This is a genomic window from Enterococcus sp. LX10 (assembly GCF_023539285.1).
GTDB classification, from domain to species: domain Bacteria; phylum Bacillota; class Bacilli; order Lactobacillales; family Enterococcaceae; genus Enterococcus; species Enterococcus faecalis.
Genome location: NZ_CP092784.1, coordinates 495,858 through 553,528, shown reverse-complemented (window position 1 = coordinate 553,528; position 57,671 = coordinate 495,858). Strand labels below are relative to the sequence as shown.

At 37.3% G+C, this 57,671-nt stretch carries 48 protein-coding genes, 1 tRNA gene, 1 riboswitch and 3 other annotated features (2 of these 53 cut by a window edge); of the genes, 14 read left to right on the top strand and 35 right to left on the bottom strand.

The annotated features are described in order from the left end of the window. The 6 genes from MKZ30_RS02680 to MKZ30_RS02655 form a co-directional block, all read right to left on the bottom strand. A protein-coding gene (locus MKZ30_RS02680) for a glycoside hydrolase family 35 protein (protein WP_033600993.1) crosses the window boundary here: on the bottom strand, nucleotides 1–1,503 show its 5' portion. The gene continues 276 nt to the left of window position 1, outside the view; only the first 1,503 of its 1,779 coding nucleotides appear in the window; it begins with the start codon at nucleotides 1,501–1,503; its stop codon lies off the left edge, out of view. A gap of 12 nt (nucleotides 1,504–1,515) precedes the next feature. Continuing rightward, the gene (locus tag MKZ30_RS02675) at nucleotides 1,516–2,679 is read right to left on the bottom strand and encodes a glycoside hydrolase family 88 protein (protein WP_033600992.1); all 1,164 of its coding nucleotides are present in this window, start codon (nucleotides 2,677–2,679) and stop codon (nucleotides 1,516–1,518) included. 271 nt (nucleotides 2,680–2,950) lie between these two features. Continuing rightward, nucleotides 2,951–3,778: a hypothetical protein gene (locus MKZ30_RS02670; protein ID WP_002383061.1), complete on the bottom strand. Its 828-nt coding sequence runs from the start codon at nucleotides 3,776–3,778 to the stop codon at nucleotides 2,951–2,953. A 3-nt stretch (nucleotides 3,779–3,781) separates the two neighbouring features. Continuing rightward, nucleotides 3,782–5,521 (bottom strand): DUF2264 domain-containing protein, encoded by a 1,740-nt coding sequence (locus tag MKZ30_RS02665; protein WP_050444143.1) that lies wholly within the window; start codon nucleotides 5,519–5,521, stop codon nucleotides 3,782–3,784. 376 nt (nucleotides 5,522–5,897) lie between these two features. After that, complete coding sequence (locus tag MKZ30_RS02660; RefSeq protein WP_002355684.1) at nucleotides 5,898–6,146, bottom strand: GlsB/YeaQ/YmgE family stress response membrane protein; 249 nt, start codon at nucleotides 6,144–6,146, stop codon at nucleotides 5,898–5,900. Between the two features lie 106 nt (nucleotides 6,147–6,252). Continuing rightward, nucleotides 6,253–7,884: a peptide ABC transporter substrate-binding protein gene (locus tag MKZ30_RS02655; RefSeq protein ID WP_002394211.1), complete on the bottom strand. Its 1,632-nt coding sequence runs from the start codon at nucleotides 7,882–7,884 to the stop codon at nucleotides 6,253–6,255. 147 nt (nucleotides 7,885–8,031) lie between these two features. Beyond that, nucleotides 8,032–8,264: a binding site (T-box leader), on the top strand. A gap of 154 nt (nucleotides 8,265–8,418) precedes the next feature. Beyond that, nucleotides 8,419–8,661 (top strand) — a binding site (T-box leader). A 53-nt stretch (nucleotides 8,662–8,714) separates the two neighbouring features. Between MKZ30_RS02655 and MKZ30_RS02650 the strand changes: the two genes are divergently transcribed. The 5 genes from MKZ30_RS02650 (at nucleotide 8,715) to MKZ30_RS02630 (ending at nucleotide 11,792) form a co-directional block, all read left to right on the top strand. Then, complete coding sequence (locus tag MKZ30_RS02650; RefSeq protein ID WP_002383057.1) at nucleotides 8,715–9,359, top strand: amino acid ABC transporter permease; 645 nt, start codon at nucleotides 8,715–8,717, stop codon at nucleotides 9,357–9,359. 12 nt (nucleotides 9,360–9,371) lie between these two features. Next, nucleotides 9,372–10,007: an amino acid ABC transporter ATP-binding protein gene (locus MKZ30_RS02645; RefSeq protein ID WP_002355681.1), complete on the top strand. Its 636-nt coding sequence runs from the start codon at nucleotides 9,372–9,374 to the stop codon at nucleotides 10,005–10,007. A 10-nt stretch (nucleotides 10,008–10,017) separates the two neighbouring features. Continuing rightward, nucleotides 10,018–10,851 (top strand): amino acid ABC transporter substrate-binding protein, encoded by an 834-nt coding sequence (locus tag MKZ30_RS02640; RefSeq protein WP_002383056.1) that lies wholly within the window; start codon nucleotides 10,018–10,020, stop codon nucleotides 10,849–10,851. 176 nt (nucleotides 10,852–11,027) lie between these two features. Further along, nucleotides 11,028–11,471 (top strand): DUF2798 domain-containing protein, encoded by a 444-nt coding sequence (locus tag MKZ30_RS02635; protein ID WP_002355676.1) that lies wholly within the window; start codon nucleotides 11,028–11,030, stop codon nucleotides 11,469–11,471. Nucleotides 11,472–11,567: 96 nt separating this feature from the next. Continuing rightward, nucleotides 11,568–11,792: a DUF3955 domain-containing protein gene (locus MKZ30_RS02630; RefSeq protein WP_002383054.1), complete on the top strand. Its 225-nt coding sequence runs from the start codon at nucleotides 11,568–11,570 to the stop codon at nucleotides 11,790–11,792. 55 nt (nucleotides 11,793–11,847) lie between these two features. Here the strand turns inward: MKZ30_RS02630 and leuS are convergent, their stop codons facing one another. Continuing rightward, complete coding sequence (leuS, locus tag MKZ30_RS02625; RefSeq protein ID WP_033600732.1) at nucleotides 11,848–14,262, bottom strand: leucine--tRNA ligase; 2,415 nt, start codon at nucleotides 14,260–14,262, stop codon at nucleotides 11,848–11,850. Between the two features lie 120 nt (nucleotides 14,263–14,382). Then, nucleotides 14,383–14,615, bottom strand: a binding site (T-box leader). A 50-nt stretch (nucleotides 14,616–14,665) separates the two neighbouring features. Beyond that, complete coding sequence (locus MKZ30_RS02620; RefSeq protein ID WP_129276991.1) at nucleotides 14,666–16,879, bottom strand: autolysin; 2,214 nt, start codon at nucleotides 16,877–16,879, stop codon at nucleotides 14,666–14,668. 315 nt (nucleotides 16,880–17,194) lie between these two features. On the opposite strand from MKZ30_RS02620, the gene MKZ30_RS02615 reads away from it, so the two are divergent. The 5 genes from MKZ30_RS02615 to mnmM all read left to right on the top strand — a co-directional run bounded on the left by MKZ30_RS02615 (nucleotide 17,195) and on the right by mnmM (nucleotide 21,247). Continuing rightward, the gene (locus tag MKZ30_RS02615) at nucleotides 17,195–17,854 is read left to right on the top strand and encodes a DUF1700 domain-containing protein (protein WP_002381265.1); all 660 of its coding nucleotides are present in this window, start codon (nucleotides 17,195–17,197) and stop codon (nucleotides 17,852–17,854) included. Continuing rightward, a complete protein-coding gene (locus MKZ30_RS02610; protein ID WP_010827196.1) occupies nucleotides 17,854–18,879 on the top strand; it encodes a DUF4097 family beta strand repeat-containing protein in 1,026 nt (341 codons plus the stop codon). The genes MKZ30_RS02615 and MKZ30_RS02610 overlap by 1 nt, the downstream gene beginning before the upstream one ends. A gap of 170 nt (nucleotides 18,880–19,049) precedes the next feature. Beyond that, the gene (locus MKZ30_RS02605; RefSeq protein WP_002394236.1) at nucleotides 19,050–19,700 is read left to right on the top strand and encodes a phosphatase PAP2 family protein; all 651 of its coding nucleotides are present in this window, start codon (nucleotides 19,050–19,052) and stop codon (nucleotides 19,698–19,700) included. A gap of 15 nt (nucleotides 19,701–19,715) precedes the next feature. Continuing rightward, nucleotides 19,716–20,684 (top strand): tRNA modification radical SAM protein MnmL/YtqA, encoded by a 969-nt coding sequence (mnmL, locus tag MKZ30_RS02600; RefSeq protein WP_033600727.1) that lies wholly within the window; start codon nucleotides 19,716–19,718, stop codon nucleotides 20,682–20,684. Beyond that, the gene (mnmM, locus tag MKZ30_RS02595) at nucleotides 20,684–21,247 is read left to right on the top strand and encodes a tRNA 5-(aminomethyl)-2-thiouridylate-methyltransferase MnmM (RefSeq protein ID WP_002368069.1); all 564 of its coding nucleotides are present in this window, start codon (nucleotides 20,684–20,686) and stop codon (nucleotides 21,245–21,247) included. Before mnmL ends, mnmM begins: the two co-directional genes overlap by 1 nt. A 56-nt stretch (nucleotides 21,248–21,303) precedes the next feature. Here the strand turns inward: mnmM and MKZ30_RS02590 are convergent, their stop codons facing one another. From MKZ30_RS02590 to erfC, 5 genes are all read right to left on the bottom strand, one after another. Then, nucleotides 21,304–21,972, bottom strand: a complete 669-nt coding sequence (locus MKZ30_RS02590) for an ABC transporter ATP-binding protein (protein WP_002363221.1) — start codon at nucleotides 21,970–21,972, stop codon at nucleotides 21,304–21,306. Nucleotides 21,973–21,976: 4 nt separating this feature from the next. Further along, the gene (locus MKZ30_RS02585; RefSeq protein WP_033600728.1) at nucleotides 21,977–23,056 is read right to left on the bottom strand and encodes an ABC transporter permease; all 1,080 of its coding nucleotides are present in this window, start codon (nucleotides 23,054–23,056) and stop codon (nucleotides 21,977–21,979) included. Between the two features lie 138 nt (nucleotides 23,057–23,194). Then, nucleotides 23,195–23,800 carry a TetR/AcrR family transcriptional regulator gene (locus MKZ30_RS02580; protein ID WP_002355664.1) on the bottom strand — a complete coding sequence of 202 codons (606 nt, stop codon included), beginning with the start codon at nucleotides 23,798–23,800 and terminating at the stop codon, nucleotides 23,195–23,197. Nucleotides 23,801–24,345: 545 nt separating this feature from the next. Continuing rightward, nucleotides 24,346–26,115 carry a multidrug ABC transporter ATP-binding protein/permease ErfD gene (erfD, locus tag MKZ30_RS02575; protein ID WP_002358756.1) on the bottom strand — a complete coding sequence of 590 codons (1,770 nt, stop codon included), beginning with the start codon at nucleotides 26,113–26,115 and terminating at the stop codon, nucleotides 24,346–24,348. Beyond that, entirely contained in the window at nucleotides 26,115–27,830 is a 1,716-nt protein-coding gene (erfC, locus tag MKZ30_RS02570; RefSeq protein ID WP_002355662.1) for a multidrug ABC transporter ATP-binding protein/permease ErfC, read from the bottom strand. Before erfC ends, erfD begins: the two co-directional genes overlap by 1 nt. Nucleotides 27,831–28,083: 253 nt before the next feature. Here erfC and MKZ30_RS02565 point away from each other — a divergent pair, with 253 nt between their 5' ends. Continuing rightward, nucleotides 28,084–28,746, top strand: a complete 663-nt coding sequence (locus MKZ30_RS02565) for a TetR/AcrR family transcriptional regulator (RefSeq protein WP_002383043.1) — start codon at nucleotides 28,084–28,086, stop codon at nucleotides 28,744–28,746. An 80-nt stretch (nucleotides 28,747–28,826) separates the two neighbouring features. Here MKZ30_RS02565 and MKZ30_RS02560 read toward each other — a convergent pair whose 3' ends face one another. The 7 genes from MKZ30_RS02560 to rpoN form a co-directional block, all read right to left on the bottom strand. Beyond that, nucleotides 28,827–29,618: an alpha/beta hydrolase gene (locus MKZ30_RS02560; protein WP_002383042.1), complete on the bottom strand. Its 792-nt coding sequence runs from the start codon at nucleotides 29,616–29,618 to the stop codon at nucleotides 28,827–28,829. A gap of 38 nt (nucleotides 29,619–29,656) precedes the next feature. Further along, a complete protein-coding gene (locus tag MKZ30_RS02555; protein WP_002364774.1) occupies nucleotides 29,657–31,123 on the bottom strand; it encodes an MDR family MFS transporter in 1,467 nt (488 codons plus the stop codon). A 167-nt stretch (nucleotides 31,124–31,290) separates the two neighbouring features. Next, on the bottom strand, nucleotides 31,291–32,475 hold the full coding sequence (gene metK, locus MKZ30_RS02550; protein ID WP_002355656.1) for a methionine adenosyltransferase: 1,185 nt from the start codon (nucleotides 32,473–32,475) through the stop codon (nucleotides 31,291–31,293). Continuing rightward, nucleotides 32,473–32,568: riboswitch (SMK box riboswitch) on the bottom strand. (Overlaps the previous gene by 3 nt.) A gap of 75 nt (nucleotides 32,569–32,643) precedes the next feature. After that, nucleotides 32,644–33,336: a hypothetical protein gene (locus MKZ30_RS02545; protein WP_002420079.1), complete on the bottom strand. Its 693-nt coding sequence runs from the start codon at nucleotides 33,334–33,336 to the stop codon at nucleotides 32,644–32,646. Beyond that, nucleotides 33,329–34,024, bottom strand: a complete 696-nt coding sequence (locus MKZ30_RS02540; protein WP_033601141.1) for an ABC transporter ATP-binding protein — start codon at nucleotides 34,022–34,024, stop codon at nucleotides 33,329–33,331. Before MKZ30_RS02540 ends, MKZ30_RS02545 begins: the two co-directional genes overlap by 8 nt. Before the next feature lie 125 nt (nucleotides 34,025–34,149). Further along, nucleotides 34,150–36,027, bottom strand: a complete 1,878-nt coding sequence (locus MKZ30_RS02535) for an acyltransferase family protein (RefSeq protein WP_002373449.1) — start codon at nucleotides 36,025–36,027, stop codon at nucleotides 34,150–34,152. Nucleotides 36,028–36,227: 200 nt separating this feature from the next. Beyond that, nucleotides 36,228–37,559 carry an RNA polymerase factor sigma-54 gene (gene rpoN / locus MKZ30_RS02530; RefSeq protein WP_033601142.1) on the bottom strand — a complete coding sequence of 444 codons (1,332 nt, stop codon included), beginning with the start codon at nucleotides 37,557–37,559 and terminating at the stop codon, nucleotides 36,228–36,230. A 58-nt stretch (nucleotides 37,560–37,617) separates the two neighbouring features. On the opposite strand from rpoN, the gene MKZ30_RS02525 reads away from it, so the two are divergent. Beyond that, nucleotides 37,618–37,689, top strand: a tRNA-Arg gene (locus MKZ30_RS02525). A gap of 655 nt (nucleotides 37,690–38,344) precedes the next feature. Here MKZ30_RS02525 and MKZ30_RS02520 read toward each other — a convergent pair. The 6 genes from MKZ30_RS02520 to MKZ30_RS02495 all read right to left on the bottom strand — a co-directional run bounded on the left by MKZ30_RS02520 (nucleotide 38,345) and on the right by MKZ30_RS02495 (nucleotide 45,001). Then, entirely contained in the window at nucleotides 38,345–38,545 is a 201-nt protein-coding gene (locus tag MKZ30_RS02520) for a cold-shock protein (protein WP_002355647.1), read from the bottom strand. A gap of 233 nt (nucleotides 38,546–38,778) precedes the next feature. Beyond that, a complete protein-coding gene (locus tag MKZ30_RS02515) occupies nucleotides 38,779–39,186 on the bottom strand; it encodes an NUDIX hydrolase (RefSeq protein WP_002363212.1) in 408 nt (135 codons plus the stop codon). 25 nt (nucleotides 39,187–39,211) lie between these two features. Continuing rightward, nucleotides 39,212–40,999 carry a glycerophosphoryl diester phosphodiesterase membrane domain-containing protein gene (locus tag MKZ30_RS02510; protein ID WP_002420071.1) on the bottom strand — a complete coding sequence of 596 codons (1,788 nt, stop codon included), beginning with the start codon at nucleotides 40,997–40,999 and terminating at the stop codon, nucleotides 39,212–39,214. Nucleotides 41,000–41,028: 29 nt separating this feature from the next. Beyond that, complete coding sequence (locus MKZ30_RS02505; RefSeq protein ID WP_002383029.1) at nucleotides 41,029–41,538, bottom strand: SA1002 family membrane protein; 510 nt, start codon at nucleotides 41,536–41,538, stop codon at nucleotides 41,029–41,031. A 166-nt stretch (nucleotides 41,539–41,704) separates the two neighbouring features. Beyond that, entirely contained in the window at nucleotides 41,705–42,088 is a 384-nt protein-coding gene (locus tag MKZ30_RS02500; RefSeq protein ID WP_002358745.1) for a DUF6568 family protein, read from the bottom strand. 24 nt (nucleotides 42,089–42,112) lie between these two features. After that, nucleotides 42,113–45,001 (bottom strand): isopeptide-forming domain-containing fimbrial protein, encoded by a 2,889-nt coding sequence (locus tag MKZ30_RS02495; RefSeq protein WP_033601200.1) that lies wholly within the window; start codon nucleotides 44,999–45,001, stop codon nucleotides 42,113–42,115. A 464-nt stretch (nucleotides 45,002–45,465) separates the two neighbouring features. Between MKZ30_RS02495 and MKZ30_RS02490 the strand changes: the two genes are divergently transcribed. Continuing rightward, on the top strand, nucleotides 45,466–45,870 hold the full coding sequence (locus MKZ30_RS02490) for a DUF1622 domain-containing protein (RefSeq protein ID WP_002383026.1): 405 nt from the start codon (nucleotides 45,466–45,468) through the stop codon (nucleotides 45,868–45,870). Nucleotides 45,871–45,890: 20 nt separating this feature from the next. On the opposite strand, the gene MKZ30_RS02485 is transcribed toward MKZ30_RS02490, so the two are convergent. Continuing rightward, on the bottom strand, nucleotides 45,891–46,409 hold the full coding sequence (locus MKZ30_RS02485; protein WP_002420012.1) for a hypothetical protein: 519 nt from the start codon (nucleotides 46,407–46,409) through the stop codon (nucleotides 45,891–45,893). A gap of 196 nt (nucleotides 46,410–46,605) precedes the next feature. Here MKZ30_RS02485 and clpP point away from each other — a divergent pair, with 196 nt between their 5' ends. Then, complete coding sequence (gene clpP / locus MKZ30_RS02480; RefSeq protein WP_002355633.1) at nucleotides 46,606–47,199, top strand: ATP-dependent Clp endopeptidase proteolytic subunit ClpP; 594 nt, start codon at nucleotides 46,606–46,608, stop codon at nucleotides 47,197–47,199. Between the two features lie 44 nt (nucleotides 47,200–47,243). On the opposite strand, the gene MKZ30_RS02475 is transcribed toward clpP, so the two are convergent. The 8 genes from MKZ30_RS02475 to uvrB form a co-directional block, all read right to left on the bottom strand. Next, nucleotides 47,244–47,762: a DsbA family protein gene (locus MKZ30_RS02475; RefSeq protein ID WP_033601199.1), complete on the bottom strand. Its 519-nt coding sequence runs from the start codon at nucleotides 47,760–47,762 to the stop codon at nucleotides 47,244–47,246. Between the two features lie 112 nt (nucleotides 47,763–47,874). Continuing rightward, nucleotides 47,875–48,798 carry a DUF7916 family protein gene (locus MKZ30_RS02470; RefSeq protein ID WP_010715044.1) on the bottom strand — a complete coding sequence of 308 codons (924 nt, stop codon included), beginning with the start codon at nucleotides 48,796–48,798 and terminating at the stop codon, nucleotides 47,875–47,877. Between the two features lie 233 nt (nucleotides 48,799–49,031). After that, a complete protein-coding gene (gene whiA / locus MKZ30_RS02465) occupies nucleotides 49,032–49,967 on the bottom strand; it encodes a DNA-binding protein WhiA (RefSeq protein ID WP_002358736.1) in 936 nt (311 codons plus the stop codon). A gap of 33 nt (nucleotides 49,968–50,000) precedes the next feature. Further along, nucleotides 50,001–50,996: a gluconeogenesis factor YvcK family protein gene (locus tag MKZ30_RS02460; RefSeq protein WP_002355627.1), complete on the bottom strand. Its 996-nt coding sequence runs from the start codon at nucleotides 50,994–50,996 to the stop codon at nucleotides 50,001–50,003. After that, on the bottom strand, nucleotides 50,996–51,883 hold the full coding sequence (gene rapZ / locus MKZ30_RS02455; protein ID WP_002355625.1) for an RNase adapter RapZ: 888 nt from the start codon (nucleotides 51,881–51,883) through the stop codon (nucleotides 50,996–50,998). Before rapZ ends, MKZ30_RS02460 begins: the two co-directional genes overlap by 1 nt. 165 nt (nucleotides 51,884–52,048) lie before the next feature. After that, complete coding sequence (locus MKZ30_RS02450) at nucleotides 52,049–52,843, bottom strand: YusW family protein (protein ID WP_202566390.1); 795 nt, start codon at nucleotides 52,841–52,843, stop codon at nucleotides 52,049–52,051. Between the two features lie 171 nt (nucleotides 52,844–53,014). Next, on the bottom strand, nucleotides 53,015–55,834 hold the full coding sequence (gene uvrA, locus MKZ30_RS02445) for an excinuclease ABC subunit UvrA (RefSeq protein ID WP_002366198.1): 2,820 nt from the start codon (nucleotides 55,832–55,834) through the stop codon (nucleotides 53,015–53,017). A gap of 117 nt (nucleotides 55,835–55,951) precedes the next feature. Beyond that, nucleotides 55,952–57,671 carry the 3' portion of an excinuclease ABC subunit UvrB gene (gene uvrB / locus MKZ30_RS02440; RefSeq protein WP_033601197.1) on the bottom strand. It continues 278 nt past the right edge of the window, so 1,720 of the gene's 1,998 nt are visible here — the last part of the coding sequence; the start codon falls outside the window, past its right edge — the gene reads right to left on this strand; the stop codon is at nucleotides 55,952–55,954.

Here is a 57,671-nt window from a genome sequence, read left to right as displayed (position 1 = left end):
GTAATCAATCTTGGCTAATTGCTCTTGTGAAAAAGTTAAGGGATAGTGTTGATAGCCTTGATGAAAATGAATGTCTTGCATCACTCCACCTCGAATTCCTTTACTTTGTGTCGGATTATTTAATTTAAAGCCATAATTAACGCGACCTAAATTTTCCACTAAGATATCTAACGCAAGTTTGTCTTTTTCAGTTTGCCCTGAAATCAGTAGCTCTTCTCCCACTGTCTCTTGATATTGGGTAGCAGCTAAATCTCCATCTACATAAATGTGTAAACGATCACTGGCCTCAACCACTTTTAGTTTATTTTCATGATGATAATTTTTTAAATCAAACGAATAAAGCAAGTAGCCATAGCCTGAGCCAGCTTCTTCCATACTTAATGGATACGCGGTGGTCTTCGGTGTCATCATTTGATCTTTTACTGCGAATAAAGATACGCTAGCAGTTACTGAAAAGCTTCCTAAATTCCCCAGTTTTTTCGTGCGTGGTTGTGCTTGCCAAACTTCTGGACATACTTCTTTAATTGCTTTTTGAACGGCATAATATTTTTCTGTTGGTTCTCCTGCTTCTGTTAATAAAGCATCATAATCATAGCTAGTGACTTGAGGTAAATCTTTTGCACCTCGCGCCGAACACCCGTTATAAAAGCCGAAATTTGTTCCTCCATGAAACATATAGAGATTTAAAGAACCCACTGTCAGCATATCTTTTACTTCCTTCGCCAAGTCGGTACCTTCTCGCTGAATCACTGGTTCGCCCCAACGATTGAACCACCCATCCCAGTATTCCATGCACATCAACGGCCATTTTTTACCATGACGAGTCATAAATTTTTTCAAAACGGCAGCATTTTCTTTCGAATGACTACCAAAATTTCCTGTCACAAAAACATCCTCTTCAATTAACGTCCCCGCATCCAAAACCTCTTCCCAAGCGCCATCAGATGTAAAAAGAGGAACCTCAATCCCCAGTTCTTCCATTATCTGCTTGGTTTGTCGCAAGTACGCTTTCTCCATGCCATAGGACCCATATTCATTTTCAACCTGCATCATGATCACTGGTCCACCTTGTGTTATCTGCAGAGGGGCTAGTTTAGGCAATAATACTTGAAAATAGTTACGAACTTTAGTCATAAAAATAGGATCTGTCGAACGTAATCGCACGCCTTTTTCTTTCAAAAGCCATGCTGGTAAGCCACCAAACTCCCATTCTGCACAAATATAAGCCGAAGGACGCAGAATAACTAGTAAATTCAGTTTTTCTGCCAAGCGGACAAATGCTTCAATGTTTTTCATTCCTTCAAAATCGTATACGCCTTCTTCTGGTTCATGAATATTCCAAGGAATGTAGGTTTCTACTGTATTAGCTCCTAAAGCTTTCAGATTATAGAGGCTATCTTCCCATTGCCTAGGTGTCATTCGAAAGTAATGAATCGCCCCACTAATAATTTTTATTGGTTGTCCATTTAATAAAAAGTCTTCTTTAATTTCAAACGTTTGCATCATTTTTCCCCTTTACCAGTATCTTTGCCATGATGGTTTTGCTAAACGCATTAAGGCTTCCATGTAAAAATAATCGCCCCATAAATTGGGTTCATCAATCCCTTTTCCTTCTGCATGTGCGTAAACACCATGGAGTAGCAGTCCTTCATTTTCGGAATCATTTTGCGTACGATAATATTTTCCTAATTGATAAATCATTCCTTTGGCAAGCTCTTTCGCTTGAGGAAATGCCTGTAGTTTGTCTGCTTCCAATAAACCACATGCCGCAATTGCCAGTGCCGAGCTATCTTTGTCAGATGGCATTTGGTCATTAAAATCAAAATCCCAATAGGGAATTAAATCTGCTGGCAAATGAGCTAGAAAAACCTCCACTATTTGTGGATAAATTTCTGGAAATGGTTGGGAATGGAGAAATGTTTCGTTTAGGGGAATCCCTAAAATTGCCCAACTTTGGCCTCGTGCCCAAATGGAAGTATCACTATGTCCTTGATGCGTAGCTCCATGTTTTGGTCTGCCTGTTTCTGGATCAAAATAATAGGTATGATAAGTTGTCGCATCGGATTTAATCACCGTTTTCATTAACGTATGATAGTGACGTGAGGCAATTTCCTCATAAATCCTATTTCCAGATAATTTAGTTGCTTCAAATAAAAGCGGTAAATTCATTAATGAGTCGATAATTAATCGATATTCTTTGGGATCACCATAATGGCCCCACGCTTGGATGAAGGAGCCATTTTCTTGGAATCGTGCTGACAATACTTCAGCGGCAGCTAGCACTTCTTGTTTACAGCGCTCATCACCGGTAATTTTATACCCAGCACCCGCCGATAGACTATATAAAAAACCAATGTCATGGTGGTCCAAAACAAAATGCTCCTCTAATCGTTGTTGAAAGCTGTCAATATTTTCCATTGCCAGTAAACGAAATTTTTCTTGGTGAGACCACTCATATGCCAGCCAAAGCATGCCTGTCCAAAAGCCATTGGTCCAATCATCGTTAGCTTTGAGACGATATCGACCATTCGTAGCACAAGCTGAAGGAAACTGTGTTCCGAAACGCTGCATATTTTTAGCAATTTTTGAAACGCATTCATTTAATTGCGTTTGAATCCATTCATCTGTGACATTTTCTCCTAGAGAGATCAGTCTTTGTTTATTTTCTTGACTACACATCTCCACCACTCCTTAACTTGTTAACATATTAACTTATTGTATTATAACGTAAAAGAAAATAAAAAGCGACCTTTCTTAATTATTTCTCTTAAAAACAAGAGCGTGGGACAAAAATCACTTTGGATTTTTGCTCCACGCTCAAAAACTGATAAACGGCGGGAACAGAACCAACTCCTTCGGAAATAAGCCGAAATTCTCCAAAAACCAAAGATCAATTTTCGGAAATTTCTTCTTATTTCTCGGAGCTAAACGGTTCTGTCCCGACCTCTTGTTATTTATTCCGACCGAATACTTCAATTTGGGTCAACGCTGGAAATGGAGAAGAGTCCAGCGCTTTTCGTAAGCATTTTAATGTCAAAGTTTGTGTTGTTTTCATTGGGAACTTTATTTCTTGAAAACAGGCGGTATTCGTTGTGTCAACTACTCGTTCCTCACCATCTGAAAAAGCTAAAGTGACTTCCTCCCAATAGCTATCATGTGGGTAATCCGCCCGAAATAGCAAGCGGATCCAGTCCGTTTCTACAGGCCTGCCAAAGTCAATCGTTATCTGTGCCTCTTTTTGTTGGTTAATTCCCCAAGAAGCAAATGGATACGAGCCATGAGAAAGGTTACCAAACTTAGAATCAATAGCATTTTTCGCAAAGAAAACAGCATCGTTTCTCGTTTCAACGTTTGCATACGCATGAGGATAGGCTCCTGAATATTCTTTTTGGTCATGTGTATTCATAGAAAGATTTTGATAATTGTCTTTTTCAAACGTGTGCGCTTGTCGAACCATTATTTGGTGCCTTGCTGAATGAAAGGCCGTATCAACAAAAGCTTTTCGAGCAGATTCTTCTAATGGAATTTGATATTCCCAAACTTTTTCTTTCAGATAAATCAATGAAGGAGCCAAAGTTTCATCTAATTGAACCATCAAATAAGGGGTAGCCCCTGTATAAGTCACTACAATTTTATCGCCAACTTGATAAAGGTACTGTTTAATTGCTAATACCGCTAACGTGTCTCCCTCCGCCATGAATGGCGCTTCTGGCTTCTCGTGATCGATTCGGCCAGTAATAATCTGATTGTCTTTATTTTTCAATTCGATTTTTATCATTTTTTATTCCTCCCTTGTCACACCACCTACCAAACAAATCAGGCGATGCGTTCCTATTGGTAGCTCTTTTTGCAAATAAGGTAAACTTGTTCTTGGGAAAAACAACGATGTATTGGGTTCAGGTTGAAGAATACCTGCGTGGTCATATCCTTCAATTGCAACTATTTGCGAACACAATTCTCCTGAATCGACTCTAGCCCACTCTTTACCCAGTTCTTTTTCTGAAAATTTTCCAAGTAACGGTAGACTGAATCCTCCTTCGCGCACTTTTAATGGAACCGATGTCACTATTTCATGTACTCTAACATGCCATTCTCCAAAAGGATAAATGGTTGTTTCAATTTCTACTTCTTGAAATGGTAGCCATTTATAATAAACTTGCTCCTCTGTTAAATAAAAATCATGAACTTTCCCTTTAACACGAAAATATTCACCATCACGAGAAACAGCCAATACGTTATCAAAAGCCCCCTCCTCATAACGCGCACCAGCTTTGGGAACGCTAAAACCAAAGCGGCTAGAATAGACAAATTTACTATATTTAGCCGCAGCATGTGCTTGATTTTCAAGCCATAGTCCTGCAGGATAGCCGAGGACATGCGTTTTCATTTTAGGATGGATTAATAACATGTTTCCCTTTTCTATCAAACGCTTTTCTTCTCGTTTTATCGCCAGCGGTTCAGCACGCCAAAACGGATGGTCTTGATCCACAGCGAGCAACAAAAATGTTTTAAAGGCCCAATACGGAGAGCCTGGTGCGTTATAACCTTCTGCCATTACTAAATTTTCGTAATGATAGCCAATGGACAACCGACCATCATAAGTGAAAATAGCCTGTTGCATCCAACAGTGTAAATGTTTTGCTAACAACGTTTTTATTTGTCCCCAAGGTAACGCCTCTACTTCTGCAAATATCAAAGCTGCGAAAAACGCTCCTTGAGCAAATCGATACGTTTGACTACGTCCGTAAGGTAACGCTTCGCCCTCCTCATCAAAATAGTACAGATAGTCTTGCGCGAACATAACGGCTCGTTCTGTAAAACGTTTCGCACGAACAGGATCTCTTTCTCGCATAAATTTGACATAAATCAAACTATAATAATGAAAAGCAAACGAAATATAATAATCTCTTTGCGTAGTTTTACCATCCATATACCAACCATCACCTAAATACATGCGTTCAATCAACGCCAATTCTTCCTCTAGTTCCGCTTGGTTAATCACTTGTCCACATCCCTCGAGTGCCAAACGAATGAGCACTTTGAAAAACGTCCAATTATTTTTAGGAATTTTACAACCAAGTGCCTTATTTAACCAAACCATGATATTTTCTTGCTGTTTCTCAGAAAAACAGGACCAAAAATATGTCTTATGAAGCAATAAAGTTAAAGATAATGCTGCTGCTTCCACAATATATTGATCATAATCAACAATATCGCCCCAATAATCTGGGGATGACGGATCAGTTCCTGCGATTAATTTTTCCACATAAGCATCTCTTAAAACATCATCTTTACAAGCAACCCAATACGGTCCAATTCCCCATAATGGTCGAATGAGAGCTTCCATTTCAGCATGTTGCTGATCATAGACAGCACCACTGGACCCAAAATTCACGCCAGGTTTTTCTGATGTTAAAATAGCCGTTTTTAAAGGTGTCATGATTGTTTCAAAAGCTTCCAAATATGCTTCTCTGGTCAAAAAAAGATTACTTTTTAACGATTCCATGCTTTTCGCCCCCATTAGTTTAATTCAAAGAATAACAAGGGCACATATTTTTTTCAACTATCGTTTAATGAATAAAACGGCGTATTATGAGAGCAGAATTTCCCCTTTCCTAAACTTAACATATTAATTTTTTCTTTATTTTTGTTGAGCCTTGAGCTATTCACTTTATCCAACAAAACTTCCTTTATCAAAAATGAATAATAAATGAAAAATAAGCAGTCTAACGCAGGAAATTCTCATAATAAATATTTTAAAAAAAGAGTCTATGACAAAAATCCAAAGAAATTTTTGTCATAGACTTAAAATATGAGAGAAAAGACATCAAAAGTAATGGTTTGATCAACCTTCACAAGTTTTATGATGCTTTTCAAGATATCATTTTGATACAATTTTACGCCTTGCGGTTTACAATAAAAGAGTAAATAGCGATACAGATAATCGCTCCTAGCAACGCTGAGATAATTGGAAAACCGCCGATGACTGGTCCTAAAGAAGGCAACAAGAGTGATGCTACCCAACTTCCTAAAAAGCCCACGATAATATTTCCAATAATGCCACCTGGCACGTCTTTTCCTAAAATTGCGCCAGCAATTGCGCCAATAATTCCTCCGACAATTAATGCCCATAGAAAGCTAAACATTTGAAAAACCTACCTTTCATAGTTGATTTTTTTAGTTAATTTTCCTACTTTAAGGATAAAACAGAAAGCAGACTTTTTCAAAAGATAGGACTTTTCAGAAGTCAATTTATTCTTCTACATAAGCTAAACGATAGGATACTGTGCGACCAAAAGAAAATACTTGCAAACCTTGTAAGCGATCTGATTTCAAGTAACCAATGGCTCCTTGGAATAAGGGTAAAACACCGGCATCTTTTTCAATTAATGTTTTTTCTAAACTTAGTAATTCATTCCAGCGTTTTTCAGGTTCATTGGCGTAATCTTTTCTAACTTTTTGGAGACCCGCATCATACGCTGAATCGTTATAACCAGAAGTATTTAAGCCACTTTTTGAGTCATAAAATTCTAAAAAGTTAATGGGGTCAGCATAATCAGGCGTCCATGTTCCAAAGGCTAAATCGTAATTACCTGCTGTTTGTAAATCCAAACGATTTTGCAAAGGCAATGATTTTAATTTGATTGTTAAACCTGGTAAATTTTGTTGCAATTGCCCTTGAACAAATTCAATGGTTTTCTTGGCAATCGCTGAGTCCGCTGAGATTAGTTCCAATTCAATTTTATCTTTGCCCAACTCTTCTTTCGCTTTGGTCCAGTTAGCTTGGGCTTCTTTAATATTATATGGCAATAAATCACCATTTTCTTTGCGGAAATCTTCACCTGTATCTGGATTTTTTGCAAAATTAGCTGGTACAAATCCATTTAAAGCTGTCGAGCCATCTCCTAAAATTTCTTTTGCAAAAGTTTCTTTATCAATCGCTTGTAAAAAAGCTTTTCGAACATGTTCGTTGCCGGTAATTTCACGGCGATGATTTGGGCTTAAATAACCCACCATGGCTTTAGGTACAAAATGCGCTTGTTTTGACTCTTTATACTGAAGTGCATAAGTATCTGCTAAAACAGTGTAGTCTAAGTCGCCATTATCAAAAAGATTGGCTCCTGTGCCAATTTCTTTCACTACTTGAACATCAATTTCATTCAATTTTACGTGTTCTTTATCCCAATAATGATTATTCTTCTTCAATTTCCAAGTTTCGGAATTGCCATCCCAGCCTGAAATTACAAACGGTCCATTGCCAACAAAATTATCTGCAGAAGTCCCATAGGCAGTACCTTTTTCTTTGGCAAAGGCTTCATTTTTAGGCATAAAAGGTGTTCCAACTAAGACTTGGGCTAAATAAGGAATTGGATTTTCCAATGTTAGTTCTAGTGTCTGGTCATCGATTGCTTTGACACCAAATTCTTCCATCGTGGCTTGTCCTTCCCGCACCGCACGCCCATTTTTAAAAATATCCATTTGATTACTGCTACTTGAACCATACGCTGGATCGACCACGTTTCTAAACGCAACTACAAAATCCCCTGCTTTAACTGGATCCCCGTTTGTCCATTTTGCCTCTCGTAACTTGAATGTATAGACTAACCCGTCTTCACTAACTTGTGGCTCTGCTTTCGCCATAGCTAGCTCAGGATCTCCGTTTTTATCTTGTCGATACAAGCCTTCAACTACTTGACCAATCATATCGGAACTATAGACATCTGTATAATGAGCGCTGTCTAATGTCGAGAGTTCACCACCAGATGCGACGTTAATTTTCTGTGTAGCTGGTTCATTCGAGGTCGTTTTCGAACCGCCACTTCCACATGCTGCTAAAACCAAGCCCAGTGCAACAAGTCCGATTAACCACTTTTTCTGTTTCATACCAAAACTCCTCCTTCTGTTCAAACAACTTACTTACATTTTACATGATTTTCCATACATTTGTCCTTTTTCAGCACTTACTTTTTGAAAGAAAAATATTTTTTTAAGAATAAGAGTTGACAGATATTTTTTCTGGTGGTACAGTATTGAAAAACAGAGAACAGAAGAGTAACTGTTTCCTTTAGTGAAGAGAGTCTTTGGTTGGTGGAAAAAGACGTAAAGAAACAGCGAACCACATCTGGGAGTTGACTTTTTGAACCCTTAGTAGGAAAGTCCGGGACCACTCGTTAACAGGCGAAGTTATGAACTTCATAAGGTTCGTGTTGCGAAACACGAATAAACTAAGGTGGAACCACGATAATTGATTATTCGTCCTTTGGCTAGTCAGCCAAAGGACTTTTTTGTTTTTTAGATGCGCTTTTCAACCTGAGAGAGTGCCTCAACTGCTCAAGTCTGTTGTCCTCTTTTCCATATCCTTAATGGGATAAGCTAGAAAAGCAACAGGTTTTCTGTTCCGTTCGAACAATTTAATACTTACAATCAAGGCTTAGGACATAGTAATTTAGCTCTTCCTTTACAGAGACTTTTTCATTGGCTGAAAGAAAAAGATGGATTCTTCTTTACTCACACCTAAAAGATGTTTTTCTGAATCCTTTAGTAAGAAAAACCGGTGACTCTATCGTTAACAGAGAGTAGTTGTCAACGCAACTACATAAGGCTTATCTTGTGAAAGATAAGTAAATTGAGGTGGCACCACGAATGCGATTCGTCCTCTTGGCTCACAGCCAAGAGGCTTTTTTGTTTTTTAATAAAAATTGTTGGAGGAAAAAATGATGGATTATATTTTAGAAATTTTACCTGCTTTAGTTAGCGGAGCTGGCATGACACTGAAAGTCTTTTTCTTTACGCTCCTTGGCTCGATTCCACTGGGGATTATCATTGCCTTTATTTTACAAAGTTCGTTTAAACCTTTACGTTACTTAATTAACCTCTACATTTGGTTAATGCGCGGCACTCCGCTATTGTTACAATTAATTTTTGTTTTTTACGGCTTACCATTAATTGGTATTGTCTTTGAACGTTACGATGCGGCCTTATTCGCATTTATTTTAAATTATGCTGCGTACTTTGCTGAAATTTTCCGCGGGGGAATTCAAGCAATTCCCCAAGGTCAATATGAAGCTGCTAAGGTTTTACGTTTAACACGTTTTCAAACAGTCACCCGGATTATTTTGCCACAAGTTGTTAAAATCGTGCTGCCTTCCGTAGGAAATGAAATTATCAATTTGGTCAAGGATACTTCTCTTATTTATGTTCTTGGCTTAGGCGATCTTTTACGTGCTGGTAAAATTGCGATGAGCCGCGATGTTACATTAGTGCCATTAGCTTTAGTGGGAGTGATTTATTTACTCTTTACGGCAATTTTGACTGTTGCTTCTAAAAAAATTGAAAAATTCTATCAATATTATAAATAGGAGGACTCTACCATGTTAACTATTAAAAATTTAACCAAACATTTTGATAACCGGACCATCATTGATCACTTAAATTTAGAAATTCCAGAGGGTAAAATTTTAACGATTGTTGGTCCTTCAGGCGGCGGAAAAACCACTTTACTTCGTTGTTTAGCTGGTTTAGAAACCATTGATTCTGGTGAGCTTTTGTTGGATGGTGTTCCTTTCAATCCTGCTGAAATGGACAATGCCGATCAAGTGGTTGGGGTCGTTTTCCAGGATTTCCAACTTTTCCCTCACTTATCAGTTTTAGAAAACATTACCTTAGCACCTACATTAGTACTAAAAGAAGAAAAAGCAAAAAGTCAGCAAGAAGCTTTAGAATTACTGGAAAAATTGGGCTTGGCTGGTAAAGAAAAACTCTATCCGTACCAACTTTCCGGTGGACAAAAACAACGAGTTGCACTTGCTCGTGCCTTAGCAATGAAGCCAAAAGTTCTTGGGTACGATGAACCAACGAGCGCGCTAGATCCAGCTTTACGCCAACAAGTGGAAGAAGTTATTTTAGATTTACGGAAACAAGGCATGACACAGATTGTCGTGACCCACGATATGGCTTTCGCTGAAAAAATTGCAGACAATCTTTTGACGGTTGCCCCCGTCCAATAGAAAGGAGTTTATGATGAAAAAGAAATATTCTTTAGCCTTGCTGGTTATCTGTTGTAGTTTACTCCTATTTGCAGGTTGTGGTAAAAGAAAAAGCAACGAAGATCAATGGACACGGATTAACGAAGAAAAACGGATTATTATTGGCTTAGATGACTCCTTTGTGCCCATGGGTTTTCAAGATAAATCAGGCAACATTGTCGGCTTTGATGTCGACTTAGCCAAAGCGGTTTTTAAACTTTATGGCATTTCCGTTGACTTCCAACCGATTGATTGGTCTATGAAAGAAACAGAATTACAAAATCAAACCATTGATCTTATTTGGAACGGCTACACTAAAACGAGCGAGCGGGCTGAAAAAGTTCAATTCACACAACCCTACATGACGAACGACCAAGTACTTGTTTCTTTAAAAGAAAAAAACATTGCAACAGCGAGCGACATGCAAGGCAAAATTTTAGGGGTTCAAAATGGCTCTTCTGGCTATGATGGCTTCGAAAGTCAGCCTGACGTTTTGAAAAAATTTGTTAAAGACCAAACGCCTATTTTATATGACGGGTTTAATGAAGCTTTCTTAGATTTAAAATCTGGCCGAATTGATGGGCTCCTAATTGATCGCGTCTACGCCAACTACTATCTTTCCCACGAAGATAATTTAAAAAACTATACTATTTCTCATGTCGGCTATGACAATGAAGATTTTGCTGTGGGCGTCCGCAAATCAGACAATCAATTAGTCAAAAAAATCAATACTGCCTTTGAAACGTTACGAAAAGATGGCACCCTTAGTAAAATTTCTCAAAAATGGTTTGGAGAGGACGTTACAAATAACACAAAAATAAACTAAATAACGAATAAAAAGGTGTACTGCTGACTTAGTACACCTTTTTATTTGAATCAAATTCTTAGCAAATTCTAACTTATGAAGAACTTTTATTTTTGCTACACTAGTAAAAGTCGAGAGAATTTGTCCTTTTTCTGCCTAGAACAATCATTACTCTCAATAAATGAAAGGAGAAAAAAATGCCTACTAATAAAAAAGAAGGAATGCTTTTTACTACGTTAATGTGCTTTCTGATGGTTTTCGGAATGAGCACCTATAATTTATTATTGCATGGAGAATTTTCATTGTACGCCTTATCAAAAGGTTTGCTTCCTGGATTTATCGTTGCTTTTATTTTAGACGTTTTCATCGTTGGTGTCTTAGCTAAGAAAATCGCTTTTTCTTTACCCTTTAATAAAGAAAAACGGCTATTACTTATTCTGACCATTTCGAGTCTCATGATTATCGGCATGGTGACTTGTATGTCTTTATTTGGCTTATTAATGGAAGGCCAGACGTTGTCACTAAGTGCGTATTTCCAAGCTTGGGGCCTGAACTTTATTGTTGCGCTTCCTTATCAATTGCTGATTGTCGGTCCCTTTTCACGTATGATCTTAACCAATTACCAACAACGACAAACTTAGAAAATAGATTTCTTATCTAAGTTTTAACAGTTGCCTAAAAAAAAGTTAACCTTTTTGATTTATCTTAGTGATAGTTCATTAAAGGAGGAACTGAAGTTGAAAAAATATCGTATTAGCTTATTTCTTGGCTTGATTAGTCTTTTATTATTTATGATCTCTATTTTAGTTGGATCAACATTATCTAGCGATGGACTTTTAAAAGAACCCGCCTTTTTCTGTACGCCGCTCGGTTACTTTTTTCTCTTCATCGCCTTGCTTTCAGTTATAACAATCACATGTAAAGAACATATGAATCAAAAAGGTAAAACAAAACAACCTTAAAAAGAGCCGGACGTTTTGATACGTCCGGCTCTTTTTTTAATAAAAACATGTAAACTTAATTTGCAACAATATTTACTAATTTATCTGGAACAGCAATCACTTTGCGCACTGTTTTTCCTTCAATAAATTCTTTAACAGCTTCATGGTTCATTGCAATTTGTTCTAATTCTTCTTTACTTAACCCACGAGCGACATTTTGTTTGCCACGTAATTTTCCGTTCACTTGGAAAACTACTTCCACTTCATCTTCTACTAAGGCCGCTTCATCATAGGTTGGCCAAGGGACATAAGTTAAACTTTCCTCGTTACCTAAAATTTGCCATAGTTCTTCACCAATATGTGGCGCGATTGGTGCAAGTAATTGGACAAATCCTTCCACATATTCATAAGGTAAGGCATCCACTTTATTGGCTTCATTCACAAAAACCATTAATTGAGAAATCGCTGTATTAAAGTGCAAGTTTGCCATATCTTCTGTCACTTTTTTAACCGTTTGATGATAAATTTTCGTTAAACGGCCATCATTAATTGTGGTAATTCGGTCACGCATTTTGCCTTCTTCATCAACAATCAGACGCCAAACGCGATCTAAGAATTTACGACTTCCTTCTAATCCATTTTCATTCCAAGCAATGGAAGCATCTAATGGGCCCATGAACATTTCATAAAGACGTAACGTATCCGCACCATATTTAGCCACCACATCATCGGGATTTACAACATTGCCACGTGATTTAGACATTTTTTCGTTGTTTTCTCCTAAAATCATACCTTGGTTGTATAATTTTTGGAAAGGTTCTTTGGTAGGAACCACGCCAATATCATATAAGAATTTATGCCAAAAACGAGCATAAAGTAAATGCAGCACCGCATGTTCGGCACCACCAATATAGATATCAACTGGTAACCAACGTTTTAATTTTTCAAAATCAGCAATTTCATTTTTATTATGAGGATCAATGAATCGTAAGTAATACCAAGAGCTTCCAGCCCATTGTGGCATAGTATTCGTTTCACGTTTTCCCTTCATGCCAGTTTCAGGGTCGACGACATTGACCCATTCATCAATGTTTGCTAATGGCGATTCCCCAGTTCCACTTGGGCGAATATCCGATGTTACTGGTAAACGTAGAGGTAACTCAGATTCAGGAACCGTTGTGGTTGTTCCATCTTCCCAATGGATCACAGGAATTGGTTCACCCCAGTAGCGTTGACGAGAGAATAACCAGTCACGTAAACGATAGGATACTTCTTTTTTCCCTACGTGATTTTCTTCTAGCCACTCATTCATTTTAGCGATGGCTTCTGCTTTGTTTAATCCATTTAAGAAATCAGAATTGATATGCGGTCCATCCCCTGTATAGGCTTCTGTTGTAATGTCGCCACCTGCGATTACTGGTAGGATATCAATGCCAAATGTTTTCGCAAATTCGTAATCCCGTTCATCATGCGCTGGGACCGCCATGATTGCGCCTGTACCATAGCTTGCTAAAACATAATCGCCAATCCAAATTGGAATTTCTTGGCCATTGACTGGATTTATCGCATACGCACCTGTGAAAACACCTGTTTTTTCTTTTGCTAAATCCGTTCTATTTAAATCAGATTTTTTTGAGGTTTCTTCAATATATGCTTCTACAGCTGCTGTTTGTTCAGGTGTCGTAATTTTTTTCACTAGTTCTAGTTCAGGAGCTAGAACAGTATAGGTTGCACCAAACAAGGTATCAGGACGGGTTGTAAACACCGTGAAACTTTCTTCTGTGCTAGCGACTTTAAAGGTCACATTGGCTCCTTCAGAACGTCCAATCCAATTTCGTTGCATATCTTTAATACTTTCTGGCCAATCAACAAGCTCTAAATCTTCTAATAAGCGATCTGCATAAGCAGTAATTTTCAACATCCATTGACGCATTGGTCGGCGAACCACATCATAACCGCCACGTTCACTTTTTCCATCAATGACTTCTTCATTTGAAATAACAGTTCCTAGTTCAGGTACCCAGTTAACCGCAACTTCTGCTTCATAAGCTAACCCTTTTTCATATAATTTTGTAAATATCCATTGTGTCCATTTGTAATATTCAGGATCAGTGGTATTAATTTCACGATTCCAATCATAGCTGAATCCTAGTGAATTAATTTGGCGACGGAATGTTTCGATATTTTTCTTAGTAAATTCAGCTGGGTCATTTCCTGTATCTAACGCATATTGCTCTGCTGGCAAACCAAACGCATCCCAGCCCATTGGATGCAAAACATTATAACCTTGCGCACGTTTCATACGTGAAAGAATATCGGTTGCTGTATAGCCTTCCGGGTGACCTACGTGTAAGCCTTGTCCAGATGGATAGGGAAACATATCTAGTGCATAAAATTTTTCTTTATTTGGGTCATCCAATGTATTGAAACAATTGTTCTTAGCCCAATATTTTTGCCATTTCTTCTCAATCTCTTTGTGATTGTAGCTCATGTTATTCCTCCTAGTAATATAAAATTTTTCATTCTTAAAATTTTCCACCTGCAGCCATTTTCACTATTCTGACTTAAACTAGCCACTTAGTGATAAAAAAAAGTCCTATAGGAAAAATTCCTATAGGACGTGAACATACAAATGCAACGTGGTACCACCTAAATTCGTCAAAGAAACGGTCAGTCACCGTCACCTTAACCTCAAACGTCTTAACGATCGTCACCGACTTTTCCTACTTGGTTTGTTCAAAAAAGTAACTTAAAGGCGAGTTCAAAAGCTTCTGTACGTATTTCCACCAGCCATACGCTCTCTATCACATGGTTCTTTCTACTATTCCTTCTCATTGTTTTTTTCTATTATAAGACTCATGTTACCAAAGATAGCTATTTTTTTCAATCTTAAATTAACCAACTTTTAAAGTTTGACCAATATAAATTGTATCCCCGCTTAAGCCATTTAATTGTTTGATTTTTTGGATGCTGATTCCGTATTGCATTGATAAGCCCCAAAGTGAATCACCGCTTTTAACTGTATGGCGTTTGCCTGATGCACTATTTGTTGAAGAAGCATTGCCACCTGCAGAAGCGCCTTTTTTCACGATGATTGTTTGACCAGCAAAAATTAAATCGCCTTTGATCCCGTTCCATGAACGTAGATTAGCAACACTCACGCCAAACTGTGCAGAAATTTTATTCAACGTATCGCCTGATTTAATCGTGTAAGATGTTGTCGCACCACCACCATTATTCGTAGGCTTGTTCGTATTCGTTGAACCTGAGTTAGCGCCTTTTTTCACGATAATCTTTTGACCAGCAAAAATCAAACTACCGCTGATGTTATTCCAGGCTTGTAAGTTAGCCACACTAACACCGAATTGTGCAGAAATTTTGTTCAAGGTATCCCCTGATTTAATCGTGTAGTACGTATTCGTTCCTGATTGATTATTGTTAGAACCACCATTGCTTGAGCCGCCGGTGTTACCTGAAGTACCTTTTTTCACAATAATTTTTTGACCAGCGAAGATTAAATCGCCAGAGATGCCGTTCCATGAACGTAAATTAGCAACGCTCACACCATATTGCGCGGCAATTTTGTTCAAGGTATCGCCTGATTTAATTGTGTAATACGTATTCGTTCCTGATTGATTATTGTTAGAACCACCGCTGCCTGAGCCACCAGTGTTACCTGAAGCACCTTTTTTCACGATGAGTTTTTGACCAACGAAAATTAAATCGCCAGAGATGCCATTCCATGAGCGTAAATTAGCAACGCTCACACCATATTGCGCAGCAATTTTATTCAAGGTATCCCCTGATTTTACAGTATAGTACGTGTTCGTTCCTGATTGATTATTGTTAGAACCACCGTTACCTGAGCCACCAGTGTTACCTGAAGCACCTTTTTTCACGATGAGTTTTTGACCAACGAAAATTAAATCGCCAGAGATGCCGTTCCATGAACGTAAATTAGCAACGCTCACACCATATTGCGCGGCAATTTTATTCAAGGTATCTCCTGATTTTACAGTATAGTAGGTGTTCGTTCCTGATTGATTGTTAGAGCCGCCTGTTCCTGGATTAACTGTTCCGCCCCCAGTATTCCCACCAGAAGATGGTGTATCATATTGAGTTAAGTTATATGCGGTAATGACATTATTTAATTTAGCATTGTAGCTAGGATCTGTCGCATAACGACCTGTTAACCAAGCAGTTGCATCGCGGTACGAGCTTGTATTGCTTTTCCAAGCTCCAGCATAATAGTAAACGCCCGCTTGGAAAGAAGTTGTTTTTAGCACGTGCGCATTATCTTGGAATGATTCCATGTAAGAAGGATATTTACGGAAAGGCTCTTTTTTCACTAACCATTTGCCGTTTAAATATTCCCATGTATCCATATAGACAGATTGTCCATTGTAGCTGCCTTTAATCCCAAATAAGTTATAGTTTGGTGCCTTAGATAACGTACTTGCTCCCCAACCACTTTCAACGATTGCTTGAGCCATCATCACTGATGCATATAAATCATTGGCTTGCGCAATAGGTTGTGCACAACGAGCTAACTCGGCAATAAATTCTGAAGGACTTTGCGTCGGTGATAATGCTGAAAAAGTTTGCGCAGAAGCTACTCTAGCTTCTGGTACTTTTACTTCATCATCGGGTGTAACCGCAGGCGCTGCTTCAGACTCGGTTGTTGAAGGAGCTACTGGCGTGATTTCTGCTACTGAAGAATCAGTCGTTCCTGATTCCACAGGTGTAGTTGAATCAACTGTTGGTTGCTCAGTGCTTGGTGTTGTTGGTGTTTCTTTTGATGATTCAGTTGTCGATTCAGTCGTTGTTGCCGAATCCGTTGTCGGTTGTTCCGTAGTTCCTGGCGTAGTTTCTGTTGTTGGTGTCTCTACTAAGCCAGTTTCCGTAGTAGATGCTTGGGCAACTTCTGCATTTGTTGGCTGCTCTTCTGTTGCCTCAGCAGTCACTGGTAGTAACGCAACGGGCGTTCCTACAGATGAAACAATTAACGCCGAGCTGAATAAAGTAGTGCTTTTCTTCCATTGTACTGGCGTTTTCTTTCTTTGTTGTGCTTTCCTTCTTTCGATACGTGACATTGATTCTTTCTTCATTGATACGTCCCCAACTTTCCTTTTTTAACTTATATGTAAATGTAATTTTTTAGTTTTGTTATTATAACAAGTATACCTTTTTTTCTGACGAATTAAAAACACTTCAACAAAATTTCATATTACTGTAACTAGATTGTAAAGAAGTAATGTTTTTTAACATAGATTTACTCTCTTGTTACTACTCGGAAAAAACTGCGACTTTAGTTGTAGACGCTTCTTTACCTTAGTCTGATTTTTTTAATTCCTCTTGTTATTCGCCCAAAAAGAAATTATAGTTTAAGATGAGAAATGAATCGTGTAGAAAGAGGGAGCGGAATGAATAAAGAACATTTTATTATTGAGCTGAAAATTTATTTAAAAGCATTAAATCCAAAAGATCAAGCTATTATTCTTGCGAAATACAAGGCGTTATTTGATGCTCGTGTTGCGGAAGGCGAAACAGAAGAACAAGTGGCAAAATCATTGGGGAAACCACGAGTTATCGCAGAAGAAATTTTAAAAGAACAAGGCATCGAATTGACGGAACGAAAAATTGAAAATAATGGCTGGCAAGAAATTCCAGCGGCTACACCTGCTTATGATCATCCCTATGAAGAAGAATCTGAATTTTACTATGATAATGATTCTCCTTACTATCAACGACCACAGCATCGGCCGCTAACCCGATTTTTCCAAGTGCTTGGTATTTTCTGTTTAAATTTTTTCTTCATGTTTTGGGTTATTTTAGGGATTGCCTTAATGTACGTCGGTTGTGGCATTGCCGGAGCTGCAACTTTATTTTCACCAATTTATGGTATTTATAGTGTTATTACCCAAGCAAATGCCGCTTCCTTTTTCCAATTATCTATGAGTCTCTTTTTATTTGGTGCATCAATCATTGGTTGGTTACTGTTTCTACCAATTTTAAAATTTTCAGCACATGTCTTTAAGCGTTATTTCCAATGGAACATTGCTGTTTTACGAGGTGATATCTAATGAAAAAAACAACAGGGATTCTCTTATCCATTGCTGTCTTAGCGATGCTAATTGGTGGATCTGGCGCCGTCTATTATTACAAGCAAGCGGAAAAATCAGTCACACCGCTAAAAGAAAGTTATACACTAAAAAATAAACAAGCAGGCGAAGAACTTCACTTATCCTTAAAAGGCAAAGGCCCTTATACCATTTATAAAACTGATAGTAACAACATGGGATTACGATCACCGAATAATGCCTTTTATTCAAAAGCTGAAGGCACCTTAGATGTCAAAGAAGAAAAAAATAAAATAACAGCAACCATCAATACCACTCGTACACAAAACCAACCCGAGTTGTCATTTTTTAATATTGGCATTTTTAGTGACCTCACACCGAACGTGAGTGTCCAGATTCCTAATAACGTGAAAAAGTTAGTGATTGATGGTTCAACCCATTCACAAGTTTCATTGAATGCTTTTAACGTAGACGAATTAACAACTAATCTACCAAATTCTTATGTCAATCTATCGGGCGTTAAAGCCAAAAAAATGACGCTTAACTCTTCAGATGGTATCTACCTTTCAGCGGATACTTCCGCTAAAACAGCAACAGTTGAAACCACTGACGGCGATATAACGTTGGATTCAGCCTATTTCGATGAAATAAAAAATACGACTACTTCTGGTGATATTCGAGTGCAAAATGCTCGTGGAAACATCCAAGCAACAACGACAGATGGCGATATTAGCGTCTATGATTTCAAAGGAGAAGCTAACTTTTCAAGTGAAAATGGTGATTTTTCTTTAGACATGCCTGCTGTGCCTAAAAAATTAACTGTCGCTCTTGTCCATGGAGACATTTATGTAAATTCTGGAGAAATTTTGCGTAACATTTCAATCAAAGGTGAATCAAAATTAGGCGATGTTCAACTTTTAAACAAAGAGCGAACATCTTATAAGAATGGTCGTGCGGATACAGAGTTTAACCTTTCTAGCGAATTCGGCGATATTACCGTTGATACTCCTGATGATGATAATCAATAAACATGTGCCATTTAAAACATCTGTTCTGGCACCACAATGAGAGATTGTGGTGCCAGAACTTTTTTAATATCTGTATCCCCTCCAATCAGGCAATGAAATTATCTTTTAATTTTTTACCCTTTTGATGGTATAATACGGATTGTTGCGATTAAATTTTGAAAGGATTTTTTATGAAAAACAAACTTTATTATCAATTTGCAGGTAGTTGTTTTCTTTTAGTATTTATGTTTTTAGGCTATGTTGTTCGTTTTTATCCAACCTGGCTCAGAGGCTTTGATCAAACGATTACTTCTTTTGTTCGTCGTCCTTTTCCACAGCTAAATAACTTTTTTATTTGGTACACCAAATTTGCCAATTCATTGACGATTATCATCTTAGCGATCGTTGTCATTGCTCTATTTATTGTTTGGAAGTATTATGCTGAAGCATTATGGCTCTTTATTAATACTGCCTTAATTGCTGGCGTAGGTAATTCTTTATTAAAATTATTCTTTATGCGCCAACGTCCTACTTTGGAGCATTTAGTAACTGAACATACGTATAGTTTTCCTAGCGGACATGCTGTAGGAAGTACCTTGTTCTACGGCACTATTTTATTGATTCTGCCAATTTTCATTAAAAATAAAACGGTCCGCCTTTGTGTGCAAATTTTACTAGGTATTGGGATTTTCATGATTGGGGTTAGTCGAATCTATTTAGGTGTCCATTTCCCTAGCGATATCTTAGGTGGTTTTTGTCTTGGTTTAGCTTGGTTGTTATTAAGTTACCCTATTTATTTAGAAAAACGCTTTGTTTGGCGATTTCAAAGCAAACAACGCTAGAAAGAAGTCTTGATTATGCAAATTTTTCCTTATTCAGATGATCCAAATAAACGCTATCACACTTGGAACTATGCACTTCGTCAACAGTTTGGTGAAAAGATTTTTAAAGTGCCAATTGATGGTGGCTTTGATTGCCCCAATCGTGATGGGACGGTTTCCAAAGGTGGTTGTACGTTCTGTAGTGTTTCTGGCTCAGGCGACATGATTGTTGCACCTAGCGATCCCCTGCCGCTTCAATTTCAAAAAGAAATCCAATTGATGCATCAAAAATGGCCAACTGTCGATCAATACATTGTTTACTTCCAAAATTTCACCAATACACATGCGCCCGTTGACGTTATTCGTCATCGGTTTGAACAAGTAGTCAATGAAATAGGCGTCGTTGGTTTATCCATTGGTACCCGTCCTGATTGTTTGCCTGATGAGGTAGTGAACTATTTAGCCGAATTAAATGAACGCTTTTATTTATGGGTAGAGTTGGGTTTGCAAACCACATTTGAGGAAACTAGCGCTGCCATTAATCGCGCTCATGATTATCAAACATATCTAGATGGCGTGGCTAAATTACGGAAACACGGGATTCGGGTCTGTACACATTTAATTAACGGGCTACCTGGTGAAACACCTGCCATGATGCGCGAAAATGTGCGGCGAACTATTCAGGATTCAGATATCCAAGGGATTAAACTGCATTTACTTCATTTAATGACAAATACCAAAATGATGCGAGATTATAATGAAGGACGCTTACAATTGATGAGCAAAGAAGCCTATGTTTCAGTGATTTGTGATCAGTTAGAAATGATTCCACCCGAAATTGTTATTCATCGCTTAACAGGCGATGCCCCCTTTGAAACAATTATCGGACCGATGTGGAGCTTGAAAAAATGGGAAGTCCTCAATGCGATTGATGCGGAAATGAAACGCCGCAACAGTTATCAAGGAAAATATACTGTCATTTCAGGAAAGGAAGTTTTCAATTAATGCTACAAACAGCCCTACATTTTAGTCACCAACTTTTAAAAGAAGTGGTGGAACCTGGCGACTTCGTCATTGATGCAACAATGGGAAATGGTCATGATACAGCATTCTTAGCAGAGCTGGTTGGCCCTTCTGGTGAAGTTTTCGCCTTTGATATCCAAAAAGAAGCGTTGATCAATACAGAACAAAAGTTAACAGAACTTAATTTACTCCCACAAACTACGTTATTTCCATTAGGACATGAACATCTTCATGCTGTCCTAGATGAAGAAACAGAAATCACTGCCGCTATTTTTAACTTAGGCTATTTACCTAAAAGTAATAAGGAAATTATTACAAAACCCACTACGACTAAACAGGCGTTAGATGGGTTACTGCCTCATTTGGTAAAAGGAAGTCGCATTATTTTAGTCGTTTATTATGGCCACGAAGGTGGTTCAGAGGAACTTGATTTGGTCACGAATTACACGCAAGCCTTACCACAAGATGTTTACAGTGTCTTACGTTATGAGTTTATTAATCAAAAAAATCAGCCACCTGTTCTTTTCTGTATTGAAAAGAAATAAGAGAACATGATCGGATTGCTCCAGCAATCCGATCATGTTCTCTTTTATTTGTTTTGTTACTCTGTCAATTCACCATCACGAATACGAACCACTCGATCACAGTATTTCAACAAACGTTCATCATGTGTCACCATGATAATCCCTTTATCTTTCTCTTTGGCCTCTTTCGCTAGTAATTGGACAACATCAAACGCCTTTTCTGTATCTAAACTAGCCGTTGGTTCATCTGCCAAAATTACGTCTGGCTCATGATACAATGCACACGCAATGGCTACCCGTTGTCTTTCCCCACCAGAGAGATCACGAGGATAACTATTTCGTAATTCTTTTAAACCCAACGTCTCTAACAATTGCTCTTTTAATTCACTATTTTTACGTGACTTATCAACTTTTTCAATTAAGTGAAATTGATCTTCCACTGTTAAAAATGGCACCAAATTAGAGCTTTGTAAAATAAAGCCGATTTTTTGAAAACGTTGCGCCAAACGTTGCTTTTTCGTTAACTTATTTAGTGATTGCCCGCCAACAATGACTTCACCACTTGTCGGTGCCTGTAAGCCAGCTGCAATCGTTAAAAAGGTACTTTTACCAGAACCAGAAGGACCAATTACTGCGACAAATTCACCTGGCTGAACCGCAAAAGATAATTCTTTTAACGCGATCACTTCTGTATGTTTTTCACCATATTTTTTATAAATATTTTTCATTTCTAAAACATTTGCCATGTCTTTAACCTCCAATCGCGATTAACGGATCAATTTTAGCAATCGTTCGAATTGAAAATGCCCCGCCAATCAATGCAGATAAAATCAATAGTACACTAAACAAAATCATGCGTGGTCCATTAGTTGCATAAGGCATCGCTTCTGGTAAAAAGAGCACGGTAATTCCCGTTAAAGCAAGACCAATCGCCACTCCTAGAACAGCCAATAAAGCGGTTTGTAGCATGACTGCCTTTGCTAAGAAACTAGTTGGCACCCCTTGAACTTTTAAGACACCGAACATTGCTGTTTTCTGTAAAGTCATCACAAAGATAAAAATACCGATAATGAACGCTGCAATCACAATCAAGAAATAAATCATGCCATCCAAGGTCAAGTTTTGAGCGCTGTATCCTGGCAGTTTTTCAATAAAATCTGAAATTGAAAGAACTTGGCTGTCTTTATTAGTCGTTTTAACTTCCGCGTTGTCCTTGCTGCGAACAATGAAACCATTAACCATTTTGGCCATTGCTGGATTGTCACCATATTTAATTGACCGCCAAGTATCCAGAGAAGTGTAAATAACTGGCACAATGTTATAGCTACTTTTAGAAATAAAGCCAACAATTTCTAATTGCTCATCATATTTCCCTGCAGTTAATTTGTCGCCAATTTTAAATCCTTGATTTTTCAATGTTTCTGAAGCAATCACTTGATTTTTATCAGTAAATGCGTTTCCTTCAATCACTTTTGGCATTAAAAAACTTTCTTTTTCAATCCCAAATAAGCTAACATTCGTTAATTCAGCCTTTTTGTCATCTGCTGGGCGGATAGCTAACGACTGTTGACCAATCGGTGCAATTTTGCCTCCTGAAATCGTTTCTTTCACGTTTTCATCTAACATTGATACATTTAAATTACTATTGGCCTCTTTTGATAAAACCACTTGATTCGCTTGCCATTGATCTACGGCTAAACGATTTCCTTGAGCTAAACCGTTCGCTAAACCTGACAAAATAAAAATTAACCAAGCAATCAAGACCATTACTAAGACTACAAGGACGTACCGTCCTTTTGAATACTTCATTTCATTAAATCCTAAAAACATGAATGGTTCACCTCTTTCTTCTTTTCGAAATAAACTATATCACTTATCAATCGATAAATCAACAATTATTTATCGATTGATAAGTGAATTTTACAAAAAAATAGAGAAGTCTGTTTTTCAACAAGGCTTCTCTATTTTTTATTTGTGACTTTTCAGAACGCCATGTAGCATAAATTGAATGAATTTTTTGACATCGTCATCCACTGTTTTCCGCTGGTACGTTTTTTCAATACTTAATAATGCACTAACGTTATATAAAATAAACCGAGTTGCATCATCTACACTGATGCCCTCTTGTAAGCAATTAGTTTCAGGTTCACTTTCAAAAATAGCCGCAATATTATTGATATAGGTTTTTTTGAAAATTTGATACAGCGTACGATTGTAATCAGGGCCCATTTCTTGAAACATGTCGTTCAACATTAAGAAAAGATTGGTCGGATGTTCATCTAACAAAACTTTGATTAATTGATAAAGTTTTTCTTCTACTGATGCATTTCCAGAAACAATTGGGACTAATTCTTCCTGAACACGGGACGTTAATTCTTCAATCACAGCTAAATACAGTTCTTTTTTATTTTTAAAATGGTGATAGAGATTCGGTTGGGTAATGTTCGCTTTTAAAGCAATTTCACGAGTGGAGGTATTTTTAAACCCCTTTGTCATGAATAATTCAGAAGCGACAGACAAAATAATTTGCCGTGTACGTTCTAAATCAGCTTTGCGTTTATTTGGCTTTTCCATGGTTTTCTCGCCCCCTGCTGCTTTTTATTTTAGCATATTCTCCGGCAAGAAACGAGAGACCTTTATACAAAAAACGAAAAATATACAATCAATGTGCCTGCTATTTGGAGAAGAACCGCGCAATAATACCACCGCTGCAGATGTGTCAGCCAGCCTTTTTCGCCCCCAAGATAAATCAACCACTGCAGTCCATATAAAAAACTATTAGCCAAAAACCAAAAAAGTAGTGCCGATTTTGTCCATTGATTCTCTCTGAATACACTCAGTACAAATAAAGTATTTAGCACCAAAAACGTGCGCCGTAATTGTCGTACATTCCTCATTTTCCCCATTGATATATCTCCTTTTTCTATTTAGCATAGAAAAAATAGCCTGGGACAAAAATCACTTTGAATTTTTGTTCCAGGCTTAAAAATTGATAAACGGCGGGAACAGAAGCAACTCCTTCGGAAATAAGCCGAAATTCTCCAAAAATTATAGAACAATTTTCGGAAATTCCTTCTTATTTCTCGGAGTTAAACACTTCTGTTCCGACCTCTTTCAACTTATTCAAAAACAAATTGATTTTTATAAAGTTCCGCATAAAATCCATCTTGTTCAACTAGTTCATGGTGGTTACCTTCTTCAATGACTTCACCGTCTCGTAAAACAATAATCCGATCCGCATTTAGAATCGTTTTCAAACGATGGGCAATCACAAAACTGGTGCGCCCTTTAATTGCTTCGTCCATCGCTTTTTGGATTTTGGCTTCTGTTACTGTATCAACATTACTTGTTGCTTCATCCAAAATTAATAATTCTGGATTGGTAATAATCGTTCGTGCAATACTTACTAATTGCTTTTGTCCCGTACTGAAAAGATTATTCTCTTCCGTAATCTCAGTATCGTAGCCTTGCTCAAGATTTACAATAAATTCATGGATATTCGCTTGTTTCGCTGCTTGAACAATTTCTTCATCCGTGGCCTCTGGCTTACCAAAAGCAATATTCTCACGAATTGTTCCTGAAAATAGAACGGACTCTTGCAAAACAATGCCTACATGTGAACGCAAGCTATCTAAATCCATTTCACGAATGTCCACACCATCAAACGTCACGGCGCCTTCATTCACATCATAAAAGCGATTCATTAAATTCATAATCGTTGTTTTTCCTGAGCCTGTCGGTCCGACTAAAGCGACCATTTCACCTTTATCCACATGAATAGAAACATCTTTCAACACAGGTGTTTCTGGATTATAGCCAAAAACAACATGATTTAAAGCTACAGCTTTGTTAATCTCTTCTAATTTTTCGCCATTTTCGGGACGAATTTCATCTGGTTCATCAAACATCTCATTTAAACGACGAGCGCCTGTAACAGCTAATTGAATCATGCTATAACCTGAAGAAATTTGCATTAATGGTTGATAATATTGTTGAGAATATTGGACAAACATAACGACTAAACCTAACGCAGCGGCACGATCAACAGAGCCATTGATTGCTAACCAACCACCAAAGAAAATAACAATTGCCGTATTGACTAATGACATTCCTTGCATCATTGGGAAAAGTAATCCTGAATACACTTGACCTTTATACGTAGCTGCACGAACTTTTTCATTTTGCTCTAAAAAGCCGTCAATGGTTTCTTCTTGTAAGCCATTAGTGATAATCACACGTTGCCCACTAATTTTTTCATCCATATAGCCATTTAATTTCCCCACTTCATCTTGTTGTAAATCGACATATTTGCGCGCCTTGCTAATCACAAAGACCGCAATTAAAATCGCAATCGGCGTAGAAGCAATTGTAGCCCATGCCAGTTCCACATTTTGACGGAACATCATGATTAAGACACCAACCAATAAGGCAATATTGGTTAATACTTGTAGCAACGCTTGGTTTAAGCTGTTTTGGATGTTGTCTAAGTCACTAGTAAAACGACTTAAAATTTCACCATCTTGATGAGAATCAAAGAAACGAATCGTCAATTTTTCTAGTTTGTTAAACAAACCAATCCGCATGCGGTTTGTCGATTTCCCCACGACTTGTGTAAAGAGAATACTATAAATGAAACTAGCGGCACTAGTTAAGACATAAAAAATGAGTAGTTTCCAAATGACAGAAACGAACGCACTTTTATCGTCTTTTCCTTGCATCACATTAACCGCATATTTCGCTAATTCCTGAATAGCTTCCCCAACGAATTGCGGCGCTTTGACTTGTAAATAAGTCGCTGCGAAAATTGCTAAGAAAATAAAGAGGAAAGAAACTTTGTAACGTTTTAAATAATGATAGAAAAATTTACTAGCTTTTATTAAATCAGTCATTAAGCTTCCTCCTTTCCTTTTTGTGTTTCGTAAATTTCTTGATACACGGGGTTCGTAGCTGCTAATTCTTCATGCGTGCCTTCCCCGACTAAACGTCCATTATCCAATACTAAAATACGATCTGCATGGACAACAGAAGAAATTTTTTGGGCAATAACGATCGTGGTAGTCTCTTTTAACTCTTTATCCAACGCTTCTCGGACTAACCGCTCCGAACGAGCATCCAACGCGCTGGTGCTATCATCTAAAATCAAAATTTTAGGCTCACCAATCACACCTCTTGTAATTGATAACCGCTGTTTTTGTCCACCAGAGAAGTTATTACTCCGTTCTTCGACGGGTGCATCATAACCTTCTGCTAATTTTTCAATAAATTCCTTGGCTTGGGCGATGCCTGAAGCCCGTTCCATGTCCGCTTCAGAAGCGTCACGTTTACCATGGCGTAGATTTTGTGCAATCGTTCCAGAGAACAGGATTGCTTTTTGCAACACAAAGGAAACTGTTTTTCGTAAACTGTGTTCGTTCACTTCTCGTAAATCGACACCACCAACTTCAATCTTTCCTTCTGTCGGATCAAACAAACGTGGAATTAATTGTGCCAATGTAGATTTACCAGCACCAGTTGCGCCCACAATCCCAATCATTTCACCTGGCTGAATAGAGAAAGAGATGTCTTTCAAGGTATCTTCTTCATCCCCAGGATAACGGAAAGATACGTGATCAAACTCAACACTACCAATTAACTCTTGTTCTGGGACTTTTTTGTAGGTAACATCTGGTTCTGTTTCCATCACTTCTTTAATCCGCTTAATGGAAACAGCGGCACGAGAAGTCATCATCATCATCATTCCGCCGATAATAATCGCCATCATGATTTGCATTAAATAGTTCATAAAGGAAGCGACACCACCGATTAAAGTTGGATCATCCTTGACTAAGTTACTCACAAAGAAAATCGAGCCTACAACGGCTAAGTTCGCCACCAACATAAACGCTGGAATCATCACAGCAAATAAGCTACCTACGATTAAGTTATGGGTGGTTAATTCTTCACTCACTTTTGTAAAACGTGACAATTGATTTTTTTCTTGAACAAATGATTTGACGACACGAATGCCTAACAAATTTTCTTTTGCGATGCCATTAATCTTATCAATCAAGTTTTGAATAATCATGAAATGCTTGCCCATTTGCGAAAAGGACAGCATAGAAATCAAAATAACTGCGATGACAAGTGCAACAATCACCCACCATAGTTGCGGCAAGGTTAGCATCGCTAAAATAAAACTCCCGATAAATAAAAAAGGAATTCTAAAAAGTGTCTGCAACGCAATCATAATGACATTTTGAATTTGAGTAACGTCATTTGTTAAACGAACAACTAAGTTACCTGCTGAAAATTTTTCGATATTACCAAATGAAAAGGTTTGGATTTTGCGGAAAGTTGCTTCACGAATGTCAGCACTGACACCTTGGGCAACTTTGGCAGAAAAAATTGTATTAATAACCCCTGCAACGAGTCCTAATCCTGCAATGGCAATTAATTGAATCCCTAAGTTTTTCATTTTGTCGCTATCGTCATTCATAATTGCTTCCAACACTTGTTGTAACAATTTTGGTTGCCAAAGTGCTGAGACAACCATTACGATCACCGCCAACAAGGCAATAACTACCGAGCCTTTGTATTTTTTGGCGTGTTGAATAATAAGGTCCATCTTATCCCTACTTTCTTAAAATAGTTCCCTGCTTCTTCAGTGTTGGTCTGCGAATTCTTCCCCATTACAAAAAAATCAATTTGCTCATTGACTTCACCAGTTTAACACTGTAAAATAAGGCCGATTCATAATTTACCATTTTTAGTGGTAAAATACAAGCGAACAAGTTAATTTTTCACAAGTTTTTCCTATCATAAAGTGTACCTTCTTTTTGATAAACTTACGAAGATAACGTTTAATAGGAGCTAAAATCATGGAACCGAAATTATCAAAAGACACGATTATTGCAGCCGCATTTTCTTTGTTAGAAAAAAGTCCCACTTTAGAACAACTTTCTATGCGTAAAGTCGCCAAACAGCTTGGTGTACAGGCGCCCGCAATTTATTGGTATTTTAAAAATAAGCAAGCCTTACTTCAAAGTATGGCTGAAGCGATTGAAGAGCACTTTCAAGAACCTGTATTATGTGGTGAATGGTATTCTGACTTACTGGCCTTCATGGAAAACTATTATGATCTCTATCAACAATTCCCCTGTGCCGTAGCCATCGAAATCCAAACCGTTCCTGCCTATCCCCAACGATTACGCCATTTGAATCAAATGATGGGCATTTTAAGAGAAGCAGGTTTTTCACCAGAAATGACTCATTTAGCAGTAACGTCTTTACAACATCTTTTGTTTGGGATGATTATGGACGCAACGGAGGAAAAACAGCTCGTTTCGCAAGTGTTGAACGGAGATGACTATTTAAAAGAACAAGTGCTGCACATGAAACAATATGTCTCCGACAATGGGTTAACATACATGGAGGAAAGCATTCAATTTCGGCGCTCCATTCACCAAAAATCCGCCTTTATTCAAGCTGTTAAAACCTACTTAGATGGGTTGCAAGCAGACAACACCTCTTCATCTAAATAAAAAAAGCCCTTGGTCCGTCAGTCGAAATGACTGACGGACCAAGGGTTAACTTTTAAAATAAATAGCGAAAACTACTTTCTCTATTTTGGTATTGGTAGCCAAGCCAAGGCTTTTTGAATCCATTCATCCCAAAACACCCAGTCATGTTCTCCTGGTCCAGTTTCAAAAGTGTAACTTGCCTGTGCCTGTTCCAACGCTTGAGCCATCTGTTGATTAGCAGAAAGTAACATATCTTGCTCCCCACAACAAAGATAAAATTGGGGCATTTCTGTTTGGCTTTCTACTAATTGTTGTAATAAATACAGCGGATCGTGAATGGAACCTTCAATTTGATCTAACGGGCCAAAAATACCTTCCCAATAGCTTCGCTTACGGACTTTTAATAATTCCCCAAAACTAGTGGATGATAAACTAACTGCCCCAGACAAAGAAGCAACGGCTGCAAAAGATTCTGGTTTCGCTAGTCCTAATTTCAAGGCGCCATAACCACCCATTGACAAACCAGCAGCAAAGGTTTTTTCTCGTTTTGTACTTAACTGTGGAAAGAGTTGATGACAAATTTTCGGTAATTCTTCTGAGATAAACGTCCAATAGTTCATATCGTATTGTGTGTCCGTATACCAAGCTAAATCCGTGGACGGCATAATGACAGCAATCCCCAAATCAGCGACATACCGCTCAATAGAGGTTCTGCGAGCCCAGACGCTGTGATTCCCTCCCATCCCATGTAATAAATACAACACAGGAACATCTGTTAATGCTGCTTGGGTACTTGTGCCCACTTTTTTTACCGTTTCTTGTGGTAAAATTACGTTCACATTCACTTCCATTTCCAATACATTTGAATAAATATTTGCTTGTAAAAAGGCCATCTACTTTTCCCTCCAATACTCTTTCTATTAGTGTACCACTAAACCTTCGCTCGTTGCGCTTTTGCGAAAATATTTAACAAAAGAGCAACAACAACTAAGCCCGCACCGACTAAGTAAACATTATGCAGACCTGCATAGAGGATACCGCGTAATGGTTTTAACAACGCAGCTGGAATTAAATTTGCAGTATGTGGATTCACTAATTGATTCATGACATCTGCATCGACGTTTAACGCGCTCGCTTCCAATTTTGCAAACATTCCTGCATTTAAAATCACACCAAAAATTGACACCATCACAGTCTGCCCAATTGTACGCACCAACGTATTAAACGATGTTGCAACCCCCATTTTTTCAGGCTCCACTGTACTTTGTGCGGTCACCGTAGTCGTTGTGATAGTAATCCCAAAACCAACTCCTAAGACAGAAGAAACTACAAAGAAAAGCCAAAACGGAACGGCCATTGGCATTACCACTAAAAAGATGGCCCCGACTAATAGAATCGATAACCCAATCGTTAAGACTTTTTTCATAGCATATTTTTCCATAAAGCTACTTGCTATAAATGATCCAGCCATCCAAAGTAACGACATAGGCGCTAAAACTAAGCCACCAATTCCTGCACTTTTTCCTAAGACACCTTGCATCCACATCGGAATGTAGACATCAATCCCCATTAAGAAACCACTAATAAGCGCCGCAATAAGATTCACTAAAACAAACGTTGGTTGATTAAATAAATGCAAATCAATCACTGGGTCTTGCGCGCGTTTTTCTATCATCACAAACGCTACAAAAAAGAGCACACTTAAACTCAAACAACCAAATGTTACTAGTGTAAAACCATTATCGCTAATCATTTGAAAACCTAGCAATAACGTTAGCAACACGGCCATCAAAGTAACGCTGCCCAAAATATCCATTGGCATCTTGGTCCGTTCCCGCTTTGGTTCAACTAAGAAAATACTAATCAAGCCCAATAAAACAAGTCCAATAGGAACATTAATGAAGAAAATCCAATGCCAACCGACTGTATCTACAATAAAACCACCTGCTAACGGACCAAAAATACTAGCAATTCCCCAGGCGGCACTGTTTAAACCTAAAATTTTCGCTCGCTTGTCCAATGAATACATATCGGCAATAATCGTTAACGCAACTGGTAAAATTGCGCCTGCCCCCACACCTTGAATTGCGCGGGCAATAATTAAGGTCAACATATCTTGAGCAAAGCCACACAACGAGGAGCCCAAAATAAAAATGATAATGCCAATCATGAAGACAGGTTTACGACCAATTTTATCCGCAAGTTTCCCATAAATCGGTGTTAACATCGCATTCGTTAATAAATAAATTGAAAATACCCAGTTCATAATTTCCATGCCATGTAACGAGCCGACAATCGTTGGCATCGCAGTAGACACAATGGTCCCTTCAATGGCTGTCATAAATGTTGCCACAAAAACACTCACCGTGACTAACTTAACATTTGTTTCTTTTGCCATTTGTTCACATCCTTTTCTATTCAATTGTCAATTTTCTAAATTGCTCCATAGCTATTCTATACAAAAAAGAACAAAATGTCTTAAAAAAATGCTTTTTCATAAAAAAATTATTGTAAAAAAACAAGAAGTCAGCCAAGTATTGGCTGACTTCTTGTTTTTTTATTTAATTATTCAGCTAAACTAGCTTTTAACGCTTCAACTTTATCTGTTTGTTCCCAAGGTAAATCAATATCTGTTCGACCAAAATGACCATAAGCCGCAGTTTGTTTATAAATTGGGCGACGTAAATCTAGCATTTCAATAATACCTGCTGGACGTAAATCAAAGTTTTTACGAACTGCTTCGATTAATTTACTTTCTGGAAGATCACTCGTACCAAACGTATTAATAGAAATAGACACTGGTTGCGCCACACCAATTGCATAAGCTAATTGGACTTCTACTTTTTTCGCCAAACCAGCAGCAACAATGTTTTTCGCGATATAACGCGCAGCATAACTAGCAGAGCGGTCAACTTTGGTTGCATCTTTTCCAGAAAAAGCGCCGCCGCCATGACGAGCATAACCGCCATAAGTATCAACGATAATTTTACGACCAGTTAAGCCGGCATCTCCTTGAGGGCCACCGATTACAAAGCGACCAGTTGGGTTGATAAAGTATTTTGTTTCATCATCTAAAAGTTCATGAGGGATCACCTCATTGATTACTTGTTCTTTAATGTCTTTTTCGATTTGTTCTAAGGTTGTTTCATCATCATGTTGTGTACTGATGACAATCGTATCCACACGTTGTGGTTGACCTTGATCATCATATTCCACTGTTACTTGAGATTTTGCATCAGGACGTAAGTAAGGTAAGACTTTTTCCTTCCGCAATTCTGCTAAACGGCGAACCAAACGATGGCTTAACGCGATCGGTAATGGCATTAATTCTGGTGTTTCGTCAACGGCAAAACCAAACATTAAGCCTTGGTCACCAGCGCCAATATCGTCTTTTTCATCTTGATCACGCACTTCTAAGGCTGCGTCAACCCCTTGAGCGATATCAGGTGATTGCTCATCGATTGCTACAAGAACTGCGACAGTCTCTCCATCAAATCCATATTTTGCTCGTGTATAACCAATATCTTTCACAGTTTGACGAACAATTTTTTGGATATCTACATAAGCTGTTGTAGAAATTTCTCCAAATACTAGGACTAAACCAGTTGTTACGGATGTTTCACATGCCACGCGGGCCATCGGATCTTTTTCCAAAATCGCATCTAAAATTGCATCACTGACTTGGTCAGCTACCTTATCTGGATGTCCTTCTGAAACGGATTCTGATGTAAATAAATGTCTTTCTGTCATAATGTTATTCCCCCTAAATAGTTTCGGTTACAAGGCATCTTTAGTAAGTAACGACAATTACTTGCTAAATCCTTTCGGGAACTTGTAACAAAAACAGTATACCAGATATCTAAAAAAAAAGCTTAGGTTTTCAAGAAAATCATTAACCTATTATAAATTTCTATCACACTATTCAATAAAGAATAGCGAATTTTTAACTATCTTACTTGTTGCCATAGTCAGCAAAATACTACAACTTATTAAAAAAAGAAAATAAAGTAAAATCTTCACTAAAGAAAACTGTACATTGAATAAAATATAGGCACTTGCGAGAATGCCACCTAAAGTCAGCGAACAAAAAACAGAAAGATACTCTGCCACCTTTTTATCTTTGATAATTACCGAAAGCAATAGAACTAAACTTCCTAACAGGTAAGTAATAAAAGGTAAAGTAACTACGTTCTGTGGTGCCAATAGATAAAGATATGGACTCTGTTGGTTATTTAAAATAACAAAACTAATAAGTAGTTGAAACACTTGAAAAGGTACACTAATCATTACAGCAACCACTATTTTTCCAATAACTACCCTAGTTATACTGACAGAAGACAGAAGTAATAAAGGTAAAGTCATTTGCTTTTTTTCTTGAAGCATTGTACTCATGATAAACATAGCAGCAAAGCTACCGGCCAAAGTAAAGCTGGAAAATAAGTTAGCTTCATTTGGCAAAACAATTCCTTCTGAACCGCCGCTTTTACTAATGAAAACTGTAAAAAAAATCAAATAAAGCATTAAACCGAAATATTTCCAAAGATGACTTTTTAATTCCAGAAACTCACGTTTAATCACTACTTGAATTTCATAAAAAAATTCTTTATTCATGGTGTTCACCTACTTTTTCCAAATAGATTTCTTCTAAATTGACTCCTATATTTGGCTCATTGAAGCAGACTTTTCCATTATTTAATATTAAAAAATTAGTACATATTTCTTCAACGAAAGCTAAATCATGACTATTAATTAAAATGATTTTCCCTGCTTCTTTTAAATGAATAATTAATTGTCGTAACTTCTTTTTCATTTCTGGATCTAAAGCATTCGTAGGTTCGTCAAAATAATAAGCTTCACTCTCTCTTAAAAAAAGCATTGCTAAAGCAACTCTTTTTTTTAATCCCTGTGACAATTTATCTACACGTTTAAACTGATAGTCTATTAATCCAAATTCTTTTAACACTTGTGTCAATTTTTTTGACTTTTGTTTTTCCCCCGACAGCTCCAATTTAAAAAGTATATTTTCTCTGACTGTCAGTCGTTCATAGAAACCACCCATTTCCGGAAGATATTCTACTTTTTTTATATAATTATGTACTACACCTTTGCTCGGCTTCAGCAAACCTAAAACCAAATAACTTAGTGTTGTTTTTCCCGCACCGTTGTGTCCGAGAATCCCCCAACATTGTCCTTTTTCGATTTTCCAATTAATATCTTCCAAAACAAAATAATTTTTTTTGTAGAAAAAACTAATATCTTCAGCATAAATTTCGCTGTTCTCACTCCGATTTTCTATCATTATCTACCTCCTATAAAAAAGATTATTATTTATTTATCGTAACGTAAACACCATATTTTGTAAACGATTTCTTTATCTGCAACAAAAAACTTCCAGCCCCTTTCATCTGAGCTGGAAGTTTCTTGCTACTGTAAAATTTTCTCCGCGATAAAGTGTGTATATTGCTCGCCACCTGCCACATTTGGATGAACTCGGTCATCATAAAACCAATCATCATGGGCGTTACTATAATTAAACCAGTCAATGACCGTTAAGTTATCGTATTTTTTGTCCATTTGACTAAGTAAACTATTCACTTGATTTTGCCATCTTCTAGTTGGGACGCGAACATTAATCCAATAAACTTTTCGATTACCTAACGCTTTCATAAATTCATCAAATTGTGCCTCTGTAAAAGGACCATTCGTACCTAAACTCACTAAAACAGTATCTTTGAGCATTTTCTTTTTGTCTAGTTCACCAATTAGTGAAATGCTACTATACAATTGACGGCCCACTTCCCCATCGATAATCATTTTAGGGAAAATATCTTGTAACCCACTAGCACCATCTAGAATAACGGAATCACCAATAGTTGTGATTTCTAAATTCTGCGCTTTTTTTACTTGCTCTGGGGTGAGTTGTGTGGGTAGAACGTCTTGGCTTTCACTCGGTTTTGTACTACTTTCTGTGGACGTGCTACTATTTTTCGTGCCACTTTCTTGGACTTCTTTTTTACGTTCTTCAATTTTTTGCTGATTTTTCGCAATATTTTTTTCTAGTTGCTCTTGTTGCGCACTTTTAGCGTTTGCTGGGGCCACAATTAAACCGAATACTGCAATCACGCTAATCACTGTCATAAAGGCCATTGTCCCTTTTTCACGAAGGTCCCACGGTTTCCGTAAGAACTCAGTGAATTGAGTCCAGACATCCTTATAAGACAATCGTGTCAGTGGATGTTCGATAAAACGATATGACAATTCGCTCACTACTAAAATTAATGCTATTTCAACCAATGAATGTAGAAAAACATGGTCCGATAAGGTCTTAATTTTGGCCTCATAAAAAATCATGATTGGGAATTGATACAAGTAAATGCCATAACTCCGTTTACCTATCCACGTAAAGACTGGATTCGTTAACCAACGATTCATATCTGCCCCTGGATGTGCAGTGACGGCCACTAAGACAGTGGCTGCCAAACTAATTAAAAACATGCCGCCATAATAAACAAAATTTGTATGATCTGATAATGTTAAAAAGGCTAATACTAAAAGAACTAAGGCACTTAACCCAGCGCCATTTAAGATTTTTTTAGAGGCTTCTGGAATTTCTTCTTTCAAACGTGTGCTTGGCCAAACATACGCCAATGCACTACCTAGTAAAATAGAAAAAACACGTGTGTCTGTTCCATAATAGACACGTGTAGGATCTGCGCCAGGAACATATAAAACGGCCATCAGCGTCACCGAAATTAAGGCGCCGATTAAAACTAAACTGAAAATTCGACCGCGCTTACGAACAAAGCGTTCCAGAAGAATAAAAAGTAATGGCCAAATTAAATAATTTTGCGCTTCAACTGCCAATGACCAAATATGTACAAATGGCGATTGTGTCGCAAATCCATCAAAATAAGAAAACCCTTTAAAAATTTGCCACCAGTTGTTGTAATAAAAAACACTACTAGCGACAACGCTGCGAATATTGTTTAATAAATCCTGCTGAAAGAGTGTAATATAACTAACTGCACTTAAAAGCATCACAATTAATGCTGGATACAGCCGTTTCATCCTTCGCACATAAAATCCTTTTAAATCAATGGTCTGATTTTCTGCCCATTCTTGCCGCAACAAGTCGTTAATAAGATAACCTGAAACAACAAAGAAAATCGGAACACCTAAGTAGCCACCTCGCATGACTTGGGGAAAAAGGTGATACAAAATCACGCCAATTACAGCGATCGTCCGAATGCCATCAAAACCTGTAATATAGCGTTTTTTCTTGCTATTTGCTGTCTGATTCATTTGTGCTTTCCAACTTTTCTATAAAATTATTCTTTTCCTTTATTTAAAGAAGCAAGTAACTTTAATATACGTTTTTTCCTAGGAAATGGCAAGCAAACTTTGCCTCCTTTAGGCTTTTTTTACAATTCAAAAAACCAACATTTTTTAAATCACAAAAAAACAACCAAAGCTTATGAAAATTACTCATAAGCTTTGGTTGTTTACTCATATCGTTTTCGTTTAGATGAAGATGGAATCCCTAGGGCTTCACGATATTTTGCCACCGTTCGCCGGGATATTTCCATGCCTGAATCTTTTAATCGCTCGACTAATTTTTGATCAGATAACGGTTTACTTTTTACTTCTTGATCAATTAATTTTTGTAGTTGCTTTTTAACCATCGTTGTTGAGACATCCTCGCCATCTTCTTCTGATGAAAGAATACTTGTGGAGAAGAATGAGCGCAATTCAAAGACACCAAACGTGGTTTCTAGATATTTTCCATTGACCGCACGACTAACTGTCGATTCATGAATAGACAAAGCATCCGCAATTTCTTTTAAAGTCATTGGTTTTAATGGCCGATCTGCTTCTAAAAAGAAGGCTTCTTGACGGCGCACAATTTCTTGCCCTACACGTAAAATTGTATCCCCCCGCTGATTCACTGCGCGCTCTAACCATTCAAATTCGTTTTTCTTATCCTTAATATATTCTTGGACTTCTTTGTCGTCAGTCTCTTGCATTCGTTTGAAATAATTTTCTTGAAAATTTAATGTCGGTCGACCAGCTTTGTTGGAAATCACCACTATTCGATCTTCCTTGATTCGGACAGTTAAATCTGGTCGAATATACAATTCCTCGGTCGCATCAAAAATATTCCCTGGCGCTGGCGATAACGTTTGTATATAATCAAAGATCAATTGAATTTCTGCTAATTCAATCCCGAATTTTTTAGCTAACGGGCCCCATTTACGACTCACTAAGGCATCAAACTCTTCCTCCAATAAAATATACGCTAAATTAGGCGCGGTATCGTCTCGTTCTGTTTGTAGCATCAAACATTCTTGTAAATTGCGTGCCCCCACACCTGCTGGATCTAGCTGTTGTAACAAAGTTAATGCATCTAGCATTTGAATGGCGCTTGCTTCGGTTTTCACTGCCGCTTCTTCTAACGAAATCGTTAAATAACCATTCACGTCTATATATTCTACTAAAAACAATACCAATGTTCGCAAGTATGTATCGCGGTAATTCAAATGAATTTGATCAATTAAAGACTCAAATAATGATAAATGATAGTCTGGAATTTGATTCATATAATTATTTTCTTCGTCTTGGTTGGTGTAAGAACGACTAGGTATCGGAAAATCTGTGGTGTACTGCGTGTCTACTTGTAAATCAATTAATGGATTCTCTAGTGCTTTCGCTTCAACAAAGGCAGCGAGTTCTTCCGTATTAAATTGTAAAATTTGAATAGATTGTTGAAGCTGTTGAGTCATGGCCAACTTCTGGACTTGTTTTTGTTGTTGGGACATTCGTTGCTCAAATTTCATTATTTTCGTCCTCCCTCTTGTAATTTTTGTCAATATCAGCTAAACTAGTATTCGTGCCGCGCCCTTAGTGTAGTGGATATCACGTAAGATTCCGGTTCTTGAGACGGGGGTTCGATTCCCTCAGGGCGCGTTATTTAAATATGTTGATTTATCAACGTTTCTGGACACTCTTTATTCATCTAAAGAGTGTTTTTTCATGTTTAGGAATGATTTTTCTATCTGTAGTTTTTTCAAATGTTACTTATGGCAAGCTCAATCGCACTTAACGAGACAACATTTGTTCTGCTTCAGCTACAAATCCAATAAGGTTAAAATTCCTCCGTTCCTATTGTAACGCATAACGTTTCCTTTTTCTATCTGCTAAACAAAGTATTACGACAAGCAAACACCTGCTTCTCTCTTAAAGATCCCTTTCTGATTATATAGTAAATTGCTTTTAATTTGTTAATTATTTTACCTAAAACTTAATACCCTAATTAAATAAAGAACCTGGGGCAAAAATCACTTTGGATTTTTGTCCCAGGCTTAAAACCTGATAATTGGCGGGAACAGAACCGTTCAGCTCCGACCTCTAAAATACTTAATTAGAAATATGCTACCAGCAATCACACCAATTATGATTACTAGCCAAAATAATCCACTTACAAGTAACAGCTCAGTTAAGGTCATCTTCAGATTCTCCTCCTTTAAATGGCATCTGCTTTGTTTTGCTATGTAATTAATGACGAGATCAGACAACAGCTATCAAAAAAACGGACCAACACGTGGTCCGTTTTCATTCATTATTAAGCTTTTACGATGTTCGTTGCTTGTAAGCCGCGTGGACCTTCTTCAGTATCAAAAGTTACTGCTTGGCCTTCGTCTAAAGTTTTAAATCCATCTGATTGAATAGCTGAAAAATGTGCAAATACATCATTGCCATCTTCACCTGTAATAAATCCAAAACCTTTGTCTGCGTTAAACCATTTTACTGTACCGTTGTTCATATATATTTCCTCCTAGTGCATAAAAATATGCAAGTTATTGCAAAAAATGTTGAGTGGCAAAAGGAGAAGTATAGTTTTTAAATATATAACTCAAATTACTTATCAAAATTGATTACTTAATTACTATAACATATTTATTAGAAATAAACAATGCCCACGACTTTCCCTTGGACTTTCTAAAATAATCAAAGATGCGCTTGACAAAGCCCTAGCAAAAGACATTCCTATTCTTTCTATTTCCAGTTAGTTTTATTTAACTTTAAATAATCACTACGCGCTAAATAATCAAATAGCGGAGCTAATCCTGGTGAAAAATTTACTTCCTCAAACCGCTTAATAAATTGTACGCCTTTAATTTTATTTGGTTCGTTCAGCGTAACTTTTCCTTGGGCTTGTTTAGCAAAATAAAAATGTCCTTGCCAAACGATTGAATCAAAAACGAGTGGTCCAGTAAAAATTTCTTCAAGTTCAGTAATTTCCACTGCTAATTCTTCTTTAATTTCACGAATCGCACATTCCAGCGCTGATTCACCAAGTTCTTGTTTTCCGCCAGGGAAATTCCATGTGTCTGGCCGATCTTTTAAGATAAGAATTTCATCAGATTGATTTTTAAGAAGTACTCGCGAAAATTCTTTTTTCATTTCGTTTAACCCTCTTCTTCATTTTTTATTGAGAAGCCACACTTGGCAGCATAAAAATATAATGCAAAATACGATCCGCATACGATGGATTTTTTTCAAAGTCATTGACTTCTTCATTAACTAACTCCAAATCATCGGTAATCACTCCAGCAACGTCCATAAAGAGCATTTTACTTAGTACCTCTGAGTCATTAACTGTCCAAGCATAAACTGCTTTTTTCTGTTGGTCAGCTTTTAAAATGAAGGTATCATTCAACGTAGTAGCTTCCATTGTATACAAATCAGCTTGTGTTTCTGGAAAAGTGAAATTATAGGGCAAAATAAAACTAACTTTTACTTTTGATTTGGCTTTTTTAAACGCTTTGATCACATTGTAGTCGAGAGATTGAACCTGATGGTTATTCTTTATCAAAGGACGTTCATATTTTTCAATAAAGTTAGAAAGCGCACCTTGACTATCTTGTTTAGACGTTTTAATTTCTACTAGTAATTTTTGTTTGGCTTGGTTTGCTTTCGCTAAATAATCATCAAAACTGGCAATTGGTGCTTCTTGGCCATTTTCTTTAACGATCATTTTTGTTAATTCAGCCAACGTAAATTCTTGTGGCGTGCCATCAACGCCGGCGAGTTCTTTAAGGTTTGCATCATGCATCACAACAAATTGATGGTCTTTGGTTTCTTGAACATCAATTTCAATATAATCTGGTTTAAATTTAATGGTTCTTTCCATAGCAGGAATGGTATTTTGTACGCCATTACTATTGGTGACCCCTCGATGCGAAATAATCAAAGGTTTTGATTCTAATAGCCCTGTTAAGTAAACAGCGTTGAAAATTATATAGCCGCCAAAAATGGTGAATAGTCCTAGGCCCATTCCGATAGTCACTAATTTATTACGTTTCGTTTCTTTGTCAAAGGCAACTTTTGTCGTCGTTTCTGCTTGAACATTTAATTGTGTATATAAGAAATTAATCAGTAATACTGAAAGCCAAGCATTAGAGACAAACTGTAAAAATTGGACAACCGTTAAATTTAAAATACCACCTAGCAAGCTAATGGTGTCGCTCAAGGTATCTAACTTCAACTGTAGAAGATAAAGTAACACATAAATAACATACGTTGAAACAAATACCGCGATCGTCACAAATGCAATATTACGAATAATGAACCATAATCGTTTGTTTGTCATTGACCAACTAGCCTTAACTGCCTCGCCTGCTTTTTTTCTCTCCAAAATCATTAATGGAAGCGTGTAAATGAAACGAATAGCTAAATACCAGACTAATAACCCAAAAGCCAGTAGCCCCACCAAGTAAGGAATTCGTTGGGACAAAAATTCAACAATAAAATCTGGAATCACGAATTTCGTCAATAGATTACTTTGGAAAATTAGGTTACCAAAAGGGACAATGACAACAAAATAACCGAAAAAGAATAACCACGAACGGGCACCTTGCTTTTTAAGAACTTTAAAAGATGCCTTGGTAACTCCTTTAAAATGAAAGCGATGGTCTTGCCGTATTTGAAAAATCCCTAATAATAAAAAGGTAAACTGATAAAAAACTGCACCTAAAAAAAGTAACAACAAGAGAATTAATAACACCAGAGCAAGCGGCTTTTCTAACAGTAAATTCAGGTTATTAAACGAAAGATAAGGAATACCTTGAGTTTTTAGTGCGTTGGAAGTAGCCCAACTAAAAGCCCCACCCACCAATAATAATAAAACATTTAAAGTAAAAAATAACCATAAGTACTGCAAGATGTCTTTAAAAAATTGCCTTGTTCCATTTTTAAATGTTTGCCAAGCAGACATACAAACTCCTCCATTCTAAAAGTATCTGATTAAAGTTCTTCCATACGAATCCTAAATAAAACAACGGCAATCCAAATTGAAATAAATGATGGCAAAATAACAATAATGATTGCGACTGGCTCATTAATAGTTCCTTTTAACGTATTTTTTACTTCTGAAGAAACAATAAACTGATCAAAAATCACTTGATAAATAGTAACATAAATCAATACCCATTGAATATAATATTCAATTATTTTCATTAAAGCGATGGGTAAAACAATTTTTTTCGTCGTTAAATTCAATAAAAAATATAATAAAAGACTCGTACTGATGATAACGACTATCCCTAAAAGAAATAACGACTCTAACTTCTCCCCTATTACGCTTGCAACGCCTATTGTTAATAATAAATACATAGCTACCGAAATTAAGATGCTCACACTTAGCATAACAGAAAACAAAAGCAATGCTTTAAGAAAAAGCCACTTATCCACTCTTTTATTTCCAATCAATAAACCTAAAAGAATCACCGACAAAAGTAAAATCAATTCAATCATTCGTTCCTCCTTCCAAAACAAATGAAAATAAATTCATATGTTCAAATTTATTTTATCAAACCAAAATGAATTTGTAAAACATTTCACATGTTATTTAATAAACGACTATTACTAGAAAAAAGACAAGTTTCCTATAAAGGAAACTTGCCTTGTCTTTTTATTCTTTTTACTTCGTTATTTTTTGATAGTTTGCGAATAATTGATTCGCATCTCCTTCTCCATCAATTTTCTTGAGATGGCCGTTATCTATTTTAAACATAGATGGCACATGTAAAACTTTATTTTCTCGGATAAATGTTGACCATTCTTTCATGGTCTCTTTGTTGGTTAATTCTACATAGTAAACCTGTTTAGGTGCTTGCAGTAGTTTCTCGAAATCCTGACAATCTGAACAGTTTTTCTTTTTTAAAACAACATAAAATGTTTCGCCAGAGTGTTTTTTTTCTTGATACTCATTAAAACTTAATTCCTTTTTATGCGGAATAAATGTAAAACCTACCAACAAACTAAGTAACAAAATTAACAGACTGAACGAAATTTTTTTATTCATGTTTTTTCTTCCTTTTTAGTTTGTCTAATTTTTTCTTTTTTTATTTTTTGTTATGCCAAAGCTAATAGCCACTATAAGGACAATTAAACCTGCGATCATGTAAAGTGGATTTACTGTTGTATTAGTCATTGGTAAATGAATTCCTTTACTTGCTGATTTTCCAAAATTAACTGGGTTCGTTGGTGCTTGATGATTTGTAGGCGTCAACGGTTTTTTCGGTTTTAGCGGTTGTTTAGGTTCAGGTTTTTTTGGATCTTCTGGTGTTGGTGCAGGTGGTGTTACAGTTGGTTTGTTGGAATGTAACACGTCACCTTCGTTGCCAAAGTTTAAGTCCGCTTGGTTAGGAATCCCGCCTTGTTCAATATAAGGTGCTAATTCTTCGTCCGTTGCATCAGCTTTAATTTTAGTGGTGATAGTCATTGTGTACGTATGTCCAGCTAAGTATGAGTAGCTGTCATCTTCTTTATTCATTTCAAAAGTTACTTTGTTATTTTCTTGTGTTACTTTGCCATTAGCTGTAACATCTTTGCCATTTTCATCAGTGACTTTCACGTCTGTGATGTCTAACACTTTATTAATGTCATCTACCATGCTAGCTTGGGTCCATGTGCTGGTTTCGTTGCCAAAAGTTGTTTTGACATTCCATTTAAATTCTTGGTCACGGTTGGTTAAATCTAAATGTTCTTGACCTTCGATATCTTTTGTAATCGTTGGATCTTCTGGCGTTGGTGCAGGCGGTGTCACTGTTGGTTTGTTGGAATGTAACACGTCCCCTTCGTTGCCAAAGTTTAAGTCGGCTTGGTTGGGAATCCCGCCTTGTTCAATATAAGGCGCTAATTCTTCGTCCGTTGCGTCTGCTTTAATTTTAGTGGTAATGGTCATTGTGTATGTGTGACCAGATAAGTAGGTATAACTGTCGTCTTTTTTATTCATTGCAAAAGTTACTTTGTTATTTTCTTGTGTTACTGTGCCATTGGCTGTAACATCTTTGCCATTTTCATCAGTGACTTTCACGTCTGCAATGTCTAACACTTTATTAATGTCATCTACCATGCTAGCTTGGGTCCATGTGCTGGTTTCGTTACCGAAAGCTGTTTTGACATTCCATTTAAATTCTTGGTCACGGTTGGTTAAATCTAAGTGATCTTGACCTTCTACGTCTTTAGTAATATTTGGATCTACTGGCGGCGGTGTTACAGTTGGTTTGTTGGAATGCAACACGTCCCCTTCATTGCCAAAGTTTAAGTCAGCTTGGTTGGGAATGCCGCCTTGTTGGATATAAGGCGCTAATTCTTCGTCCGTTGCGTCAGTTTTAATTTTAGTTGTAATAGTCATTGTGTATGTATGACCACTCAAATAGTCATAGCTGTCTGCTTGTTTGTTCATTTCAAAAGTTACTTTGTTATTTTCTTGTGTTACTTTGCCATTAGCTGTAACATCTTTACCATTTTCATCAGTGACAACGACTTTTTGGATATCTAATAATTGGTTAATATCATCTACTAAACTGGCTTGGGTCCAAGTACTTGTTTCATTGCCAAAGGCTGTTTTGACATGCCAATCGAAACTATCTTCACGATTGGTTAAATCTAAGTGCTCTTGATTTTCGATATCTTTTGTAATCGTTGGATCTTCTGGCGTCACGTCACACGCATGCGCATTGTCATTTTTAGGAATCATCGCTTCTGGAAATTCCTTAGCAATTGTTCCTTGATTCATTGTCCCACTACTTACAAGGGTTGCTGCATCAATCGCTGTATTTTCTTTGACTTCGTAGTGAATGGTGATGTTTCCTACGTAACCTTCTGTACTAGTTGCTGAAATGGTTTGTCCGTTAATTTGAACAGGCACATCATTTCCAGCATCGTCCGTAGCGGTCGCCGATTGAATATCAAATTGATTGGCAATCGTTAATGAAGCTGTTGCTGGTGTCGATTGCGCCAGACGATCTTTGACAATTTGTTTTAATTGGGTTGTAAAATCATCAATAGATTGGCTTGTAATAAAATCTTCTGGTGTGCTAGATCCTTGTTGCAACTCTTGTTTTACAAAAGGACCCACTTCTGTTTTATACTTATCAAAGTATGAATTCACTGAACTTAAAGATTCGACACTTTCCCAATACGCATTAATCATTTCATAGCCTTGGTTAGTAATTTCTTGGTTTAACGCTAAAACTTCTGCTGCAGCACCTTGGTAGTCATTACTATATTCCACTGAGACTTGAAGAGGATGTCTTGGATCTGGATATTCATTGATTGAATCATTGGTATTGGTTTTATGCAAGTAACCATCTAAACGTGTATTAGCGACCCCATCTGTCACTAATAGGAAATACGTTTTTCGATTCGTTAAATCTCCGTGTGTTTGATTGTACGTATCTAAAGCGAGTTTCAATCCTGGGGCGGTTGGCGTACCACCATACGTCCGAACGTCTCCAAAACCAGAGACAAACTTGCTTTTATCATGGGTTAATTGAGTATCAACACGCACATTCATGTCATAATCAGCTGAATTAATTTTTGTCTTTCCATCAGGAAACATAAATTGTTTTCCGCCGCGATATGAAGCAAGCATCACGCGGTCTTGGTCAGACAAGCCTTTAACAACTTCATCAATCGCTTGTCTTACATGTGGAAAATTATCTGAAAAACTACCACTGGCATCTTCAACAACCACTAAATCAACCGGTTCCGTTTCACCCGCTTGAACTGGGAAAGCAGCTTGTCCTTCCAATATCCGTTTACAATCAGCCAGACTGTCGTCTTTTACTTTCACCGTATTGGTCATTCCTTCTATATCTCCTGCTTTAACCGCTCCTTCAGCTAAAGCCAATGTGGGACTGAAATTTCCCACAACTGTTCCAGCGACAATCACCATTGTCGATAATAATTTCGTTGCTTTCTTAAACATTTTAATCCTCCCTATTTTCTTTCGCTAGTGTTTGGGACACTTGCTTCTCTTTACTTCAACTACAGCTCCTTAAATCTTTCATCAAGTCGATGTGTCTCCTTGCTTTTGTGACACATCTCTTACTCAATTTCTGATTCTATCACCTTTATAGGCTAAAACTTGGCAGTATTCGGCTCTTGAAAACGTAAAATTTGTCTTTTAAAAATTAATTAAAAGACTATCCACTGACAAAGTTGGTTTTCACTTACTTTTTGCTACTTGATTCTTTTCAAGACTCTTTTTTTACACAAAAAAAGTAAAAGAACCTTTACAGTCCTTTTACTTAATTGTTAGATGCTATTCATAATTTTCTTAGTTTTGTTCTATAAGCTGAATAGTTTAGCCCGTTTATTTCAACAATATTTGACGTTAGTCAACCGTTTCGTTATAGTTAAAGAAAAGGCTTTTTGGTAGGAGTGAATACGATGAATGAGTGGCCCCATCAGTTAATGACGCTTTTAACCCCACTTTTTGAGCTATGTATTTTAGGACTGAATGTTTTTTCAATTATTGTTTTAGTTTGGGGTGTTTGTTTAGCAGGAAAAGATTTCATTAAAAGTGAACGACAAAATCAAAGCCGCTTTACCTTAACCAAAATGAATACGTTCATCAAAAACTTCCTTGGTAGCTACATTCTGTTAAGTTTAGAAATTTTAATTGCTGCTGATATTATTGAATCTATTGTTAAACCAACTTTTCAAGATATTTTGAAATTGGCAACCTTGGTGATCATTCGTACAGTTATTTCTTATTTCTTACATAAAGAAATTGAAGACACTATGACCGATATGGAACAACAAGAAAAAGAACCAGATACCCCCAAAAATTAGCGGGTACGCTGGTTCTTTTTTTATTTAATCGCTTTAAAATAATGAAGTGGTTCGTTAGACAAACGCTGCATTTTACGTTTTTTATCTTCAATAATTGCTAAAATCTCGTCTGAAAAATTTTCCAAAATAACACGGCCGCCTTTATAGGTGTGCCCACCCATTTCAGCAACTTCGCTGGCCGTCAAAATGACTTTACGATGCGCAATTTTTTTGAAAAATTCTTCAATTAAGTACGTCGGTAAGTAAAAATTATTTTGAGCAGAAAATGATTCCAAATAAATAAAATCATCGATGCTGATGAAACAATCATCCATCGATAAGTATTCAATTGATCTGTCTATATATAATTCACGCTTTTGTAAAATTTCTTTGACTTTTTTATTTAATAAATTCAATGATTCAATTTCTTTAACCAAATGTTCTAGTTCACGATAACGTACTTCTTTTCGCTCTTTGTAAGATGAATGTAAGGCGGCACTTGCTGTGACTATTAGCGCACCGATGATTACACCGACCATTCCGGCGATAAAAACAAACATATTTTTCCCCTCGCTCTTTTTCTAATTTTCCATTTTAGTATAACATAATCCAAAAGTTTCGGATAAAAAATGACACAAAATTTTTCAAGCGACTTCGTTGACCTTTATTGACCAAAGAGGTATACTTTTCATAGGCATTCAAAGTGCTTTGTGATAGAATGACTTTAAAAGTTTCTTTATATAGGAGGATTTACTTATGAATTTAATTCCAACAGTTATTGAACAATCATCTCGCGGTGAACGTGCTTATGACATTTACTCTCGTTTATTAAAAGACCGCATCATTATGCTAAGCGGCCCTATCGATGATAATGTGGCAAACTCAGTGATTGCACAGTTATTATTCTTAGATGCCCAAGATTCAGAAAAAGACATTTACTTGTACATTAACTCTCCTGGTGGCAGCGTTTCTGCAGGCTTAGCGATTTTCGATACCATGAATTTCGTTAAAGCGGATGTCCAAACGATCGTATTAGGAATGGCGGCTTCAATGGGTAGCTTCTTATTAACAGCTGGTCAAAAAGGCAAACGTTTCGCTTTACCAAATGCGGAAATCATGATTCACCAACCACTTGGTGGCGCTCAAGGGCAAGCAACAGAAATTGAAATTGCTGCTCGTCACATTTTAGACACTCGTCAACGTTTAAATTCAATTTTAGCTGAACGAACTGGCCAACCAATTGAAGTGATTGAACGTGATACCGATCGTGATAACTATATGACTGCCGAACAAGCAAAAGAATATGGTTTAATCGATGAAGTAATGGAAAATAGTAGCGCCTTAAATTAAAAATAAAAAAAATGGAAACAGCGACCGTCGCTGTTTCCATTTTTTTATTTTTCAATGTATCCTCGTAATTCTTCTTCAGTGACACTTTCGTCAAAGATATGCTCACCAATGATGATCGTTGGTACAAATTGAATGTGCGCCGCATTGGCTTCAGCAATCACGGCGGAAACAAGCGTTGCATCTGTTTGTTCTTTTAAGCCAAGATTTTTTTCAGCATACGTCGCTACTTCTTCTAAGGTTAAGTTTCCCCATTCATCTTGCGTAGCAAACATTTTATGCAATGCTGACAGTGCTTGTTCAGGCGCTGAATAGTCAATGTAATGATGCATCACATTGCCGCGTTGTAAACTTTCTTTTTCTTTATCAAACAACTTAATGATACGTTCAACTTTACCACTTTTGACAAATTGTGCTAACAGTTCCTCAGACTCTTCAAACCATTTTCTGCAATAAGGACAGCGAACATTGATAAATTCTATTATTTTGATAGGGGCATTGCTCTCACCAATGTGAAGTCCTGTTTCTGTGTTAACTTTTGTTGCATCAATTACTGAAATATCCATAAAAAACCTCATCCTTTCAAACCTTTATTTCTCTTTTAGTATACCGTTTTTCAATAAAAAAATCATAAGACACGAATTCAAATTTTCTGAATTCGTGCCTCTGTTCACTTTTTTAACGATTAATCGAACGAGCCATTCTAGCAACAGTATGTCTTTTCCCACGTATCGCATCAGAAAGCTCTTTAATATTTTCAATACCAACTAAGCCCATATTGGCATCGCCAATATGTTGAATATCTACGCCTAAAATTTTATTTCTAATGCCGATAGTTTGGATAACTTCAGGTTGAGCACTTTCTTGTGAAGTTCCAATGGCACTCATAACTAATTTTCCTTTTGAATGTGCAAAATCCACAACTTCTTTGACTTGTTGATCAGTGATGCCCCAAACCGTGCCAACTGCTGGGACTAAGACAATATCAGCGCCCGCTTCAATAAATTGTTCAGCTGATTTTAAACTGACCACTGGTTCATCTACACCTGAACTGTGCATTTTTCCGGCAATAATGATGCCGTCAAAATGTTTTTTGGCTAAGGCCACGTTCTTAGCAATCAAGTCGTTGGTCACACCAGTTCCAGGATTACCTGTCAATAAGATAAAATCCAAACCCAGTTCATTGGCTTTTTTGAAAGTAGCTGCTGATGCTTTTCTACCTGGTTCGATTGAAACTCTTGTTGAAGCTAAGTCTAAATTTTCATCAACAGGTTCGACATTCATGCCAATCGGTAAACCGACTAGTTCTTTCAAACGATGAACAACCTCATCATTAGGGACACATGTTTCCGCAGTATATTGCCCTTCATAAGCGGCTACTACAATCGGTTGATTAACATCGAAAACATTCAATAAAATCATGTCTGCGCCATATGCTTTTGACATTTCCGCACAAGTGATATCACCTGCTACGGATGGATGAACTACCACATTTTCCGATAAAATTACGCGCCCTTCGCTCGCTTTAATACTCTGAAACAGCTCTTCTTTTGACATCCGTTTGATTTCTGATGCATTTGCACTAATTAATCGTTGAACCATTTTGACCCCTCCAATAGTTTTTAATGTTTTAGTTAAAAACAGCAATAAGTAATCGCTTGCATTTCATTACATGCAACATTCGTGCCAACATCGTTTCTTTAAAACACAGGTCAACACTACATTTCAGCGCTACACACTTTTTGCACACTTTAATTTTTTTTACACGCTTAAAGAAAAAGTGAAGGATAGCACTTCAAACGGAAATGTTATTCTTCACTTCTGGAGCAGAAAAGTTACGCACTTTTTTCTCGTAATTTTTCTGCAAATTCATTAATTTTTCGAATACGATGATTAATACCTGACTTAGAAATAGCTCCTGAAGGAATCATTTCCCCTAGTTCTTTGAGACTAACTTCCGGATACTCTAACCGTAATTCTGCGATTTCCTGAAGTTTCTCCGGTAATGACGTCAGCCCTACTGTACTTTCAATAAATTGAATATTTTCAATTTGTTTTGAAGCCGCATCAATGGTTTTATTTAAATTCGCTGTTTCGCAATTCACTAAACGATTTACTGAATTCCGCATATCACGGACAATCCGGACATCTTCAAATTTCAACATAGAGTTCGTGGCACCAATTAACGTTAAAAAGTCGGCAATTTTTTCAGCACCTTTTAAATAACAAATATACCCGTTTCGGCGTCCCAATGTTCGAGCGTTTAAGTCATAGTAATTCAACATCTTACAAATATCATTATTGTGTTCTTCATAAATTGAAAAAATTTCTAAATGATAGCGACTTGTTTCCGGATTATTAACTGAGCCAGAAGCCATAAAGGCCCCGCGTAAATAGGAACGCATTTTTTGTGCGTTACCCATGATTTCATTTGACACATTGCCATTAAAAACGACCCCATCCATAATATCCAAATCAGCTAGAATTTTTTGTGTATCTTGTTTTAGACGCACAATGTAAACATTATTTTTCTTTAGTTTCATTTTTTTACGAACTAATAATTCTGCTTGTGCATGGTAATGATCTTTCAGCAATGAATACATTCGACGAGCAATTGCAGCATTTTCCGTTTGTACATTCAAGACAAACTGTTGATTAACTAAGCTAAGTGAGCCGTTCATCCGAATTAATGCTGCTAATTCTGCTTTCGCGTGTTCTCGATGGACTTCTAAACCAGTCAACTCTTTTTTGACATCCGAGGCAAAAGACATCTAAGCTCCTCCTCTCTTGATTCTTTTGATTAATTAATATTTCGTTCCAAATACGATACGGAAAAGTTCTTCAACAACTTTTTCCCCATCATGAAAAACTCCGCCATCTCTTAATTCTAAAAAGTCTGTCGAAATAACTCGGCATCCTTCTTCACGTAATCCTTGAAAATCATGCTTTACTTGAACCAAATATTCATCATAAATTTCAGGATCCATGTAATTTTCTGGTACTTTTTCTGTGTTAACCAGCACTGTATCAACAAACTGCGCTTGTAGATGCTCGTTTAAGACACGAACATGATCTGCATCCGTAAAATGTTCCGTTTCCCCTTTTTGGGTCATGATGTTACAAATATAGACTACTTCGGCTGCCGTTTGTTTGATGGCTTCACCAATTTCTGTAATAACTAAATTAGGCAAAATACTTGTAAAAAGACTCCCTGGCCCTAACACGACCATGTCTGCTTCTTCAATTGCTTTGACGACTTTACGCGCAGCTCTTGGCTGCTCTTCTCCGTGTGTATTTGTTACAAACACATGGTCAATCGTCTTGCGATCCAGTGCAATTTTTGATTCTCCCACCGCCACTGAGCCATCTTTAAATACAGCATGTAACGTTAATGGCCGTTCTGATGATGGATAAATCCGTCCATCAACATGCATCATTTTTGAAAGCAATTGAATCGCTTCATACGTACTTCCTCTCATTTCTGAGACAGCAGCAATGATTAAATTACCGATTGCATGATTGGCAAAATGACTATCTGATTTATCAAAACGATATTGAAAAATATCTTCATATAATTGTGGCATATCTGACAATGCCACTAAAACATTTCTTAAATCTCCCGGAGGTGTCATGTTATTAATAGAGGACCGAAGCTCGCCACTACTACCGCCATCATCAGCGACCGTTACGACGGCAGTAATATCAACACTTTGATTTCTTAAACTTTTCAAAATTACTGGCAAGCCTGTTCCACCACCAACAACCACGATCTTCGGTTTACGAATTCGATAGGTTTTCATTAAGAGCGATTAACCGTTTCTTTTCTTTTTAAGCGGTCGCGGTGGGTAATATTTACATGGTAATCTTCCTCTTTTAATTCAGCGCCAACACGTTCTGTCAATGCAACAGAGCGATGTTGTCCGCCAGTACAGCCAATTGCAATGGTGACGCTACTTTTACCTTCTTTTTTATATCCAGGTAAGACTGTTCGCAGTAAATCGATAAATTTTGTATAAAATTCATCTGTTTCTGGGAAGCCCATCACATAATCATAAACAGGTTGATCCATTCCAGTTAACGGTCGTAGTTCATCAATATAATGGGGGTTAGGTAAAAAGCGAACATCCATAACGATATCTGCATCAATCGGCAACCCATATTTAAAGCCGAAGGACACCATTTCCACTCGAAATTCGTGTGTCTCTCTCGTTGCTAGTTCTTTATTCAAACGTTCCCGCAATTGACGAGGGGACAAGTCCGTAGTGTCAATGACCAACTGAGCATCCGCCTTGATTTCTTCCAGCATTGCACGTTCTTTACGAATACCTTCTGTCACTAAACCATCCATCGCCATTGGATGCGCACGCCGTGTCTCTTTATAACGAGAAACCAACTCTTCATCGGTGGCATCTAAAAATAAAATCGTTGTATCAATAAAATTAGTATTTTCAAGTTCGACTAACATATCCTGAATTTCTCTAAAGAAGGTCCGTGAACGTAAATCAATCACTAACGCAATCTTGGTAACTTTTCCAGATTCTTTAATTAATTCCCAAAATTTTGGGATTAAGCTTGGTGGTAAATTGTCGATACAGAAATAGCCCATGTCTTCAAAGCTTTGAACAGCGACTGTTTTTCCAGCGCCACTCATTCCTGTAATAATAACCAGTTGTAAATTTTCTGGCATATTCAACACTCCCTTCACTTGCATCACTATATTATAACACCCCGGGCGTATCAAAGAAAGCTTTTCAATCATTCTTATAAAGATTTCTATTCTTTCATAGAAAAACAGCATTGACAAAAATGTCAATGCTGTTTTAATTGCTGAATTATACTATATAACTCTGTGTTATTTTAATACAAACTCAATTTCTGTTTCATCAGTAAAATTAGCTTCAAACTCAAATTGTTTTACTTGTTCATTCACGGCTAACTTTTTCGTAATGTGTTCTTTAATTTGTTCATTTGTAGCTGTTTTGATTGACAATCTATCTAAAAGAGTCATGATTTTGTCTTGTGCTGCCTTACCTTCTAATTCTAAATCAGCAAATTCATCTTCATACGTTGCTTTAATTGTTCCGTTCGATTTTATTTCATAGGTGAACTCAATTTCATTTTCATCGTATTCGATTTCTACGTCAATCTCTTGAAGACTGGCAACAGTCGGTGTCGGTGTGGTTAGTTCATTGTCTGCTGTTTCATGGTCCCCGCCAACTTCAGGAGTTACGGTTTCCCACTTAAAGGTACCAATTTTAGCTGTTGCTAGATAGGGATTATTAATGGTAATGACTTTCAATTGAAGGTCTGAATGGTTGGCGATATCTGTTAAAATCCCCAGAGCCTGATATGTATTTTGTGTAAAACGTGTCGCAATATTTTGCGCATCAATTGTGGAATAGCCTAATGTTTCCCAGGTGATTTGTTGCTTTAATTCCTGATGAACGGCTTGTACTGTCGCCGGCTCCAATTGAATGCCCGTTGCTTCTTTTAAGTCTTTCTTGGTAAAACTCATTACTTTTTCATGGTCTGATTGTGAAATTAAAGTCGCTGCTTCCATTGTGTTACTATGTACAAAAGGTGTGATTCCGATAGCTAAGACCATTCCTGCTGTTAATAAACTTGTTGTTATTTTTTTGTTTTTCATTTAAGACTTCCCTTCGTGTTCATTGTTATTTTGTTAACAAACATAGTATATCTTTTAATTACACATTAAGTCAACATTTATTTTTAATTTTCATTAAAAAATTTTTGTTATTTTATAATAAAAGAACCTTGTTTCCCATAAAAACAAGGTTCTTTATCTAATCATTAATGTTTATTTCAGAACACGTTTTAAATAATATCCTGTGTAACTGTCTTTGACTTTAGCAACTTCTTCTGGTGTTCCTGTCGCCACGATCGTCCCACCACCGTCGCCACCTTCTGGCCCTAGATCAATCACATGATCCGCAGATTTGATGACATCCAAGTTATGTTCAATCACTAAAACGGTATTGCCCGCTTCCACTAAACGCTCTAATACTAGAAGCAACCGCGCAATATCATCGGTATGCAAGCCTGTTGTTGGCTCATCCAGAATATAAAAGTTTTTCCCATTAGAATTTTTATGAAGTTCACTCGCTAGCTTCATCCGCTGTGCTTCCCCACCAGATAAAGTAGTTGCTGGCTGCCCCAATGTCACATAGCCTAAGCCTACATCCACAATTGTTTGCAATTTACGATGAATTTTAGGGATATGTTTGAAAAATTCTACGGCATCTTCCACCGTCATATCTAAAATATCAGAAATGTTTTTGCCTTTATAATGAACTTCTAACGTCTCAGAATTATAACGTTTGCCATGACAAACTTCGCAAGGCACATAGACATCAGGTAAAAAGTGCATTTCAATTTTGATGATACCATCCCCGCGACAAGCTTCACAACGGCCACCTTTGACGTTAAAACTAAAGCGGCCTTTTTTATAGCCACGAACCTTGGCTTCATTTGTTTGGGCAAACAAATCGCGAATGTCATCAAAAACACTAGTATAAGTCGCTGGATTACTTCTTGGTGTTCGACCAATCGGACTTTGATCAATGTCAACAATCTTTTCAATGGCTTCATAACCAGTGATACTTTTGTGTTTCCCAGGTTTATTGGAATTACGATTTAATTTTTGGGCCAGTGCTTTTTTCAAAATTTGATTGACTAAAGTACTTTTCCCTGAACCTGAAACACCTGTGACAGCAACAAATTCACCGAGCGGAAATTCAACACTGACATTTTTTAAATTATTTTCACTGGCACCAGTGACTTTGATCGCTTTGCCATTACCTTTGCGACGTTCTTTTGGTACAGGAATCACTTTTTTCCCAGAAAGATATTGCCCGGTCAATGAATGCGGATTTTTAGCAACCTCTTCCGGCGTACCAGCGGCTACAATTTCACCGCCCAGATGTCCAGCGCCAGGTCCCACATCAATCAAGTAATCCGAAGCCATCATTGTATCTTCATCGTGTTCCACCACAATTAATGTATTGCCTAAGTCCCGCATTTTTTTCAATGAGTCAATCAAGCGATCGTTATCTCGTTGATGCAAACCAATTGATGGTTCATCTAAAATGTAAAGGACGCCTGATAAGTTTGAGCCAATTTGTGTTGCTAAGCGAATTCTTTGTGCTTCTCCGCCAGAAAGTGTACCAGCAGCTCGACTTAAGGTTAAGTAATCTAAACCGACATTTTTTAAGAAGGTTAACCGATCTTCGACTTCTTTTAAAATTGGCCGAGCAATCGTTGTTTCTTGTTCAGATAAAGATACACCTTCAAAAAATTGGACCGCATTTTTTATTGCTAATTCACTGACTTCACCAATGTGCGTGCCATTGATTTTTACAGCTAAAGCTTGCGGATTCAAACGATATCCATGACAGCTTCGACAAGTCAATTCTGTCATGTATAACCGCATTTGATCTCGTGTAAAATCGCTATTTGTTTCATGGTAACGTCGTTTAATATTTTTTAAAATCCCTTCAAATGGCACTTCCACATCACGAACACCACCAAAGTCATTTTCATAATGAAAATGAAAGTTTTTCTCGCCAGAACCATTTAAAATAATTTCTTGTTGCTCTGCAGGTAATTCTTCAAACGGCGTATCCATATCAATCCCAAAACTGGTGGCTGCTTGCTCCAACATTTGTGGATAATATTGGGAACTAATAGGGTTCCACGGAACAATGGCTCCTTCTCTCAAGGTTTTAGTGGGATCTGGAATCACTAAGTCTTTGTCCACTTCTAATTTAACACCTAAACCATCACAATCGGGACAAGCGCCAAATGGTGCATTAAATGAAAACAAGCGCGGCTCCAATTCACCGACTGTGAACCCACAATAAGGACAAGCATAATGTTCACTAAACAACATTTCTTCTTGACCAATCACATCAACAATTGCGTAACCTTCAGCTAAACGCAAAGCCGCTTCAAACGAATCAAACAAGCGAGAGCGAATGCCTTCTTTCACAACGATACGGTCAATCACAATCGCAATATCATGTTTTTTATTTTTTTCAAGTTCTGGTGCCTCACTAACATCATAGGTTTCACCATCCACCCGCATTCTGACATACCCTTCACGTTGGATCATTTCAAACACTTTTTTATGTTGGCCTTTTTTCTTGACCACAACAGGCGCCAAAATTTGAATTTTTGTTCGCTCTGGTAGCTCTAAGACTTTATCAACCATCTGTTCAACAGACTGACTGGTAATTTCAATATGATCGTTAGGACAAATTGGATGACCTACCCGAGCAAATAACAATCGTAAATAATCATTGATTTCTGTGACCGTCCCTACTGTTGAGCGTGGGTTCTTACTTGTCGTCTTTTGATCAATTGAAATAGCTGGACTTAAACCATCGATGCTGTCAACATCTGGTTTATCCATCTGTCCCAAAAATTGTCGCGCATAAGCAGAGAGACTCTCTACATAACGTCGTTGCCCTTCTGCGTAAAGCGTATCAAATGCTAATGAACTTTTACCAGAACCAGATAGTCCAGTTACAACAACCATTTTGTCACGAGGAATCGTGACATCAATATTTTTTAAGTTATGGGCGCGTGCACCATGAATCACAATTTTATCATTTGCCATATATGTTCTCCTTTTACTAAATCTCTTACGTCAAATCATTTCAAGTCATTCTATAGAGAAAAGATTAGTAAAAGATACGATGGTTCATCGTATCTTTTACTTAATCCGTTGGTTGACTTATTTGGCAGCTTTCAATTCAAGAATGGTATCTCGTAATGTGGCTGCAGTTTCGAAGTCTAACGCTTTGGCTGCATCTTTCATTTCTCTTTCAAGTTTCATTAATAAATCAGCTTTTTCTTGTCTTGATAAATCTTCATATGATTTATCCAATTGAACCACTGTTTCATCTTTATCAGCTGTTTTGGAAATAGAAATCAAATCACGAATTTCTTTAATAATTGTTTTTGGTTCAATGCCATGTTCTTCATTATATGCTTTTTGGATTGCCCGACGTCGTGCCGTTTCATCCATAGCTCGTTGCATCGAATCGGTGATTTTATCTGCATACATAATGACTTTTCCTTCAGCGTTCCGGGCAGCCCGTCCCATCGTTTGCACTAACGAGCGTTCACTACGTAAGAAGCCTTCTTTATCTGCATCTAGAATCGCAATTAAGGAAACTTCTGGCACATCGATTCCTTCACGTAATAAGTTAATACCTATTAGAATATCAAATTCGCCTAATCGTAAATCGCGAATAATCTCCGTTCTTTCCAGTGTTTTTATATCACTATGCAAATATTTAACTTTTAAGCCTAATTCTTTGAAATAGTCGGTTAAATCTTCGGCCATTTTCTTCGTTAAGGTTGTGACAAACACCCGCTGATCTTTTTCGATCCGTTCATGAATTTCGCCCACCAAGTCATCAATTTGACCCATAATTGGGCGGATTTCTACTTCTGGATCTAGTAAACCTGTTGGCCGAATGATTTGTTGAACAACAGTCTCTGTTTGTTCCATTTCATAAGGGCCTGGTGTTGCCGATACATAAACAATTTGGTTTACATGTTGTTCAAATTCTTCTAAACGAAGCGGTCGGTTATCAAGTGCACTTGGTAAACGGAAACCATAGTCCACTAACATTTGTTTCCGTGCTCGGTCGCCATTATACATTCCTCTAATTTGCGGCATTGTTACATGAGACTCATCGATTACAAGTAAGAAGTCATCTGGGAAAAAGTCCAACAGCGTATATGGCGGCTCTCCTTCTTGGCGACCATCCATATGTCGAGAGTAATTCTCAATCCCTGACGTATAGCCCATCTCTCTCATCATCTCAATATCATAGTTGGTTCGCTGTTCCAAACGTTGGGCTTCCAATAATTTGTTTTCACTGCGAAGCACTTTCAAACGTGCCTCTAATTCTTCTTGGATCTGCGAAATGGCGTGTTCCATATGTTCTTCGTTCGTCACGAAGTGTGTTGCCGGAAAAATAGCGACATGCTCTGTTTCGCCGACAATTTCACCAGTTAACGCATCTACTTCACGAATTCGATCAATTTCGTCTCCGAAAAATTCAACACGTAGTGCATGCTCATCCCGTGAAGCTGGGAATATCTCAACCACATCACCGCGGACACGAAAACGCCCCCGTTGAAAATCAATATCATTTCGTTCGAATTGAATATCGACTAAGCTTTTTAGTAACTCATTACGATCCATTTCCATTCCCACACGTAATGAAACAACTTGTTGGCTGTATTCCCGCGGATCCCCTAAACCAAAAATACAAGAAACTGATGCTACCACGATGACATCGTTTCGTTCCAATAAAGAACTTGTCGCTGAATGGCGTAGTTTATCAATTTCATCATTAATACTGGAATCTTTTTCAATATATGTATCACTTGAGGGTACATATGCTTCTGGTTGATAATAATCATAGTAACTGACAAAA

What these genes read in the sequence shown, in the direction of transcription:
- MKZ30_RS02675 (WP_033600992.1), bottom strand. Translation starts at nt 2,679, where the DNA reads ATGTGTAGTCAAGAAAATAAACAAAGACTGATCTCTCTAGGAGAAAAT.
- MKZ30_RS02670 (WP_002383061.1), bottom strand. Translation starts at nt 3,778, where the DNA reads ATGATAAAAATCGAATTGAAAAATAAAGACAATCAGATTATTACTGGC.
- MKZ30_RS02665 (WP_050444143.1), bottom strand. Translation starts at nt 5,521, where the DNA reads ATGGGGGCGAAAAGCATGGAATCGTTAAAAAGTAATCTTTTTTTGACC.
- MKZ30_RS02660 (WP_002355684.1), bottom strand. Translation starts at nt 6,146, where the DNA reads ATGTTTAGCTTTCTATGGGCATTAATTGTCGGAGGAATTATTGGCGCA.
- MKZ30_RS02655 (WP_002394211.1), bottom strand. Translation starts at nt 7,884, where the DNA reads ATGAAACAGAAAAAGTGGTTAATCGGACTTGTTGCACTGGGCTTGGTT.
- MKZ30_RS02650 (WP_002383057.1), top strand. Translation starts at nt 8,715, where the DNA reads ATGATGGATTATATTTTAGAAATTTTACCTGCTTTAGTTAGCGGAGCT.
- MKZ30_RS02645 (WP_002355681.1), top strand. Translation starts at nt 9,372, where the DNA reads ATGTTAACTATTAAAAATTTAACCAAACATTTTGATAACCGGACCATC.
- MKZ30_RS02640 (WP_002383056.1), top strand. Translation starts at nt 10,018, where the DNA reads ATGATGAAAAAGAAATATTCTTTAGCCTTGCTGGTTATCTGTTGTAGT.
- MKZ30_RS02635 (WP_002355676.1), top strand. Translation starts at nt 11,028, where the DNA reads ATGCCTACTAATAAAAAAGAAGGAATGCTTTTTACTACGTTAATGTGC.
- leuS (WP_033600732.1), bottom strand. Translation starts at nt 14,262, where the DNA reads ATGAGCTACAATCACAAAGAGATTGAGAAGAAATGGCAAAAATATTGG.
- MKZ30_RS02620 (WP_129276991.1), bottom strand. Translation starts at nt 16,879, where the DNA reads ATGAAGAAAGAATCAATGTCACGTATCGAAAGAAGGAAAGCACAACAA.
- MKZ30_RS02615 (WP_002381265.1), top strand. Translation starts at nt 17,195, where the DNA reads ATGAATAAAGAACATTTTATTATTGAGCTGAAAATTTATTTAAAAGCA.
- MKZ30_RS02610 (WP_010827196.1), top strand. Translation starts at nt 17,854, where the DNA reads ATGAAAAAAACAACAGGGATTCTCTTATCCATTGCTGTCTTAGCGATG.
- MKZ30_RS02605 (WP_002394236.1), top strand. Translation starts at nt 19,050, where the DNA reads ATGAAAAACAAACTTTATTATCAATTTGCAGGTAGTTGTTTTCTTTTA.
- mnmL (WP_033600727.1), top strand. Translation starts at nt 19,716, where the DNA reads ATGCAAATTTTTCCTTATTCAGATGATCCAAATAAACGCTATCACACT.
- mnmM (WP_002368069.1), top strand. Translation starts at nt 20,684, where the DNA reads ATGCTACAAACAGCCCTACATTTTAGTCACCAACTTTTAAAAGAAGTG.
- MKZ30_RS02590 (WP_002363221.1), bottom strand. Translation starts at nt 21,972, where the DNA reads ATGGCAAATGTTTTAGAAATGAAAAATATTTATAAAAAATATGGTGAA.
- MKZ30_RS02585 (WP_033600728.1), bottom strand. Translation starts at nt 23,056, where the DNA reads ATGTTTTTAGGATTTAATGAAATGAAGTATTCAAAAGGACGGTACGTC.
- MKZ30_RS02580 (WP_002355664.1), bottom strand. Translation starts at nt 23,800, where the DNA reads ATGGAAAAGCCAAATAAACGCAAAGCTGATTTAGAACGTACACGGCAA.
- erfD (WP_002358756.1), bottom strand. Translation starts at nt 26,115, where the DNA reads ATGACTGATTTAATAAAAGCTAGTAAATTTTTCTATCATTATTTAAAA.
- erfC (WP_002355662.1), bottom strand. Translation starts at nt 27,830, where the DNA reads ATGGACCTTATTATTCAACACGCCAAAAAATACAAAGGCTCGGTAGTT.
- MKZ30_RS02565 (WP_002383043.1), top strand. Translation starts at nt 28,084, where the DNA reads ATGGAACCGAAATTATCAAAAGACACGATTATTGCAGCCGCATTTTCT.
- MKZ30_RS02560 (WP_002383042.1), bottom strand. Translation starts at nt 29,618, where the DNA reads ATGGCCTTTTTACAAGCAAATATTTATTCAAATGTATTGGAAATGGAA.
- MKZ30_RS02555 (WP_002364774.1), bottom strand. Translation starts at nt 31,123, where the DNA reads ATGGCAAAAGAAACAAATGTTAAGTTAGTCACGGTGAGTGTTTTTGTG.
- metK (WP_002355656.1), bottom strand. Translation starts at nt 32,475, where the DNA reads ATGACAGAAAGACATTTATTTACATCAGAATCCGTTTCAGAAGGACAT.
- MKZ30_RS02545 (WP_002420079.1), bottom strand. Translation starts at nt 33,336, where the DNA reads ATGAATAAAGAATTTTTTTATGAAATTCAAGTAGTGATTAAACGTGAG.
- MKZ30_RS02540 (WP_033601141.1), bottom strand. Translation starts at nt 34,024, where the DNA reads ATGATAGAAAATCGGAGTGAGAACAGCGAAATTTATGCTGAAGATATT.
- MKZ30_RS02535 (WP_002373449.1), bottom strand. Translation starts at nt 36,027, where the DNA reads ATGAATCAGACAGCAAATAGCAAGAAAAAACGCTATATTACAGGTTTT.
- rpoN (WP_033601142.1), bottom strand. Translation starts at nt 37,559, where the DNA reads ATGAAATTTGAGCAACGAATGTCCCAACAACAAAAACAAGTCCAGAAG.
- MKZ30_RS02520 (WP_002355647.1), bottom strand. Translation starts at nt 38,545, where the DNA reads ATGAACAACGGTACAGTAAAATGGTTTAACGCAGACAAAGGTTTTGGA.
- MKZ30_RS02515 (WP_002363212.1), bottom strand. Translation starts at nt 39,186, where the DNA reads ATGAAAAAAGAATTTTCGCGAGTACTTCTTAAAAATCAATCTGATGAA.
- MKZ30_RS02510 (WP_002420071.1), bottom strand. Translation starts at nt 40,999, where the DNA reads ATGTCTGCTTGGCAAACATTTAAAAATGGAACAAGGCAATTTTTTAAA.
- MKZ30_RS02505 (WP_002383029.1), bottom strand. Translation starts at nt 41,538, where the DNA reads ATGATTGAATTGATTTTACTTTTGTCGGTGATTCTTTTAGGTTTATTG.
- MKZ30_RS02500 (WP_002358745.1), bottom strand. Translation starts at nt 42,088, where the DNA reads ATGAATAAAAAAATTTCGTTCAGTCTGTTAATTTTGTTACTTAGTTTG.
- MKZ30_RS02495 (WP_033601200.1), bottom strand. Translation starts at nt 45,001, where the DNA reads ATGTTTAAGAAAGCAACGAAATTATTATCGACAATGGTGATTGTCGCT.
- MKZ30_RS02490 (WP_002383026.1), top strand. Translation starts at nt 45,466, where the DNA reads ATGAATGAGTGGCCCCATCAGTTAATGACGCTTTTAACCCCACTTTTT.
- MKZ30_RS02485 (WP_002420012.1), bottom strand. Translation starts at nt 46,409, where the DNA reads ATGTTTGTTTTTATCGCCGGAATGGTCGGTGTAATCATCGGTGCGCTA.
- clpP (WP_002355633.1), top strand. Translation starts at nt 46,606, where the DNA reads ATGAATTTAATTCCAACAGTTATTGAACAATCATCTCGCGGTGAACGT.
- MKZ30_RS02475 (WP_033601199.1), bottom strand. Translation starts at nt 47,762, where the DNA reads ATGGATATTTCAGTAATTGATGCAACAAAAGTTAACACAGAAACAGGA.
- MKZ30_RS02470 (WP_010715044.1), bottom strand. Translation starts at nt 48,798, where the DNA reads ATGGTTCAACGATTAATTAGTGCAAATGCATCAGAAATCAAACGGATG.
- whiA (WP_002358736.1), bottom strand. Translation starts at nt 49,967, where the DNA reads ATGTCTTTTGCCTCGGATGTCAAAAAAGAGTTGACTGGTTTAGAAGTC.
- MKZ30_RS02460 (WP_002355627.1), bottom strand. Translation starts at nt 50,996, where the DNA reads ATGAAAACCTATCGAATTCGTAAACCGAAGATCGTGGTTGTTGGTGGT.
- rapZ (WP_002355625.1), bottom strand. Translation starts at nt 51,883, where the DNA reads ATGCCAGAAAATTTACAACTGGTTATTATTACAGGAATGAGTGGCGCT.
- MKZ30_RS02450 (WP_202566390.1), bottom strand. Translation starts at nt 52,843, where the DNA reads ATGAAAAACAAAAAAATAACAACAAGTTTATTAACAGCAGGAATGGTC.
- uvrA (WP_002366198.1), bottom strand. Translation starts at nt 55,834, where the DNA reads ATGGCAAATGATAAAATTGTGATTCATGGTGCACGCGCCCATAACTTA.